General features: G+C 38.4%; 49 protein-coding genes (2 of these 49 only partly in view). 28 read left to right on the top strand and 21 right to left on the bottom strand.

What is annotated here, in order from left to right; genetic code table 11:
- Positions 1 to 516: the end of a TlpA disulfide reductase family protein gene (locus D9O48_RS09935; protein WP_158624863.1), read on the top strand. Its footprint begins 549 nt before the window's first position; only the last 516 of its 1,065 coding nucleotides appear in the window; its start codon lies off the left edge, out of view; it ends in the stop codon at positions 514 to 516.
- 79 nt (positions 517 to 595) lie between these two features.
- On the opposite strand, the gene D9O48_RS09930 is transcribed toward D9O48_RS09935, so the two are convergent.
- Both D9O48_RS09930 and D9O48_RS09925 read right to left on the bottom strand, forming a co-directional pair.
- Entirely contained in the window at positions 596 to 1,096 is a 501-nt protein-coding gene (locus D9O48_RS09930) for a hypothetical protein (protein ID WP_126972817.1), read from the bottom strand.
- A gap of 22 nt (positions 1,097 to 1,118) precedes the next feature.
- Positions 1,119 to 1,901: a (Fe-S)-binding protein gene (locus tag D9O48_RS09925; protein ID WP_126972816.1), complete on the bottom strand. Its 783-nt coding sequence runs from the start codon at positions 1,899 to 1,901 to the stop codon at positions 1,119 to 1,121.
- A 216-nt stretch (positions 1,902 to 2,117) separates the two neighbouring features.
- On the opposite strand from D9O48_RS09925, the gene D9O48_RS09920 reads away from it, so the two are divergent.
- Entirely contained in the window at positions 2,118 to 2,843 is a 726-nt protein-coding gene (locus D9O48_RS09920) for a hypothetical protein (protein ID WP_126972815.1), read from the top strand.
- A 77-nt stretch (positions 2,844 to 2,920) separates the two neighbouring features.
- On the opposite strand, the gene D9O48_RS09915 is transcribed toward D9O48_RS09920, so the two are convergent.
- Entirely contained in the window at positions 2,921 to 4,234 is a 1,314-nt protein-coding gene (locus D9O48_RS09915) for a (Fe-S)-binding protein (protein WP_126972814.1), read from the bottom strand.
- 151 nt (positions 4,235 to 4,385) lie between these two features.
- On the opposite strand from D9O48_RS09915, the gene D9O48_RS09910 reads away from it, so the two are divergent.
- A complete protein-coding gene (locus D9O48_RS09910; RefSeq protein WP_126972813.1) occupies positions 4,386 to 4,883 on the top strand; it encodes a phosphoribosyltransferase family protein in 498 nt (165 codons plus the stop codon).
- Between the two features lie 88 nt (positions 4,884 to 4,971).
- Here D9O48_RS09910 and D9O48_RS09905 read toward each other — a convergent pair whose 3' ends face one another.
- Positions 4,972 to 5,919, bottom strand: coding sequence for a DUF2279 domain-containing protein (locus D9O48_RS09905; protein WP_126972812.1), 948 nt, complete (start codon positions 5,917 to 5,919; stop codon positions 4,972 to 4,974).
- Positions 5,920 to 6,031: 112 nt separating this feature from the next.
- On the opposite strand from D9O48_RS09905, the gene D9O48_RS09900 reads away from it, so the two are divergent.
- Both D9O48_RS09900 and D9O48_RS09895 read left to right on the top strand, forming a co-directional pair.
- Positions 6,032 to 7,756 carry a phospho-sugar mutase gene (locus D9O48_RS09900; protein ID WP_126972811.1) on the top strand — a complete coding sequence of 575 codons (1,725 nt, stop codon included), beginning with the start codon at positions 6,032 to 6,034 and terminating at the stop codon, positions 7,754 to 7,756.
- 114 nt (positions 7,757 to 7,870) lie between these two features.
- Positions 7,871 to 11,560 carry a T9SS type A sorting domain-containing protein gene (locus D9O48_RS09895; protein WP_126972810.1) on the top strand — a complete coding sequence of 1,230 codons (3,690 nt, stop codon included), beginning with the start codon at positions 7,871 to 7,873 and terminating at the stop codon, positions 11,558 to 11,560.
- A 115-nt stretch (positions 11,561 to 11,675) separates the two neighbouring features.
- Here the strand turns inward: D9O48_RS09895 and D9O48_RS09890 are convergent, their stop codons facing one another.
- A complete protein-coding gene (locus D9O48_RS09890; RefSeq protein ID WP_126972809.1) occupies positions 11,676 to 12,905 on the bottom strand; it encodes a nucleoside permease in 1,230 nt (409 codons plus the stop codon).
- Between the two features lie 397 nt (positions 12,906 to 13,302).
- Here D9O48_RS09890 and D9O48_RS09885 point away from each other — a divergent pair, with 397 nt between their 5' ends.
- The 8 genes from D9O48_RS09885 (at position 13,303) to D9O48_RS09850 (ending at position 25,576) form a co-directional block, all read left to right on the top strand.
- Complete coding sequence (locus D9O48_RS09885; RefSeq protein WP_126972808.1) at positions 13,303 to 13,800, top strand: MarR family winged helix-turn-helix transcriptional regulator; 498 nt, start codon at positions 13,303 to 13,305, stop codon at positions 13,798 to 13,800.
- 10 nt (positions 13,801 to 13,810) lie between these two features.
- Positions 13,811 to 15,367 (top strand): histidine ammonia-lyase, encoded by a 1,557-nt coding sequence (gene hutH / locus D9O48_RS09880; RefSeq protein ID WP_126972807.1) that lies wholly within the window; start codon positions 13,811 to 13,813, stop codon positions 15,365 to 15,367.
- A gap of 11 nt (positions 15,368 to 15,378) precedes the next feature.
- A complete protein-coding gene (hutU, locus tag D9O48_RS09875; RefSeq protein ID WP_126972806.1) occupies positions 15,379 to 17,031 on the top strand; it encodes a urocanate hydratase in 1,653 nt (550 codons plus the stop codon).
- Positions 17,032 to 17,097: 66 nt separating this feature from the next.
- The gene (locus D9O48_RS09870) at positions 17,098 to 19,305 is read left to right on the top strand and encodes a bifunctional alpha,alpha-trehalose-phosphate synthase (UDP-forming)/trehalose-phosphatase (RefSeq protein WP_126972805.1); all 2,208 of its coding nucleotides are present in this window, start codon (positions 17,098 to 17,100) and stop codon (positions 19,303 to 19,305) included.
- A 10-nt stretch (positions 19,306 to 19,315) separates the two neighbouring features.
- Complete coding sequence (locus tag D9O48_RS09865) at positions 19,316 to 21,097, top strand: glycoside hydrolase family 15 protein (protein WP_126972804.1); 1,782 nt, start codon at positions 19,316 to 19,318, stop codon at positions 21,095 to 21,097.
- A gap of 59 nt (positions 21,098 to 21,156) precedes the next feature.
- Entirely contained in the window at positions 21,157 to 22,410 is a 1,254-nt protein-coding gene (gene hutI, locus D9O48_RS09860; RefSeq protein ID WP_126972803.1) for an imidazolonepropionase, read from the top strand.
- Positions 22,411 to 22,469: 59 nt separating this feature from the next.
- The gene (locus tag D9O48_RS09855; protein ID WP_126972802.1) at positions 22,470 to 24,500 is read left to right on the top strand and encodes a hypothetical protein; all 2,031 of its coding nucleotides are present in this window, start codon (positions 22,470 to 22,472) and stop codon (positions 24,498 to 24,500) included.
- Between the two features lie 17 nt (positions 24,501 to 24,517).
- A complete protein-coding gene (locus D9O48_RS09850; RefSeq protein WP_126972801.1) occupies positions 24,518 to 25,576 on the top strand; it encodes a formimidoylglutamase in 1,059 nt (352 codons plus the stop codon).
- 72 nt (positions 25,577 to 25,648) lie between these two features.
- On the opposite strand, the gene D9O48_RS09845 is transcribed toward D9O48_RS09850, so the two are convergent.
- The gene (locus tag D9O48_RS09845; RefSeq protein ID WP_126972800.1) at positions 25,649 to 27,925 is read right to left on the bottom strand and encodes a patatin-like phospholipase family protein; all 2,277 of its coding nucleotides are present in this window, start codon (positions 27,923 to 27,925) and stop codon (positions 25,649 to 25,651) included.
- Complete coding sequence (locus D9O48_RS09840; protein ID WP_126972799.1) at positions 27,903 to 29,858, bottom strand: ABC-F family ATP-binding cassette domain-containing protein; 1,956 nt, start codon at positions 29,856 to 29,858, stop codon at positions 27,903 to 27,905. The genes D9O48_RS09845 and D9O48_RS09840 overlap by 23 nt, the downstream gene beginning before the upstream one ends.
- Before the next feature lie 114 nt (positions 29,859 to 29,972).
- Between D9O48_RS09840 and D9O48_RS09835 the strand changes: the two genes are divergently transcribed.
- The gene (locus tag D9O48_RS09835; protein WP_126972798.1) at positions 29,973 to 30,557 is read left to right on the top strand and encodes a DUF3347 domain-containing protein; all 585 of its coding nucleotides are present in this window, start codon (positions 29,973 to 29,975) and stop codon (positions 30,555 to 30,557) included.
- A 66-nt stretch (positions 30,558 to 30,623) separates the two neighbouring features.
- Here D9O48_RS09835 and D9O48_RS09830 read toward each other — a convergent pair whose 3' ends face one another.
- Positions 30,624 to 31,667: a hypothetical protein gene (locus tag D9O48_RS09830; RefSeq protein WP_126972797.1), complete on the bottom strand. Its 1,044-nt coding sequence runs from the start codon at positions 31,665 to 31,667 to the stop codon at positions 30,624 to 30,626.
- Positions 31,668 to 31,844: 177 nt separating this feature from the next.
- Here D9O48_RS09830 and thrS point away from each other — a divergent pair, with 177 nt between their 5' ends.
- Both thrS and infC read left to right on the top strand, forming a co-directional pair.
- A complete protein-coding gene (gene thrS, locus D9O48_RS09825; RefSeq protein WP_126972796.1) occupies positions 31,845 to 33,779 on the top strand; it encodes a threonine--tRNA ligase in 1,935 nt (644 codons plus the stop codon).
- A gap of 96 nt (positions 33,780 to 33,875) precedes the next feature.
- Positions 33,876 to 34,466 (top strand): translation initiation factor IF-3, encoded by a 591-nt coding sequence (infC, locus tag D9O48_RS09820; RefSeq protein WP_126972795.1) that lies wholly within the window; start codon positions 33,876 to 33,878, stop codon positions 34,464 to 34,466.
- Between the two features lie 146 nt (positions 34,467 to 34,612).
- On the opposite strand, the gene D9O48_RS09815 is transcribed toward infC, so the two are convergent.
- Positions 34,613 to 35,977, bottom strand: a complete 1,365-nt coding sequence (locus tag D9O48_RS09815) for an OmpA family protein (RefSeq protein ID WP_126972794.1) — start codon at positions 35,975 to 35,977, stop codon at positions 34,613 to 34,615.
- Between the two features lie 257 nt (positions 35,978 to 36,234).
- Between D9O48_RS09815 and rpmI the strand changes: the two genes are divergently transcribed.
- From rpmI to D9O48_RS09800, 3 genes are all read left to right on the top strand, one after another.
- Positions 36,235 to 36,432 carry a 50S ribosomal protein L35 gene (rpmI, locus tag D9O48_RS09810; protein WP_126972793.1) on the top strand — a complete coding sequence of 66 codons (198 nt, stop codon included), beginning with the start codon at positions 36,235 to 36,237 and terminating at the stop codon, positions 36,430 to 36,432.
- 44 nt (positions 36,433 to 36,476) lie between these two features.
- Positions 36,477 to 36,821: a 50S ribosomal protein L20 gene (rplT, locus tag D9O48_RS09805; protein WP_126972792.1), complete on the top strand. Its 345-nt coding sequence runs from the start codon at positions 36,477 to 36,479 to the stop codon at positions 36,819 to 36,821.
- A gap of 122 nt (positions 36,822 to 36,943) precedes the next feature.
- A complete protein-coding gene (locus D9O48_RS09800) occupies positions 36,944 to 38,419 on the top strand; it encodes a type III PLP-dependent enzyme domain-containing protein (RefSeq protein ID WP_233589225.1) in 1,476 nt (491 codons plus the stop codon).
- A 118-nt stretch (positions 38,420 to 38,537) separates the two neighbouring features.
- Here D9O48_RS09800 and D9O48_RS09795 read toward each other — a convergent pair whose 3' ends face one another.
- Together D9O48_RS09795 and D9O48_RS09790 are read right to left on the bottom strand one after the other, a co-directional pair.
- Entirely contained in the window at positions 38,538 to 39,905 is a 1,368-nt protein-coding gene (locus D9O48_RS09795; protein ID WP_126972791.1) for a hypothetical protein, read from the bottom strand.
- Positions 39,906 to 40,070: 165 nt separating this feature from the next.
- A complete protein-coding gene (locus D9O48_RS09790) occupies positions 40,071 to 40,490 on the bottom strand; it encodes an Hsp20/alpha crystallin family protein (protein ID WP_126972790.1) in 420 nt (139 codons plus the stop codon).
- Positions 40,491 to 40,712: 222 nt separating this feature from the next.
- Here D9O48_RS09790 and D9O48_RS09785 point away from each other — a divergent pair, with 222 nt between their 5' ends.
- From D9O48_RS09785 to D9O48_RS09755, 7 genes are all read left to right on the top strand, one after another.
- Positions 40,713 to 41,129 carry a BrxA/BrxB family bacilliredoxin gene (locus D9O48_RS09785; RefSeq protein WP_126972789.1) on the top strand — a complete coding sequence of 139 codons (417 nt, stop codon included), beginning with the start codon at positions 40,713 to 40,715 and terminating at the stop codon, positions 41,127 to 41,129.
- A 276-nt stretch (positions 41,130 to 41,405) separates the two neighbouring features.
- Positions 41,406 to 42,710: a prolipoprotein diacylglyceryl transferase gene (locus D9O48_RS09780; protein WP_126972788.1), complete on the top strand. Its 1,305-nt coding sequence runs from the start codon at positions 41,406 to 41,408 to the stop codon at positions 42,708 to 42,710.
- 572 nt (positions 42,711 to 43,282) lie between these two features.
- Positions 43,283 to 43,774, top strand: coding sequence for a YajQ family cyclic di-GMP-binding protein (locus D9O48_RS09775; protein WP_126972787.1), 492 nt, complete (start codon positions 43,283 to 43,285; stop codon positions 43,772 to 43,774).
- Between the two features lie 138 nt (positions 43,775 to 43,912).
- A complete protein-coding gene (locus D9O48_RS09770; RefSeq protein ID WP_126972786.1) occupies positions 43,913 to 44,161 on the top strand; it encodes a type B 50S ribosomal protein L31 in 249 nt (82 codons plus the stop codon).
- A gap of 130 nt (positions 44,162 to 44,291) precedes the next feature.
- A complete protein-coding gene (locus D9O48_RS09765) occupies positions 44,292 to 45,359 on the top strand; it encodes a putative sugar nucleotidyl transferase (protein WP_126972785.1) in 1,068 nt (355 codons plus the stop codon).
- A gap of 11 nt (positions 45,360 to 45,370) precedes the next feature.
- Positions 45,371 to 46,132, top strand: coding sequence for a triose-phosphate isomerase (gene tpiA / locus D9O48_RS09760; RefSeq protein ID WP_126972784.1), 762 nt, complete (start codon positions 45,371 to 45,373; stop codon positions 46,130 to 46,132).
- Between the two features lie 73 nt (positions 46,133 to 46,205).
- On the top strand, positions 46,206 to 46,583 hold the full coding sequence (locus D9O48_RS09755; protein ID WP_126972783.1) for a hypothetical protein: 378 nt from the start codon (positions 46,206 to 46,208) through the stop codon (positions 46,581 to 46,583).
- On the opposite strand, the gene D9O48_RS09750 is transcribed toward D9O48_RS09755, so the two are convergent.
- Positions 46,564 to 47,700 carry a hypothetical protein gene (locus D9O48_RS09750; RefSeq protein WP_126972782.1) on the bottom strand — a complete coding sequence of 379 codons (1,137 nt, stop codon included), beginning with the start codon at positions 47,698 to 47,700 and terminating at the stop codon, positions 46,564 to 46,566. The two genes, D9O48_RS09755 and D9O48_RS09750, sit on opposite strands and share 20 nt — an antisense overlap.
- A gap of 90 nt (positions 47,701 to 47,790) precedes the next feature.
- Between D9O48_RS09750 and D9O48_RS09745 the strand changes: the two genes are divergently transcribed.
- Complete coding sequence (locus tag D9O48_RS09745; protein ID WP_126972781.1) at positions 47,791 to 49,233, top strand: oligosaccharide flippase family protein; 1,443 nt, start codon at positions 47,791 to 47,793, stop codon at positions 49,231 to 49,233.
- Between the two features lie 411 nt (positions 49,234 to 49,644).
- On the opposite strand, the gene D9O48_RS09740 is transcribed toward D9O48_RS09745, so the two are convergent.
- From D9O48_RS09740 to D9O48_RS09730, 3 genes are read right to left on the bottom strand one after another with little or no spacing between them, the layout of a single operon-like run.
- Positions 49,645 to 50,397 carry a hypothetical protein gene (locus tag D9O48_RS09740; protein WP_126972780.1) on the bottom strand — a complete coding sequence of 251 codons (753 nt, stop codon included), beginning with the start codon at positions 50,395 to 50,397 and terminating at the stop codon, positions 49,645 to 49,647.
- A gap of 46 nt (positions 50,398 to 50,443) precedes the next feature.
- Positions 50,444 to 50,983, bottom strand: a complete 540-nt coding sequence (locus D9O48_RS09735) for a hypothetical protein (protein ID WP_126972779.1) — start codon at positions 50,981 to 50,983, stop codon at positions 50,444 to 50,446.
- An 8-nt stretch (positions 50,984 to 50,991) separates the two neighbouring features.
- Positions 50,992 to 51,249, bottom strand: coding sequence for an acyl-CoA-binding protein (locus D9O48_RS09730; protein WP_199750545.1), 258 nt, complete (start codon positions 51,247 to 51,249; stop codon positions 50,992 to 50,994).
- 145 nt (positions 51,250 to 51,394) lie between these two features.
- On the opposite strand from D9O48_RS09730, the gene lepA reads away from it, so the two are divergent.
- A complete protein-coding gene (gene lepA, locus D9O48_RS09725; RefSeq protein ID WP_126972777.1) occupies positions 51,395 to 53,188 on the top strand; it encodes a translation elongation factor 4 in 1,794 nt (597 codons plus the stop codon).
- A 122-nt stretch (positions 53,189 to 53,310) separates the two neighbouring features.
- Here the strand turns inward: lepA and D9O48_RS09720 are convergent, their stop codons facing one another.
- The 6 genes in view from D9O48_RS09720 to D9O48_RS09695 are tightly spaced (at most 44 nt apart) and all read right to left on the bottom strand, a layout consistent with a single transcriptional unit that may run on beyond the window.
- Positions 53,311 to 54,288: a hypothetical protein gene (locus D9O48_RS09720; RefSeq protein WP_126972776.1), complete on the bottom strand. Its 978-nt coding sequence runs from the start codon at positions 54,286 to 54,288 to the stop codon at positions 53,311 to 53,313.
- Between the two features lie 43 nt (positions 54,289 to 54,331).
- A complete protein-coding gene (locus D9O48_RS09715; protein ID WP_126972775.1) occupies positions 54,332 to 54,889 on the bottom strand; it encodes a D-glycero-alpha-D-manno-heptose-1,7-bisphosphate 7-phosphatase in 558 nt (185 codons plus the stop codon).
- 1 nt (position 54,890) lies between these two features.
- Positions 54,891 to 55,466, bottom strand: coding sequence for a D-sedoheptulose-7-phosphate isomerase (locus D9O48_RS09710; protein WP_126972774.1), 576 nt, complete (start codon positions 55,464 to 55,466; stop codon positions 54,891 to 54,893).
- A gap of 44 nt (positions 55,467 to 55,510) precedes the next feature.
- Positions 55,511 to 56,656: a glycosyltransferase gene (locus tag D9O48_RS09705; protein ID WP_126972773.1), complete on the bottom strand. Its 1,146-nt coding sequence runs from the start codon at positions 56,654 to 56,656 to the stop codon at positions 55,511 to 55,513.
- Positions 56,656 to 57,597 carry a glycosyltransferase family 2 protein gene (locus D9O48_RS09700; protein WP_126972772.1) on the bottom strand — a complete coding sequence of 314 codons (942 nt, stop codon included), beginning with the start codon at positions 57,595 to 57,597 and terminating at the stop codon, positions 56,656 to 56,658. The genes D9O48_RS09705 and D9O48_RS09700 overlap by 1 nt, the downstream gene beginning before the upstream one ends.
- Before the next feature lie 9 nt (positions 57,598 to 57,606).
- Positions 57,607 to 57,671, bottom strand: partial view of a DUF4199 domain-containing protein gene (locus D9O48_RS09695; protein WP_126972771.1) — the end only. Its footprint extends 514 nt past the window's final position; only the last 65 of its 579 coding nucleotides appear in the window; its start codon lies beyond the right edge, outside the window; its stop codon occupies positions 57,607 to 57,609.

Here is a 57,671-nt window from a genome sequence, read left to right as displayed (position 1 = left end):
GATTCATTAATCACTCCTGCCATAAGAAATAGTTTCTATGGAAAAAAAATAAAACAGGAAGTAGCAGACCGGCCTGTCAGAGAATATAATAAAAGTATCAACAGGCCTGCTTATGTATTTGAAGGGGAGGAGTTAAATGGAGGTAAACTGTCGCTAAACGATTACAAAGGAAATTATTTACTGGTAGATTTTTGGGGCAGTTGGTGTGTTCCCTGCAGACAGGAAACTCCACACATAAAAGCTTTGTTCAAAAAGTATCAGGGTAAAGGTTTTTCCATACTGGGTATTGCTGCAGATGAAGAGACTCCTGATCTGTGGAGAAAGGCAGTTATCGATGACGGAACTGATACCTGGAAACATATTTTATCAAGTGATACCCTCAGGCAGTCTTTTGCTGTTGAAGGTTATCCTTTAAAGCTACTGATTGATCCGGCAGGAATAATTGTAGGACGTTATTTCGGAACAGATGAAACACCGAAACTGGATGCTAAGCTGGTAGAAATTTATGGTTTCTGATAATATAAAAACTCTAATTACACATACTCATAAAATATAAAAAAAGACACCGGTTTATACAATCGGTGTCTTTTTTATATTATCCAAGATATTTTCTTAACCAGCTATCTTTTAATGGAATCATCCATTTTTCTTCGAGGTCTTTTTTGTTTAGAACCGTATTATTAAAGTAGATGGTATCTGAGTTGATAAAACCATGTTCTAAGGCATATTCTACCTGAGAAGCTGGTAGCATTTGTATTTTATCTTTTACCTGAAAAGCAAGATTGAGTCTGTCAAACATTTTTACATTTGTAGCTGCCTCAATTTGTTTGATAACTCTTACACTACTATCTGTGCTACAACCACTAACGGTAGTAGTGGTTTCATCAGCCATTAGAACAATAAATTGTCCGAATAAAAGATTGGCATAACCTTTTACCGGTTCACCATGTGCATTCCATTTTGCTACAAAATCATTTAATACATCTTCAATATGAAGTGCTTCTGACATGGTAAACAAGCGGGCAGCCTGGTAAATCCAAACTCTTGACTGATCGCTAAAGTCTTCCGGAAGTAAACGTTTATAATCCCAATTCATCACTTTAAATTTCACACTTGAATTAATCGGCTAAAGATGCTGCTACCAATTCAGCAACATCCATGACCTGTATAGAGTCTTCTTTTTCTTCTTTTTTTACCCCATCTGTAAGCATTGTGTTACAGAAAGGACAGGCAGAAGCAATTACCTGCGCATCAGAGGCTACAGCTTCTTTAGATCTTTCAATGTTGATACGGATATTACCGGCTTCTTCTTCTTTAAACATCTGCGCACCACCAGCTCCGCAACAAAGGCCTTTACTACGGCAACGTTTCATTTCAATCAGCTCCGCATCAAGGGCTTCCAATACCTGGCGGGGGGCTTCGTAAATATGATTAGCTCGTCCCAGATAGCAGGAATCGTGGTAAGTAATTTTTTTTCCCTTGAATGAACCACCTTCTTTCAGCTTGATTTTACCTTCGTTGATCAGTTGCTGTAATAGGGTTGTATGGTGAATAACTTCATAAGAACCTCCTAAAACCGGATATTCATTTTTGAAGATATTAAAACAATGAGGACAGGTTGTTACAATTTTTTTAATGCCGTAACCATTGAGCACCTGAATATTCTGGTACGCCATCATTTGAAACATAAATTCATTGCCGGCTCTTCTTGCCGGGTCGCCGGTACACATTTCTTCTTTTCCTAAAATGGCAAAATCAATACCCACTTTGTTTAAAATGGTAACAAATGCTTTCGTGATTCTCTGCGCCCTTTGATCAAAGCTTCCGGCACATCCTACCCAAAATAAAACTTCCGGCTGTTTTCCACTTGCCGCAAGTTCAGCCATTGTTGCTATTTGCATGCCTAAAATTTTTGTAAATCTACTGTAAAACCTCTATAAAAACGAGTGTAGAAGGTGGTTTGTTCAAATTTTTGTCATTACTTGCAAAATAAAATGATTGAGTTTGAAACTTGTTTATTTCATTCCCATTGATTAATTTCGATACACTCACGGTGACTACTTATTTCCCAAAGCGATCTCTCTCATGCGCTCATTTTTATTATTTAATAAATAATTATGAGCATTATCACTTTTGTGCCTCACGGTAAGGATTGGATCCTTACAATGAATTTCGAAAAACAATTACCCGGAAGTCTGACTTCCCCAAAAATCTATAATGAACTTTCCGGAAAACTTTTGTATGCGAAAGATGCAAATGTTGTAGGTTCATGGTTGATTCTGCACGAAAAAGGATGGGTAGGAGCAATTCTGCCGGCTGCTAAGTTTTACCGGCAAGAGCCGGGGCGTAATTTTCACGGCTTATATAAGTTTCTGTACGAAGTTATGCGCTCTCCGGAGCCTTTGAGTGTTATAAAATCTACCGTATTAAGTGCCTCTGAGCCTTTTGTATTAATTCTTTGCCTGGAGCATGATTTAATTGAATTTTACTGGAATGGACAGGAACTGACTGAACGTAGTTTGTCTAATCAGAAAGCACATTATTGGGAGTCTGTTTATACTTCTACAGGCGACCTGATTGCTTTACGGAGTGCTAAGTTTTTTCAGCAGATTGAGAATCCTTCATTTGAGTTGCCTGAACTGGTATTGGCAATACATAAAAGATTCGGAGAAGAGAAACAGGTACAGGCAAATGAATATCCTGTTTTAAAGCCAAACATCAATGCCTGCGTTACACAGATTGTGATTGGTGAAAATCTATTACGGATGTACTATTACGATTTTCTGCAACCGCAATATTTTACACAAACGTTGGTTCGACATCAAGAAGACAACTGGTGGTAAAATAAAAATCCCTGCTGCTTTTAACTAAGCAACAGGGATTACTATATATTACTGCCGTAAACCCGGCTTTAAAAGAATTATGAATTTATCCAGGCATCACGATCGTCCGGACTGAATTTCCATGGAGCAAAATTGTTTTCAATACTTGAAAACATATTGTTCCATTCCTGTGGCGCGTTTGATTCTTCCATTACAAGCGACCTTCTGAGCTCTAATATGATTTCTAACGGTGAAATACTTACCGGACATTCTTCTACACAGGCGTTACAAGTAGTACAGGCGCGAAGTTCTTCCACTGTTATGTAGCTATGTAAAAGAGATTTGCCGTCGTCCTGAAAGCTGCCGTTTGTTCTAATGTTTTTACCCACTTCTTCCAGGCGGTCGCGGGTGTCCATCATTATTTTGCGTGGTGATAATAGTTTGCCGGTAGTGGTTGCCGGACAGGCTGCCGAGCACCGGCCGCATTCTGTACAGCTATAAGCATCTAACAAATTTCTCCAGCTCAGATCCATTACATCCCTTGCGCCGAATTTATCGGGAGCCACTGCATCAGTGGGAGCAAGCTCGGGTTGCATTGCATAAAGTACTTCATTTTGTATAGATGTCATATTCTTCATGGTACCCTGCGGCTCTAAACGTGCAAAATAAGCATTCGGAAATGCTAACATAATATGCAGGTGTTTAGAATAGGGCAGATAATTTAAGTAGGCTAATATACCTACAATATGTATCCACCATGCCATACGTTCAATTGTCATTAAGGTACCGTCAGATAATCCACTGAATATACCATGTAAATGTTGTGAAACGATGAAATTACCAGTCAGGTGTTCGCTGTAACCAGCAGCCCCGCGTGATTGAAGTAGTGTATCGGTTGCATTCATCGTTAAGAATAAACACATCAGAATAATCTCGCCGATTAAGATGAAGTTGGCATCCGAACGGGGCCAGCCCTGCAGGTCTTTCGACAGAAATCTTTTTATTTTAAGGATATTCCTTCTGATTAAGAAAATGGCACATACCGCAATTACCGCTACTGCCAGACATTCGAAGGCATTGATCAGAAAACTATAAAAGCCGCCCATATAAGGCGCAAACAAGCGGTGTGTACCCAATACACCATCTAAAACGATTTCCAACATCTCGATATTGATAATCAGAAAACCGGCGTATACCACAAAGTGCATCAGTGCTACCAGTGGATTTTTAAACATCTTTTTTTGACCGAATGCCAGTAACAAAGTGTTTTTCCAGCGTTTTGCCGGTTGGTCACTAAAATCTTCATCCTTGCCCAGGCGGATATTTTGCCAGATATGTTTTGCTTTTTTTGAAAACAAACCAACGGCAACAGCAAATATCGCAATGAATAAAAATTGTAACAAATAGGTCATGTGATGTCCTTTAGTATGCTAAGATAAGTGATATTGTCATTGTTAGGTAAAAATAACCCCGGAAAGTTGTTGTATTTGTAATTATTTTGATTGAAATTACTGAAGCGACAAACTGTTTTATTTATTAGTTTTGACCAAATAACTAACCACTATGGCCAGGAATTATATTTTAGATACCACTACCGCACAAAAGAAGTTAGAGCGGATGGCGTACGAAATATTGGAAAATAATATTGATGAAAAAGAAATTGTATTGGCGTCTATTGAAGAAACTGGTGTTGCCATAGCAAATACGATTGCCCATCATTTAAAAAATATACAACCTTCCATTCTGATTTCACAGTTGAATGTTCGTTTAAATAAAAAACAACCGGATACGGTGGTACTGAGCGAAACCGGCTCTTTAAGTAATAAAGTTGTTATACTGATTGATGACGTTTCCAACTCAGGAAAAACACTTTTGTGGGCGCTTTCGGCATTTTTACCTCATCAGCCTAAAAAAATTCAGACATTGGCGTTAGTAGAAAGAACCCATAAACAATTTCCCGTTAAAACGGATTATGTAGGGCTATCACTGGCCACTACCTTACAGGATCATATTCAGGTAGAATGTGAAGAAGATGAGGTGAAAGGAGCGTACATGGAATAAATTAATAATTAATAGTTAAGAATTAAGAATTGATGGAGGGTGGTCTTTTCGTAATCCGGAAACTTAACTCTCTACTCTTCTTTCTCCATTAGAATGCTATCCAATGCCACTTCCATCCTGATCTTTGTGCAAACGAAAGGGCAGGTGCCGGCATCTTAATCATATTCATTGTAAAGAAAATGGCCTTGAGCCATTTTTTTTGTGTAGGTATCCGCGTAAAGTCAATATCCGGTGATAAATACAGCATACGTTCTCTCTTCAGGTGATTATAATTGTAGCTGGTACCATCTTTCAATGTGAATTCATTATGATATCCTCCTAACATATTTTTTGCACCGTAACCAAACGCCATATTTAACCATTTGGGGAGCTTCGAATCCGGAAAAAACGAATGTATATTAGCACTTACCCAATAGGTTTGGGCATTATAATCTTTCAACAGTTTTTCTGAGATACCGGTACCGAAGAGTTCGTCTGATCGTTGGCTGAGAATAGGATCATTCCATTTTTGAGCAGTATAACTGAGTTTAAAAGTAATACGTTCTTCCTGCCAGGTAAGCCGCTGAGCTACAAAAGCAGCCGAACCGATTGTATTGGCTAACATGTCGCCCCAGCTAAATCCCCATTCTTTTGAAAAGCCATCCTGAATCTCAATCACCGATTGGAAGGCCCAGCCGCTGATTCCTCCCAGCCAGATACTTTGTTTATCGGTCATTCCGCTCCATTTCCAGGCTTCCGTTGAAAAACGGGAGAGCTGATTGGCTGTCCAGATATGACCCCATTTGTCCATCTGTAACCATTCTTTATTATCATTATAAAAATGGAACTTATCTTTTTCGTAGTTGGCATACCATGCCTGATCTAATGCAATAAAAGCACCGGTCCAGGTGGCGGCATGCCCTGCTGCAACACCCCATTTTCGCAGGTTTTTTTTGGGAGCGATAGTATCAGATTGCGCAAATATTGTAGCACTGTTGAACAATAAAAGCCAGAATAATAGAGTTAATTTCACCCTGAAGCGGATATTTGTTTTCATGGCATTAAATTTCCAAAGGATCAAATATACAGAACCTCCGGGAGTTCCGGATTTTAAAGTAAAAGTATTGTTTATTATATTAGCGCAACATTTTTAACAAAAATAACCTCAAATGGAAGCAGCGATTTTGGAAAAAGCCAATATTTGGATCAATGGTAAATTTGATGAAGAAACAAAAGCTGCTGTTAAGCAGATGATTGACAGTGATCCGACTACTCTTGCAGATGCCTTCTACAAAAACTTAGAGTTCGGCACCGGCGGTTTAAGAGGAATTATGGGAGTGGGTACCAACAGAATAAATCAATATACTGTTGGGATTGCTACGCAGGGTTATTCAAATTATCTGAAAAAAGCTTATCCTGATCAGGCTATTAAAGTAGCGATTGCGCACGATAGTAGAAATAATTCAAGAAAGTTTGCTGAAATTACTGCAAATGTTTTTGCCGCAAACGGTATTAAAGTATACTTATTTGAAGCACTTCGTCCTACTCCTGAATTGTCATTTGCAATTCGTCATTTAGGTTGCCAGGGAGGCGTTGTTTGTACTGCATCACATAATCCTAAAGAATATAACGGTTATAAAGCCTATTGGAATGATGGCGGTCAGTTAGTACCTCCGCATGATAAAAATGTAATTACCGAAGTAGATAAAATTACTTCTACTGATGAGGTTTTGTGGACAGGCGGAGAAGCAAACATTGAAATCATCGGCAAAGAAATGGATGAAGCGTATATCAATGCCATTAAGAAATTGTCAATTTATCCTGAGGTAATTGCTCGTCAGAGTGATTTGAAAATTGTATATACTCCTATTCACGGAACAGGTATTACGATGGTTCCTGAAGTATTAAGCCGCTTCGGATTTAAAAATGTTCATATTGTTGAAGAGCAGTCTACGCCCGATGGTAATTTTCCAACGGTGGTTTATCCTAATCCTGAAGAAGCTGAAGCAATGAGCATCGGGTTAAAAAAAGCAAAAGAATTGGATGCTGATATTTTATTAGGTACAGATCCTGATGCAGACAGAGTGGGTATTGCTATCAAAAATAATAAAGGTGAGTGGGTGCTGATGAATGGTAATCAAACGGCTGTACTGGCTTTCAACTATATGATTGAAGCCAGAAAAGTAAAAGGTATTGCTCAACCGAATGATATGGTGGTTAAAACCATTGTAACGACCGAAATGATTGATGAAATTGCCAAACAAAACAATATCGCCTGTTACAATGTGCTCACCGGCTTTAAATGGATTGCTGAATTAATTAAAGAGAAAGAAGGCAAAGAAAATTATGTTATCGGGGGCGAAGAAAGTTATGGATTGATGATTGGCGACCAGCTAAGAGATAAAGATGCTGTATCAGCAGTTGCTTTTCTTTGCGAAATGGCAGCATATGAAAAAGATAAAGGCCGTTCTCTCTACGACAAACTGATTGACCTTTATGTTCAATATGGTTTCTTCCTCGAACACCTCATCAGTATCACCAAAAAAGGAATGAATGGTCAGAAAGAAATTGCTGAAATGATGGAAGGATACAGAACCAATCCTCCTAAAACAATTAATGGATCAGATGTTGTAGAATTATTAGATTATCAGTTACAACAAGGTAAGAATTTGCAAACAGGTCAGGAATGGCCGATCACGTTGCCTAAATCGAATGTGTTACAATTTATATTGGCCGATGGCAGTAAAATATCTGCACGCCCAAGCGGTACAGAACCAAAAATCAAATTCTATTTTAGTGTAAATGAAAGATTACCCGACGCTACAGCTTTTGAACAGATCTATAAAGAATTAAAAGCCCGCATTGATGGTATTATCACCGATTTGAAATTATAAGATATTATATATAATGTTTTGATTATTAGTGGACATGCTTAAAATGAAAGCATGTCCATTTTTATTTTGTAAATTTACTGTATTCAAACATAACCTTAGAACCTATTGATTAAAATGCTACTCCATTTTTTACTAACTGCTGCTATTGCGTTTAATACGAATATTGAACCTGTTAGGTTTGCTGATAATATTTTATCAAATGAACAGGTTTTTTCTCTACCTCTTTATCATACCGGTACTGATCAAAATTTACCTGATGAACGCCCTGACAGAGGTGTTAGTAATGTGGTTTTAAGTAAAAGGGAAGGCCAGTTTGCACAGGTGAGCTTTACTGCCGGAAATGGAAATAAACGATTGATCGTCGGTACAAAAAAAACAGTCATTGATTTTGTTCCGGTAGATGGTGTTAATTATACCGGGGGATATTTCGGAACAGGACAATTGGTTGCTATTGATGAATTTATTCTAAGTGTGGGAGATTTTACCAGTTCAATGATTGAAGGGCTCGTGTACGACTCAAGTTATACCGTTAAAATATTTGAATTCGATCAGAATAACGATTTCCCATTATATAATACAACAGAGGTAGCTTCTATAAATATTCCTTCTATAACAATTCCTGAAGGTAATTCAAAGTTTAATCTCATATGGGGACGAGAGTCTAACCTGGCTTCCTATTATCTTAACCTTTACTTTCACGAGCCGGCCGTTAATAAAAACCGCCTCGTCGTAGCCAGTTTAGATCATCCGGTTGATTTTACACCGGTACAATATCAAAAATATACACAGAGTGATAACTGGTATGATTATTTTTATCAATATACATATGAAGAATATATTATTTTAGGTGCAGGTAATTTAAACTTCCTGTCTTTGATGCCAATGTTTAGCGGTAAGCAGATTTACATCAAAGTGTTTGATTATGTCGGTTATGAATCACCGGTATATAATACGGATACTTTTTATGATATCAGTTTTAATACGGCCTCTGTTCGCTGGAAACTACCGCCTCCAGCAGATATTACCGACACAATTGTTCAGCATCCAACCATTCCGCCTACTCAAAACGGGTCTATTCAGGTATTGGATAGTACAGCGGGTTCTGTTAAATTAAGATTACATCCCGGAAATGGTGTTGGTCGGATGCTCGTGGCCCGTGCAAATGATACTGTTAGCTGGAAACCCGCTGACTCTACTTATTATAGTTTCAGCACTCAGATGGGAGCAGTTCAGCCAGATCCCCATCATTCTATTCTGTATAGGGTAGGTGCGCTGGAGCCGGTTGATATAACAATTACCAATCTCAGTTCGGGAATACCTTATCAATTCGCACTGTATGAGTATAATGGAGTGTGGGAAAATGTTTATCATATTCCGGTAACACCTGTTGATACAGGAGAGGTAGAACCACCTCTCTTAACAACTCCTTCTATTCCTGCTACTGATTTCATTTATACACAACCTGATGGAAAGTCTGCAAAGTTCTCTTTTACCAAAGGTGATGGGTCGCACCGTATTATTTTTGCAGGGAAAAATGCAAATTATAGTATCGACTTTAACTCAATTAACAGTTTAGAGGCAAACAGTAATTATGGTGAAGGCAATGAAGTAGAGCCAGGAGTTTATCTGGTCGGGCTTACTGCCGGTGAACAGTTTACATTAAATAATCTTGATACCAGTACATCTTACTATATTAAAGTTTACGAGGTAAATATTGATACCGGAAATGCTGATCATTGGTTAGTACTCGAAGAAAACCCTTTAAGTTTTACAGTTGCTACGCTTGGGTTACCAGATGGTGATGTTCGTATTAAACAATGGTGGATACGGGAAGGGCGGCTCGGTAACCCGACTGCTAACATAAAACTATCTCCTCCTGCACAAAATGAATCACGTTTAATATTGATTTCATTAGAAGAACCTTCTGATTGGAAACCCGTACAGTTTCAAAAATATACTGTTGGAGACTGGTATGATTATGCTTATAATCCTTATGATCCGGATGGAGTTATTGCTTATATCGGTAAGGATACTGCCATTTCTTTACAACCGTTTTTTAATCATAAACAGGTTTATGTGAAAATATGGGAATTAAACGGGGTAGATAATCCTGTTTATAATCTGGCCAATTATTACAAAATAAATTTTGATGCAGCTGATTTGAGGGTGAAAGAAAATGTCTTGGTTGATCCGACCGATACAATCATAGAGCCGGTATATGAAGCACCTTCTGTAAAAGGTTCAGTTAAGATAAGAGGAGTTAACGGCAACGAAAAACAATTGACAATATATCCGGGTAATGGAATGGGAAGAGTACTGCTCATGAGTACAGATTCTGTTTTTAATTTTATACCTAACGATGGTGAATATTTTCATTATAACGAAGTATATGGTGATGTTGAAACAGGAACGAATGAATTTGCTGTATACTTGTCAGGAGGAAGAGATTCCACAAACATAAATGTTCGTAATATTGACCCCCAGGCTACCTATTACTACGCTTTATATGAGTATAACGGTATGTTTGAACACGTGTTTAATACAGTTCCTTATCGTTACAATGAAGTGGTTGCTCCGGCTCTGGCGAGCTCATCCTTAATCATTGAATCTGTAGAGGGCAATGCCATTAAGGGATATTTTAACAAAGGCAACGGTACCGGAAGGTTGATTATTGCCTCAAAAAATTTGCTGAATACATACGCCTTGCCCGGCATTACTGATACTTTAAATGCTCAACCGGTATTCGGTTCAGGAACACAGGTGTCAGAGGAAGCATACATTATTGCAGCCGGTGATATTGATTCGGTTTGGGTAGAGGCACTCAACCATTCAACTACTTATTATTTTACTGTGGTAGAATACAACCTGAGTAACAATGAAATGATATATGCCCACCAACTTTTATATCAAACCGCAGCGTCTACTATTCATCCGCCGGTACTTGCAGTTCAGTTAAAAGAAGTACAGGCAGAAGGCCAGCATATCGTTCTTCAACTGAATGCTGCAGCTGAAGGCGTAAAAAGGCTGGTGGTAATAGGCCCGCCAAACAATTTGCCCCAACAATATCTGGTTTATACCGGTAATAATTATTATGGTGCGGGTGATGTAATCAACAGTTCTTATGTGATTTATTCAGGTTCAGATACAACTATTTCTATTACAGGTTTAGAACCGGAGGAAAGTTATGAAGTACAGATTTTTGAATATAAAGGCATACAGGCCCCTGTTTACAATCTTACACAATTCGTTAGTGAAACGATTCATCCGTCAGCACTGCTGAATCAACAATTGAAAGTTCTGCCGCCGGTAAGTAATGGTAATAAAGTAGCACTTTCGTGGGAGGTCATCCGTATCGACCTTGTTGAAGGATTTGTTATTGAACGTACCCGGCCGAATAGCAACATCAAAGAAAATATCGCTGAAATCAAAGCGGTTAATAATGTTTCAACCTACGGTTACACCGATTTTGTTAGTCAGGCAGGTGAACATACTTATCAGATTACTGTGAAATGGAAAAACGGGGATACAAATTTGTCAAAAATTCAAAAGGTGCAGATAGCAGTTGCCGACGGTAAGCTGTTATTGTTTCCTAACCCGGCAGTTACTCATTTTAAACTCAGCGGTATTGATCAACAAGCCATAAAGACGATTAAACTCTTTAATATTGAAGGAAAACTTGTGAAACAATGGAAAGTAAACGCTGATAATTATTATCAATTACCTGCCGTAACTTCTAAATTGTATTATATAGTAGTGGTAACTGAAAATAAAGATTATGTACAGCAATTGTCAACCGCACAATAATTTAAAGTGTTACTATTACTGACGGTAAAAGTTTTTCAATCAATTGCAGCTGCTTAAACCAAAAGCCCCCAAAAGTTAGACAACTTTTGGGGGCTTTTTATTGAATAAAAATATATTAATGAGCTTCGCCTGATACTTTTTCATTCTTAAAGAATAAGGCAAAGATAACAAATACGACTGCTGCTAAAGCTGCAGGTACTATCCATACTTTATTCCAGAATACATCTACCTGGCTTGCTAATTCACTGTAATGCTCGGTAACCAGGCCTGCTACCCAGAATCCGATTAACTGACCTATACCATAAGTTGCCAATGTGATTAAACCTTGTGCTGCAGATTTGTATTGAGCACCAGCTTTTGCATCGGTATAAATTTGTCCTGATACAAAAAAGAAATCATAACAAATACCATGTAATGCAATTCCCAGAATTAACATGAAGGCCGCATCTCCCGCATTACCGTATGCAAATAAAACATAACGGAGTGTCCAGGCCAGCATTCCCACTAAAATGGTTTTCTTAAAACCGAATTTATTGAAGAATACCGGTAGTAATAATAAACATAATGCTTCTGAAATCTGGCCGATCGTCATCTTACCGGTTGGGTTTTCCAATCCTATTTGTGTTAAGAACAGGTTGGCATTCTGATAATAAAATGCCAGTGGAATACAAATCAATACAGATGAAATAAAGAATACTAAAAAGTTTTTATTACTCAATAACTTTAAAGCATCTAAACCGATAATAGAAGCAAAAGATGTTTTTTCACCGGTATTAGCTTTTGCCGGTGGTGTTTTAGGCAATATAAAACTAAAAAGACCTAAAATTAGTGAAGCAATGCCTGCCATCAGGAAAGTATTTCTTAATGCTCCTTCTGTTGAGTCCCAATGGAAAACATATGAAATGGATAAACCTGCTACGATCCAACCGATCGTTCCCCAGATTCTGATATTTGAAAACTGCTTTTCAGGATTGGTTAATTGTCTGAATGAAACAGAATTTACCAATGCTAAAGTTGGCATATATAAAATCATGTAAGCAAAAACATATGGATAAAATGAACTGATATCCGGCGAACTATACATCTGATACATTAAAACGGCTCCGGCCAGATGCAGGATACCTAAAATTCGCTCAGCGTTAAAATATCTGTCAGCAATCATTCCTATGATAAACGGAGCAATAATGGCTCCCCACGACTGTGTAGAAAATACTTTAGCCGTTTGTAATCCGTCAGCCTGTAAATTCGCACTCAAAAAAGTTCCTAAAGTCACAAACCAGGCACCCCAGATAAAAAACTCTAAAAACATCATAAAGGAAAGCTTTCCATATAAGCTTGATTTCATAATCGTTTAGTTTTGATGTATGTCTTTGATAAAATCGAAGTAATTTATAAATAATTTTCAAACGAATCACTATTTCTTTCCAAATACATGCAATGTTTATTGTTTTTTATGTGGTTTTTACGATTGAGAGACATTTATTCAAATAATCAACCACTCTTTCTGACATCTATTCATCGGTATGCTAATGAACCATATAAGTATTATTATATATCATATTTGTATTATATCTGAAAAAAGAGTATTTTATTAGAAGGAGCTGTATTTTCTTTCGGCTCTGATCATTCCTGAATAACCCACATTCGTTTCTAACACGCCTGCCGTACCTCCCTTATTTTACTTTTTTGAAATGATTCGGGATTTTTTTATATTTGATATAAATATATAAGCACTTATATAAATGAACTTTTACCAAGACCTGGGCTATCTTATTCTGGGAACCCGCTTGAAAAGATTAAGCGACACTTTCCTCAATGATGTTAACAAATTTTACCTACAGTTGGGAGTGGAGTTTGACGCCAGCTGGTTTCCGATCTTCTATCTGCTCGGCCGGAAAAACAAACTCACTATTAAAGAAATTGCAGATACACTGCAGGTTTCACACTCGGCAGTAAGCCAGCTGGTAACCAGTTTACAACAGAAAGGATACCTGAAAGTACAGACTTCTGCCACTGATGCCCGTGCAAAACAGGTAACACTCTCTGCTAAAGGAACACAACGCCTGCTGCAAATTCAACCGGTATGGCTCACATTACAGCAAACCATGACTGACCTGGTAGAAAACAATGAACTCGTTGAAAAATTATTACCAGCCTTACTGAATATTGAAAGCGCGTTGGCTGAAAAATCTTTGTTGAACAGACTTGAACAACAATATCAGGTTTTTGAATCTAAATAAATCTTACGTTATGTTCCATTATGGAGTAGATCACTTGTCAATTGATAAAGTATTAAACATTGCTTCCGGAAATTTGATGGCCGGTTTCTCTGATGAATCGATTCGAAAAATTAAAGCCAGTGAAAATGCGGTGAATGAAATTGTTGCAACAGGCAGAACCGTCTATGGTGTCAATACCGGTTTCGGCATTCTGGCTGATCAGGCAATTTCTCCCGAAGACACGCGCCTGCTACAACATAAAATTTTACAAAGCCATTCGGTAGGAGTAGGTAAACCTATTCCGGTAGAAGTTGCAAAAATTATGTTGATCACCAAAGTACATGCTTTGGCACAAGGATTTTCCGGGGTACGTTTAGAAACGTTGGAGCGTATTTTATGGCATATTCAGGAAAATGTAATTCCCGTTGTTCCTGAACAGGGTAGTGTGGGCGCTTCGGGTGACCTCGCTCCATTATCTCATTTATTTTTACCATTGATCGGTCACGGAGAAGTAGTGTATCAGCAACAAACTTATCCGGCTCAGACTATACTAAAGAAATTTAATCTGTCGCCTTTACAACTGGGGCCGAAAGAAGGGCTCGCGCTCATCAACGGAACTCAGTTTATTTTATCGTTTGCTATTAAAGCAGTTCAACGTTTGTATTACTGTCTTGAAGCAGCTGATTTTATCGGCGCTATGAGCCTTGAAGCGTTAACAGGCACAAAAGCACCGTTTGATCCGCGTTTGCATCAGCTACGTCCTTTTGCCGGTACTACCTATGTAGCACACAGATTATGGAATATTCTGTCGCCTTCACAAATTATGCAAAGCCATGTAGATTGTGGAAGAGTACAGGATCCATACAGCCTGAGATGTATGCCGCAGGTACACGGCGCTTCGCGTAATGCATGGTTGCACTTAAAAGAACTCACGACTGTTGAATTGAATTCTGTGACCGATAATCCGATTATCCTCGCCGCCAACGATACCATATCAGGTGGAAACTTTCACGGGCAACCTCTGGCTTTACCATTAGATTATGCTTCTGTTGCCGCAGCTGAGTTAGGAAATATTGCTGACAGAAGATGCTATCTGTTGCTCGAAGGAAAGTGGGGATTACCGATGTTATTAATGAATAAAGTTGGCTTAAACAGCGGCTTTATGATTCCGCAATATACAACTGCCGCACTGGTTACCGAAAACAAGTCATTGTGTTTTCCGTCAAGCGCAGACAGTATTCCTACTTCGCTAGGGCAGGAAGATCATGTTTCGATGGGAAGTATCAGTGGTAGAAAACTCAATCAGATCATTGATAATCTTGAAAACATATTAGCGATTGAATTGCTCTGTGCCGCACAGGCCATTGAATTCAGGCGCCCGCTGAAAAGCTCGCCGTTGTTAGAACATGCACATGAATATGTACGTAAGTTTGTGAGCTTTGCTGAAGAAGACAGAATTTTTGCCGATGATATCAATGCAATGAAAAAAATCATTAATGATTTTAGCTTTGTAAACTCTTGTCATACGTTTGCTCAGAACAATAATATTCCTCTTTTTCAACAAAACGAATCATTCCTTTTATCTTAAAAATCTGCTATATGAATCAAAAATATAAAACCCCTACCGGTAATCAGTTAAGCTGTAAAGGTTGGATACAGGAAGCTGCTTTAAGAATGTTACTCAATAACCTGGATCCGGCTGTTGCCGAACGGCCTGAAGACCTGATTGTGTACGGCGGAAGAGGAAAAGCTGCCAGAAATCATGAAGCCCTGGACGATATTATTGCTGCGCTGAAGATATTGGAGAATGATGAAACATTACTCATTCAAAGCGGTAAGCCCGTCGCTATTTTACCGACACACGAAAATGCTCCGCGCGTATTATTGTCGAACTCTCAGTTAGTACCTAATTGGGCAAACTGGAAACATTTTGACGAGTTAGAGAAAAAAGGTTTGATGATGTACGGACAGATGACAGCCGGCTCATGGATTTATATCGGGTCACAGGGTATTGTACAGGGAACTTATGAAACCTATGCGGCTGCGGCAGAAAAACATTTCGGTGGTTCTTTAAGGGGAACACTGAATGTAACAGCGGGTTTAGGAGGAATGGGCGGTGCTCAACCGCTGGCCATTACCATGAACGAAGGCGTTGCGCTTATTGCTGAAGTGGAAACCTGGCGTATTCAAAAAAGATTAGAAACAAGATATCTGGATATTATGATAGAAGATATCGATGAAGCCATTGATGAGGCATTAGAAGCACGTCAACAGCAAAAAGCAATCTCGATTGGTGTACCGGTGAACGCTGTTCATTTATTGGAGAGACTGTTAGAAAGAAATATTATTCCTGATACACTAACTGATCAGACGTCTGCGCATGATCCGATTACCGGTTACTGGCCGCATGATATCAGTTATGAAGAAGCATTAAAGTTAAGAGATGAGCAACCGGATGTATATGTTGAAAAAGCATATCAATCAATGAAACGTCATGTTGAATTGATGGTACATTTACAGAATAGCGGCGCAATCACTTTTGATTACGGCAATAACATCCGCGCACGCGCTTTTGAAAAAGGTTTTGAACAGGCATTTAACTTCCCGGGCTTCGTACCGGCTTATATCCGTCCGTTATTTTGTGAAGGTAAAGGGCCTTTCCGTTGGGCAGCGCTAAGCGGCGACCCGGCTGATATTGCTGTTACTGATGAAGTGATTGCGAATCTTTTCCCCGAAAATAAAAGCTTACACCGTTGGTTAAAACTGGCGAAAGAAAAAATTGCTTTTCAGGGATTGCCGGCAAGAATTTGCTGGTTAGGACAAGGTGATCGTGAAAAAGCCGGGCTGGCTTTCAATGAGCTGGTTCGATCAGGAAAAGTTAAAGCCCCGATTGTAATAGGAAGAGACCACCTGGATACCGGTTCGGTAGCCTCGCCTAACAGAGAAACAGAAGCGATGAAAGATGGCTCGGATGCGGTAGCAGACTGGCCGGTCTTAAATGCTTTAGTAAATACTGCAGGTGGTGCTTCCTGGGTAAGTTTACACCACGGCGGTGGCGTAGGAATGGGCTATAGCATTCATGCAGGAATGGTGATCGTTGCAGACGGAACCGAAGCCGCTGATAAAAGACTAAAGCGTGTTTTGCACAATGATCCGGGTATGGGGGTTATCCGCCATGCAGATGCCGGTTATGAATTAGCTGAAGAAACCGGTATCAGACACCAGCTTTTACTCAAACAAAAATTAAAATAACAGGGTTGTTGTTAAAAAATCGTCCATTTGACCATAGGTGGTTTAATTTTTGAACCACTTATGGCTATGGAAAAGAATCAACAACGAAAAAGAGTTTGGATAATAGCTAATAGACTTCCATTTACCATTGAACACAATGATTCAAATGAATTAACAATCAGGAGATCATCCGGCGGATTAGTAAATGCGCTGACCAGCTACTATGAACAAGCATCGATCGATGTAGATAAGTACTGGGTAGGGGTTGCGGACTGCACTCCCCAGGTTTGGGAAAAAGAGATTATTCCTTACACGAAGGATGATAAAGTTAAATTTCACCCCATTTTTGTAGATGAACACGATTATGAAAACTATTATTCAGGTTTTTGTAATGCCACGATCTGGCCATTGTTTCATTATTTCCCCACAAAAGTGGAGTACCACGAAGCCTATTGGGAGGCTTACGAAAAAGTTAACAGAAATTTTGCTGAACAATTAATTCCATCTTTACAACCCGGTGACCTTGTTTGGATACATGACTATCAATTAATGTTATTGCCGGCTTTATTGAGAGAACAGGTAGCTGATTTATCAATCGGTTTCTTCCTGCATATTCCTTTTCCTTCTTATGAACTTTTCAGAATGTTACCACAATTGTGGAAAAAATCTATTGCGGAAGGACTCTTAGGAGCTGATCTTATCGGATTTCATACTTATGAATATGTTCAACATTTCATCCAGTCTATGAAAATGGTTCTGGGTGTTGAAAATACCTTCCACAAAATACATTATCAGAACAGAGAAGTTTATGCAGAATTATTCCCATTGGGAATTGACTATGCTAAATTCTCTGAAAAAGCGGTGAGTGAAGAAGTAACCGAAAAAGTTAATTTCCTTAAAAATGAATTCAGAGATAAAAAAATTATCTTCTCGGTAGACCGTTTAGATTATTCGAAAGGTTTCATGCAACGTTTGAACGGTTGGGAAAATTTTCTGCAGGAATATCCTGAGTGGAAAGAAAAAGTAGTTTTTCTGATTATTATCGTTCCTTCAAGAGATACCATCGATTCATATCAGGAAATGAAAAGTGCTATCGAAGAAAAAATAGGTACTATCAATGGTAGGTATGGTACCATCACCTGGCAGCCGATCCATTATCAATACCGCCATCTTTCTTTCGATAATCTGATTGCACTTTACCGCCATGCTGATGTGGCACTGATTACACCTCTCCGCGACGGAATGAACCTGGTAGCGAAAGAATTCATCGCTTCGCAGGTAAATGGTAAAGGAGTGCTCGTATTAAGTGAACTGGCCGGAGCTGCAGTTGAATTAAATGAATCGCTGTTGGTAAACCCTTTTGATACGATTGCTGTATCAGATGCGATTCACAGGGCTTTGTCGTTACCGCTGGAAGAAAGAATTCAACGTAACAGAATCATGCAAGACCGTCTGTTACATTATGATGTTATTCAATGGATCAATGATTTTGTTGATCAACTCGATCTGGTAACCTCTTCAAGAAATCAAAGAAAAGCGAATGCACTAAATTTACTCGACCTCTTTGTTAAAAGATATCAAAGCGCAGCGCACCGTATCTTCTTAATTGATTATGATGGTACACTTGCACCAATTACGAATTATCCGAAAGACGCAATTCCTACCGAAGCGGTTAAAAATGTTTTACGAAAGCTCGCTTCTCAACCCAATACAAAAGTGGTGGTGATCAGCGGCCGGCCGGCAGATACTTTAGAAACCTGGCTGGGTGATTTGCCTATTACGCTGGTAGCAGAACACGGCAGCATTATTAAAGATGGAAAAAACAAATGGTTAGATACATTGAACCTCTCTCCATTATGGAAGTCGCAGGTAATGCCGATTATGCAAACATTCGTTTCAAGATGTATCGGTTCATTTGTTGAAGAAAAGAAAAATACTATTGCGTGGCATTATAGAAATACATTACCCGGAGTTGGATTTGACCGCTCCCGCGAATTAATTAATAACCTTAATATTCTTTTACAGAATACACCTTTACAGGTGATAGACGGAAATAAAGTGGTGGAAGTGAAACCCACCGGCTATGATAAAGGTACGATGGCAGTTAGATTGTGTCAGCAGTTTCAGGCAGATTTTGTTTGCTGCCTGGGCGACGATACCACAGATGAAGATATGTTTATTGCATTAAATGAAGATGCTATAACGATTAAAGTAAAAGAGGTACATACTAATGCTAAGTATTTCTTACCGAAACAATCAGATGTAATTACTTTTCTTGAATCATTTATACATTAAATTTTAGTTTATGGAACAGCATAAGTATAAAATGGGAGTGATTGGCAATTGTACGTATATTGGCTATGTCGATCAAAAAGCGGATATTAAATGGCTGTGCTTACCAAAATTTGATAGCAGTTTTGTGTTCGGCTCTTTGTTAGATGAAGAAAAGGGCGGGCACTTCTCTGTTCAACCCGCAGGAGAACACTATACCGTAAAACAGTACTACATTGAAAATACCAATGTTCTATGTACTGAATTTGACGCATCCGACGGCGGCTTCAGAGTGATTGACTGTGCTCCGCGAATGACCATTCACGACCGTCAGTTCAGACCGAAAATGCTCATCAGAAAAATTGAGAAACTACACGGTGACCCGTTGATCAAAGTAGTATGCGAACCCCGCGGTAACTACGGAGAAACTATTCCCGAAGTGACTACCGGTAGTAATCATATCCGTTTTTACGGACTCGATGATCAGGTACGGTTAACGACCGACGTTTCGCTCAGTTATATCATAGAAAAGAAACCATTTGTTCTGGGTTCTCATAAATATCTGGTATTTACTTATGGTGAACCGCTCGAAGCCCCACTGGTAGAAACAGCAGAAACATTTATTCTGAATACTGTAAAACATTGGCAAGACTGGATTAAAACTTCTTATCTGCCACCGATTTATCAGAAAGAAATTGTTCGTTCGCTACTGGTATTAAAACTTCACCAATTTGAAGATACCGGTGGTATTATTGCATCCGGTACCACGAGCTTACCTGAGTTTCACGATTCCACCCGTAACTGGGATTATCGATTCTGCTGGTTCCGGGATGCGCACTACACATTGAACGCATTTAACAGAACCGGTCACTTCGAAGAGCTGGAAAAGTATTTCGAATATATCTATAATATCGTACGCGATGCCGAAAATACTTTACAACCTTTATATACCATTACCGGCGACAAAGACATCGAAGAAAGAGAAATACCTTTGAAAGGATATCTCAATAACCGTCCGGTACGTATAGGAAATAAAGCCTATATACAATTACAGCATGATGTTTACGGACAGCTGTTGGTGAGCTTGTTACCGTTGTTTACCGATAAACGTTTAAGCATCAGCAATAAGAATGATTACAGGCAAATCGTACCGTGGTTACTTGAAAAAATTGAAAAAACACTGGAAGTGCCTGATGCGGGATTATGGGAGTTCAGAAGTATGGTACAGGTACACTCTTATACATTGTTATTCCACTGGGCCGGTGCCAAAGCCGCTTTTAAAATAGGATCGGTACATGGTGATTACGGAATGATGCAAAGGGCTGATGCACTTGCGAAAAAAGCGCATGACCTGATTTTGAAGACCTATGATATCTCGCGCAAAGTATATACACAGGCCATTGGTAGCCCTAACCTGGACGCCAGTACCTTGTCGTTGATTACCATGAATTTCTTACAACACGATTCATCTGCAGCAAAGTTTCACATAGAAGCACTCGAAAAAGAATTACTTGCACCCAGCGGCTTATTTTATCGATACAAACACTATGATGATTTCGGATTTCCGGAAACTACTTTCTTAGTGTGTGCTTTCTGGTATGTAGATGCGCTGGCTTGCGTAGGCAGACTGGAAGACGCAATCAAAAACTTTGATCAGATATTGAAATTCAGTAATGAGCTGGGCATTTTCAGTGAAGATGTGGCCGTTGACGGCGGACAATGGGGTAACTTCCCGCAAACTTATAGCCATGTGGGACTGATCAACTCCGCATTTCGTATTGCCAGAAAGCTCGACCAACCGGAGTATTTGATATAATATACAAAAAAAACAGCAATTTTGCAATAGCTCTCATTTCTTTAACGTATTATTGGAGTATGTCTACCAAGCTGATTATTAATATTCAACAACTGGTCAATGTACGTTCTGCCAACGAGTTATTAAGAGGTAAAGCGCTTGCAGAATTGCCTGTTATAGAAAATGCCTACCTGCTGATAGAAGACGGCCTGATCGTCGATTACGGAAGGATGGATGAAATTGACCTCGTTCCTGAAGTGGAACATCAAAATTTAATTGATGTGAAAGGACAAACTATCATTCCCTGCTGGTGTGATAGCCATACCCATACTGTATTTGCAGGATCACGCGAAAATGAATTTGTGTATAAAATTCAGGGAATGGGGTATGCTGAAATTGCTGCAAAAGGCGGTGGTATTTTAAGTAGTGCTAAACAAATTGCTGCTATTTCAGAAGACGATTTGTATGCGGTTTCTTTGAAACGTATTGAGCAACTCATTCAATGGGGAACCGGTGCACTCGAAATCAAAAGCGGCTACGGATTGTCTGTAGAAGGTGAGCTGAAAATGCTGAGAGTGATCAAGAGGCTTAAAGCAACCGTTCCTATTCCGGTTAAAGCTACTTTTCTCGGTGCTCATACATTTCCTCCTGAATATAAATCGAACCCGGAAGAATATATCCGCATTATTATTGAAGAAATGTTACCGGCCATTGCCCAGGCAAGATTGGCTGACTACATCGATGTTTTTTGTGAAGAAGGTTTTTATACGGTTGAACAAACCGAAAAAATTATTGAGGCAGGGGCTAAGTGGGGCCTTAAATCTAAAATTCATGCCAATCAGTTGCATGCTTCAGGTGGGGTGGAACTCGGTGTAAAAATGAATGCCGTGAGCGTTGATCATCTTGAAACAATGAGTGAACCTGCCTTTAAGGCATTGGAAAATGCCACTACGATTGCAACGTTGCTTCCAACCGCAGCTTTCTATTTACGTATGCCTTTGCAACCTGCAAGAGAACTTATTAGCCGCAATGCTGCAGTAGCACTGGCTACTGACTTCAACCCCGGATCTTCTCCCAGTGGAAATATGAATTTTGTATTGTCATTAAGTTGTATTCAAATGAAGATGCTGCCCGAAGAAGCCATTAATGCCGCTACACTGAATGCTGCTTATGCAATGGAATTACAAGAAGAAGCAGGTAGTATCTCCAAAGGTAAAAGAGCTAACTTTATATTAACGAAACCAATTCCGTCAATAGCCTACCTTCCTTATGCTTTCGGTGATAATCATATAGATAAGGTTTTTATAAACGGAGAAGTTTTTACCGGTTTTTGATATAACCATTATACTAAACCGAATAATCAGCAATATTTTGTTAACGGTAATTTGAGCGTATGGCAAAGGTTACATTTAAGAAAAAGAAAAATGTAAATAGAGTTGAAGCGTATCTTGAAAATAATCAGGTACTGCAACTTTCGAATCCTTTAGAGGCACTGGAGTATTTGCGTGATTTTGTACGGCTGATTCGTCCCGGCCGGAATATTAAAAATGCAGAAGCAAAACTGGCACAGGCAATTGAACTGTTACAGACTGAAAAGAATGTACTCACTAACGTTAAAATTGCTATTTATGCTCAGTTGATGCATAGTAATCTTATTCCGCTGCTTACAGAAAGCGGGTTAACAATTTCAAGAGGTGTAGGCCGTGAACTTCACTCCAGATTCAAACATAAATTTTTACCTGCCTATCAAAGTTCTGACGATTTTCTGTATCTGTTAAATAGAATCTTCTACAAGAGTACTGATTATGTTTGGGTAGAGGCTGCTGGCAAAGTGAATTGGGTTCAATTCTTTAAAACGCTATCCATCAAACTGAGTGGTACAGAACCTGAAGTAGTAAAACAACTGGCCATTTCTACTCAGATGCTTTCGTCGCGTTTGTCGCAGTTAGGATGGGAAAAAGAAATTGTAAGTTTTGTTATCGGAGAAGATTGGAAGGTAAATAACCCTCTCTCAAAACAGCAGTATCTTGTTCAACAGTTATATCAGCATATCAAAGAAGGCGGAAGTGCAGAATACCGTCACGAATTGTGTTTGCAGATTATAGAACAGCTGCAGAAAGGGCAGGAGCTGGTCAATGCTATCAGACAGCAAACCGTTGATAAAGGAACTTCATTATCCCAGACTTTCATTTTATTTCAGATTGAGCAACTTATTCAACGTATGAAGTTAATCGTTGATATGTTGGATGCGGATGACCGGTTGAATGTAGCATTATTTGTAGAATTGTTTTCTACGGTAATCAGAAACGAAAACCGCAAAAACTCATTGATGGAGTTCTTGTCTCAGACGACCGGTTACCTGGCTTATCAGATTGCTGAGCATAAAGGTAAAAAAGGATCCAAATATATTACCTCTACACCGGCTGAATACTGGAATATGATCAGAAGTGCGATGTGGGGCGGATTGATCGTATGTTTTGTTGTTGTCATAAAATTATTACAGGGCAAATGGCATCTCGCACCTTTCTGGCAGGGTTTTGCCTATAGCATCAACTATTCTGCCGGTTTCATTGCTATTGAAGAAACAAAATCTACCCTTGCTACTAAACAACCGGCTTTTACAGCCAGTGCGGTTGCTTCTTCGCTGGATACCAGAAAAGGTACAGATGTACCGAATCTGTATAATCTGGCAGTTACAGTAGCAAAAATAGCACGTTCACAAACAGCATCTTTCATCGGTAATCTGATGATTGTGTTTCCTGTATGTTTCTTATTTGCATGGATGATTGATATTATTACAGGTAAACCTTTAGTGAGCGGTGTCGGTGCCATGCATTTGTTACAAGATCAGCATCCGTTTCAAAGTTTATCACTATTATACGCATTTAATACCGGTTGTTTTTTATTTATAAGTGGAATTTTAGCAGGGTATGTTCAGAATAAAATTAATTACGGGCAGGTTTATACACGGTTGTTAGAACATCCTACCTTAAAATACTATTTAAGTGCAGGACAGTTACAGAAATTCGCTTCATACATTACCAATCATGCCGGTAGTTTAGTCGGAAATATTTCGCTGGGTTTCTTTTTGGGAATGGCCAGTTCGGTGGGGAAAATATTTGGAATGCCATTCGATATACGCCATATTACCATTGCTGCGGGTAATACCTCGTTCGGTTTATATGGAGTAGGATTAAATAATTTGAGTCCGGTGTTTATTTTAACACTTATTGTAGGGGTATTATGCATCGGATTTATTAACTTTTTAGTGAGTTTCACATTGGCATTTGTAGTAGCTGTAAGATCAAGAGGTGTTCATTTGCGGGATTATCCTGAATTTTTACATATCTTATGGAAGTATTTTAAATCCAGCCCGCTGGATTTTTTAAGACCACGGAAAAGGAAACAAGAAGAAATTACATAACGCTAAACGATTTGCATATGGATAACTTTCAAACTTTCGATAAGGCTGGTCTCTCTAAATACGTGCGCGTCCGTAAGTTTGAAACTAAACTTGGCGAACATATTGATGTTCCTTCTTCAGGAGATATCGATGAAGCGCTGGCTGCTTCTTCTGCGAAATTTGTTATTATCGGAATTCCTGAAGATATTGGCGTACGGGCTAATTACGGTGTACCCGGAACCGGCAGTTGCTGGGAGAGTTTTTTGCAGAATTTTCTGAATATTCAAAGTAATGAATGGACGTACGCAAAGGATATGCTTTTGTTAGGAGCATTCCAGTTTGCAGACCTGTTTCAGGTGATTGAGCAATACTCTAAACCGGATGAAGAAAGAGTAGCTGCTTACCGCCAGGCAGTACATACAATCGATGAAGCCGTTTATCCCATTATTAAAAAAATTGTTGCGGCTGATAAAATTCCGGTGGTGATCGGAGGAGGACATAACAATGCATATCCGATTATAAAAGGTACTGCTAAAGGATTAAAAGTGGCCGATAAAGTAGCTAAGGCAGAAATTAATGCCATTAACCTGGATGCTCATCTGGATTTCAGAAGTACGGAAGGCCGACATTCGGGAAATGGTTTCCGTTATGCATTTGAAGAAGGTTTTTTGCAAAAATATTGTGCAATCGGTGTACAGGAGAATTATATATTACAATCAAACCTGATAGATTTTCTCAAAGAAAAAACACTCGATTTTATTTCATTTGAAGATATCTTTTTACAAGACAAATATACATTTGAACAAGCAGTAGCCCACGCAATTACTTTTACCAAAAGCAATTACGTAGGAATCGAATTAGACCTTGATGTAATTGATAAAGTGATGAGTTCTGCTTATAATCCGGTGGGTATTGCTGCTTTTTATGCCAGAAAATATCTGGTTCAGGTAGCCCGCTTTTCAACACCGGCCTATCTGCATTTATGCGAAGGAATTGCCAAAACGCAAGATGGACTTCAGCATAAAGAAACCGGAAAATTGTTAAGTACACTGGTGATCGACTTTGTAAAAGAAATGATCGGAGAACAAAGAAGTTAATGATGCAGAAAACAGCTGATATACAAACTGCCGGAAAATTATTTCCGGCAGTTTTTTATTTTTGTAATATGCTTAAAAAGGTATTCCCAGATTTACATAAGAGAATAACCTGCCGGTATTTTCGCTATACATCGCACTGATTTCAAGTGGCCCCAATGCAAAATTATAGGTAAAACTTAAAGCATGACCGGTGACAACATTTGGATTATTATAAATATTACTTGTTTTGATAAGGTTCGGTAACATGATGTTACTTCGCCCACCGATATAGCCGTTTGCAAACACACGGGCGCGCAGGCCAATTCCGGCTTTTACCAATGATGGAGTATATAATGTAGCTTCCGGTAAACCCGCAAAAGTGATCTGATTCCTGAACATTTTAGTTAACCCACCTACAATAAATTCATTCATCACATGTTCTTTCTTACTCGTGATGCTACCTGCATCAGCGTTGATCATTAAAGTGAATTTTTTGTCTTTAAGAGGAATATAAGATTCAAAATTGACTTCAGTTCTTAAATAAGGGTCTGTTGAAATAGGATAACTGTTCTGATTAATAATAGGTATTCCGTTTGAGGTGAAATAAATATTATTCGATTGCCGTCCTACCCAACTAACATCTGTATACAACTTAACGCCTTTGTTAGGTAGAATGGTTTTATCTAAATTATTAACGTTGAAATAAACAAAACTCGTAAAGAAATTACTTCTTCCCTTCATTTCAAATCCTGATCTGATAGTAGGATTATTTCTGATAAATTCAAACTTGGTACCTATACCTACACTCATCATTCTTTTTGATGAATATTGCGTACGTGCCCCCAGTTTAAAAATATTCTGCGAATAAGCTCCGTCCTGACGGTAGTTCTGATAGGTGGCTACATCAAAACGATCCCATTGTCCGTCGAGAATAATAGATTGACGTTTTGTTCTGCCGATATATTGCAGGTGTTCGCCACGCATTCTCATTGTTTCGCCCACCGATAAAGTTGCTAATGTTCTTGAATTCGGCGTAATGATATTTCTTCCGGTAAAATTGAGTATCAGGTTAACACCGGTAAACTTGTTATAGTGTAAACCAAGTTTCATAAGGTTAAAATCATTTTCCGTTACATAGAAAACAATTTTATTAGCCTGATCTGATAGTGATTCAATAGAATAGGTGATTCTGTTGTAATATCTGGTACCATATGCCTGGCGAACCATGTTGGCCAGTTTTTTAGCACTATAGTGTTGATTATTCTTAAACTCAATGGTGTGTAAAAAGAACTTGTCGGTAGTTAAACTAGTTCCTTTTACTTCGGCGTGTAAAAGATAAACATCGTTTACGTCTGGTAGTTCTTTTTTGTTTTGCTGAATTTCGCCATAAATATTTCTGAGAGAATCTGCCATTTTCTTAAAGGAAGGATACAATTTTCTTCCTTCTTCCAATCCGATATCAATAATTTTAGAAACATCGGAAAAGCTACCCATATTGAAGTTTTCCAGATTGATCGGAACATATATATCACACTCTTCAATCTGTTTCTTATGAACTTCAGCTTCTCTGAAAAAGGCGATCTGCATTAAAACGTGCAAAACGTTTCTTACTTTGTCTGAAGGCATTAATCCACTTGAAACATCACTACCTATAATAAGGTCGGCACCCATTTCTTTAAGGTCAGATACAGGAAAGTTTCTGATGATACCCCCATCTACCAGTTTGGTACTATCATAATCTACCGCAGTAAATACGGAAGGAATAGCCATACTGGCTCTGATGGCATTGATAATTTCTCCCTGGTTTAAAATAACTGCACTGCCATCACCTACATCGGTTGCAATACATCTGAAAGGAACTGCGAATTTTGAAAAGTCTTTAATATTATAAACAGGAAAGTAAAGTTCAGATAATTTCAGCCACAATTCCTGCGCTTCCAATAATCCGGATGGTAAATAAAAACGGTTGTGTTTCCAGGGAAGTTCAATAATATATTTAGAATATTCATCTTTTTCTTCCATAAAGATATTGGTGAGTCGCGACTGATTACTCAGAATAACATCCCAATCAATTCCTTTGGCAACGGAAATAATGCTGTCGGTAGAATAGCCGACAGCGTACAAGCTACCTATAATACTACCCATACTCGTACCGGTGATATAATCAATCGGTAATCCTGCAGAGTCTATTGCTTTCAGAATACCGATATGTGCTAATCCTTTTGCGCCGCCGCCGCTGAGGGCTATTCCGATTTTCGGCCGTTCTTTTTGAGCTGTTGCCGAAATTGAAAAACATAGCAAAATGATCAGCAGCCGGTAAGAGTATGTTGTTTTGGCCATATTATAATTATAAGGTCTGATTTTCTTCAAGCGAAATGATTAATTCAAAAATCGTTTCGTACTCACTGTTGAGCTGTTGAAGTTGTTCTGTATTAGACTGATAGTTTTTTTCAGCTTGTAAGAACTTGTCTTTGTCAGCATAAATCTCAGGATTAGCCAGTGCAGCTTCCAGTTCTATTTTTTTAGCCTGCAATGTGGCTATCTGTTGTTCCAGCTGCTGAAATCTTTTCTGTTGCTTTTGAAGTTCCTTTTTGGCTTCTTTATTAATAGCTACACCGGCAACAGGTTTACTTTCCACTACCGGGGCTATTGTTTTCTGCACCGGAACTTCAGCAGGAGCAGCGTTTTTATTTTGTTTATTCGAAGCCATTCTTTCCTTCCATTCCATATACTCTTCATAACCGCCCTGGAAGTTCTTGATCTGATGGTCATCGATTTCCCAGATAGTATTGGCAACTTTTGAAATAAAATAGCGGTCGTGGCTAACCAATATTAAACTTCCCTCGTATTTGTTTAATGCTTCTACTAATAAATCAATAGACAACATATCCAGGTGGTTCGTTGGCTCATCGAGCATCAGAAAGTTAGCCTGACTGATGATTGTTTTTGCCAGTGCCACTCTTGCTTTTTCTCCTCCTGACAGTACTTTAATCTTTTTGTCTACATCATCACCGCTAAAGAGGAAACAACCCAGCAATGTTCTGAGCTCGAGTTCGGTTTTTTGTGAACCGGCCGATTTTAACTCATCAATCAGGGTGTTGTTTACATTGAGTGATTCAAGCTGGTGCTGGGCGTAGAAACTTTCTTCTACATTATGCCCCCATTTTCTTTCACCTTCAAACGATTCCTGATCTGCAATAATCCGCAGCAAAGTCGATTTACCTTTACCGTTCGCTCCAATCAATGCAATTTTATTTCCACGCATGATTTCTGCATTGGCATTTTCTACAATGGTCTGCGTATTATACTTTTTTGTAATGTTTTTGAGTTCGCAAATGACTTTACCTGGTGTTTTATCCAGTTGAAAGTTAATTCTGATAGAAGGACGATCAATTGAAACATCCTCAATAACATCCAGTTTTTCAAGTCTTTTAATAGCACTTTGAGCCTGCGCTGCTTTACTGGCTTTAGATCTGAAGCGTTCAATGAATCTTTGTTGCTGGCGGATATAGTCTTGCTGGTTTTCGAAAGCCCGTTGCTGCATTTCTAACCGGATTTCTTTTTCACTTTCGTAATAGTCGAAATTACCACCGTAAATGTGTAGTTGTCGTTGATACAATTCCACAATTTTTGTAACCATTCTATTCAGAAAGTATTTATCGTGACTCACGATTACTACTGCTCCCTGATAATGTTGAAGATATTTCTCCAGCCATTCAATAGACGGCAGGTCTAAGTGGTTGGTCGGCTCATCTAATAATAAGAGGTCTGGCTTTTGAAGAATCATTTTAGCTAATAGTACACGCATTCTCCAACCTCCGCTGAATTCCTTATATGGACGGTTAAGGTCCTGGTTCGAAAATCCGAGGCCTTGTAATATTTCGGCGGTTTTGTGTTCGATATTGTAACCGTCGAGCGTATCCATTTCGTGTAACTTGTCTGTATACTGAATGAGGAGTTGCTCATTTTCTGAGATTTCTAACTGTTTTCCCAGTTCTTCTATTTCTTTTTCCAGCTGTACCACGCGTTCAAAAGCAGATAAAGCTACTTCCAGAATAGAAGCATTCGTATCGAAACTTAATAAATCCTGATGCAGATACCCAATGGAAATACCTCTGCTACGCTCTACCGTACCGGCAGAAACCTGGTATTCGCCTACCAGCACTTTTAACAGAGTAGACTTCCCTGTTCCATTGTATCCGATTAATCCGATTCTTTCATTGGGCTGAATATGCCATGTGGCATCCGCAACAATTACTCTTGATCCAAACTCGAAAGTGACATTCGTAAACCCAGCTAACATAAACTAAACAATTAATATGTGCTGCAAAAATAGAATAAAACATTGGTTCGGTTTGAGCGTTTTAAGAGAATATACTATTTTTAATACTTTATTGAATTTTAACACTTTGAATCAATGAAAAGAAATGTCATGATTTTTCTGGTAGTAGTTTGCGCAATTGCTGCCTATTTTCTGTTTGTGAAAAAATCTCCTAAAGAAACTTTAGAGGAGAAAGCGGCTACACCATTAGTGGCAAAAACCAATACTGCTTTTGAAAATGCTTATGGAGACTTTCTGAAGGCTTACGACCAGTTAAAAACTGCATTAGTAGAAACTGATGCGGAGAAAGCTAAAACAGCTGCTGAAAACCTTATTGAACTGGCCGGTACCGTATCTGTTGACGATATTGAGGGGGATAATGAAGGATTACTGCACGAAACCGCTACCAGTTTTAAAAATCTGGTGGTTGAAAATGCGAAACTGATTGCACAGACAAACGATATTGAAGTTCAGCGAACACAATTTGAAAATGTATCTGAAAATCTGTGGGCCTTAACCCGTACGGTTAAATTCGGGGGTGAGCAGGTTTACTTACAACATTGTCCGATGGCTTTCAACGACAGAGGAGCTAATTGGGTGAGTTTATCTTCGGAGGTTTTAAATCCATATTTTGGCAATAAAATGCTGAAATGCGGTGTAGTAAAGGATTCTATTAAATAATTAGCAGACCGTTGTTTACACCGGCCTGGATAAAAAAATCCCCCCAACAAAGTTGGGGGGATTTTTTTATGGCTCGTACTTTATGATAATTTTTGCATTTTTTTGTTCAGTAGACGTAAGGTGTACTTCTTGCCTGCGGGGCCCCATCTCCACCACCATCATGGCTGTATTCGGAGGAATATCACCCAGATTCTCTGCTACCATGACGATTTCGTGATTGATATCGTCAGGACCGAGGTGGATGGTTAAGGTAATTGCTTTGTCGGTTAATCGTTGGTTGCTAATGACCAAACGGTTATTGTGATAAACTGAAATAGTGTCGTTATCAATAACACCGTTGTCGTAAATTTTCAGAATAACTTTACGTTCATTGGTGGTAAAGGTTTTTGCCAGTTCGTTTGTTCTTGTTCTTAAAATAGGCGGCGGTGGAGGTAATTTTTTCTCTTCTACCGGAGCCGGAGCAGCTTTGACTGTATCTATTGGTACAGCTGGAGTTATCTGTATTTTAGCCGGTGGCTCTTCTTCTACTTTGGGTTGAATAGTATCTTTTTTAGGTACCGGAGCTTGTGCCAGACCGGGTTTCGGAGCTGGTTTTGCTTCTATTTTAGGAGTAGATCGTTTTTGTTTTTCCCATTCAACGAGGAACGGTTCTTTGTAAAAATCAGATTCCTGTACTTTTTTCAGAATAACGGTTCCTCTACCGCAGTAAAGAGAATCTTTTACATTATTGGAAGAATAGGTGCCTTGTAAGTATTCTTCATTACCGGTTCTGGAATACTGTAAAAAGAGTGTCATCAGGCAGGCGTCTGTACCTCCGCTCATCCGTACTTCCACCAGTTTGTTTTCTTCGATTAATACTTTTCGGGTGGTTGGATTGATCGAACCCGACATCGTAGCCTTGCCATAAAATACGGTGGTGAGATATGAATAGGTGACTCCCTGAAAGAATTTATCATTTTGTACCAGCTGAACTTCAAACTTATACCTGTTGGCCATGCCCATAATAGAACCTTCGGCTTGGAAACTTCCTCGCCATACGCCAGACAGGTTTTGGCTAAAACCGATAACAGGAGCCAAAAAAAGCAATAAAACAGAAAAAAATCCCTTCATGGTCGCAATTTAAACAGTTTAAAAAATATTGAAGAATTGTTGGAAGAAAAAAGTTCGTTAAATTTGCAAACTCTTCTTTGGTTTAGAGTGTTTTAAAGTACTATCCGGCATAAAAGCCGGCTGAAATACTACAAACCGGTAAGAAGTAACTAAAAAGTATCGATAACGGAATAACCAATGATTAAAATTACACTACCAGACGGCGCAGTGAGAGAGTATCCGAAAGGATCCACTGCCTTAGATGTGGCAAAATCGATTAGCGAAGGACTGGCGCGAAAAGTTTTGGCTGCAAATGTCAACGGCGAAGTGTGGGATGCCACCCGCCCGATTGATAACGATGCAACTTTAAAATTACTGACGTGGCAGGATGATACTGGTAAATCGACGTTTTGGCATTCTTCGGCTCACTTATTAGCTGAAGCAGTGGAAGCTACTTTTCCGGGAGTGAAGTTTTGGGTAGGGCCGGCAATCGATAAAGGCTTTTATTATGATATGGACTTAGACGGCCGTTCTATTTCTGAGGAAGATCTGGAAAAGCTGGAAAAGAAAATGAACGAATTGGCAAAGAAAAACAGCCAATATCTCCGTAAAGAGATGTCGAAAGACAGCGCTATTCAATATTTTACCGAAAAGGGTGATGAATATAAGCTGGACTTACTAGGCGGCTTAAAAGATGGAGATATCACTTTCTATACACAGGGTGACTTTACCGATCTTTGCCGTGGTCCTCATATTCCGCATACCGGTTTTATAAAGGCAATCAAATTGACCAATATTGCCGGTGCATACTGGAAAAATGACGCAAACAATAAACAGTTAACCAGAATTTACGGGGTAACTTTTCCTTCTAAACAAGAGTTAGATGAATATCTGCAAATGTTGGAGGAAGCGAAAAAGCGTGACCACCGTAAACTGGGTAAAGAATTAGGCATTTACACAATGGATGATGATGTTGGCCCGGGTTTACCTCTATGGATGCCGAACGGAACTATTATCATCGAAGAGCTGGAACAACTGGCAAAAGAAACCGAAAATGATGCCGGTTATAAAAGAGTCGTTACACCGCATATCGCGAAAGAAAGTATGTATCTGACCAGCGGCCACCTGCCGTATTACGCAGATAGTATGTTTCCTGCGATGGAATTAGACGGTACTAAATATTATTTAAAGGCAATGAACTGTCCGCACCACCATAAAATTTTCGATGCGGAACCACGTTCTTATAAAGATATGCCTTTGCGCCTTGCGGAATACGGTACCTGCTACCGCTATGAACAAAGCGGAGAACTTTTTGGTCTGATGCGTGTTAGATGTTTACACATGAACGATGCGCATATTTATTGTTCGAAAGAACAGTTTGCAGATGAGTTCAGAGCCGTAAACAGCATGTATTTGAAATATTTCAAAATCTTTGGTATTGACAAATACGTTATGCGTTTAAGTTTACATGACCCTGAGAAATTAGGACAGAAATATATCAATGAACCTGAACTATGGATAGAAACGGAAGAAATGGTTCGTCAGGTACTGATTGAGTCGAATATTCCGTTTGTAGAAGTAGCAGGAGAGGGCGCGTTTTACGGTCCGAAAATTGATGTACAAATCTGGAGTGCAATCGGTAGAGAATTTACACTGGCTACTAATCAGGTTGACTTTGCACAGGGTAGAAGATTTAACTTATCTTACACTAACAAAGACAATGCACCGGAAGTACCGCTGATTATTCACCGTGCCCCTTTAGGTACACATGAACGCTTTATCGGGTTCTTGTTAGAACACTACGCGGGCAAGTTACCTACCTGGCTGGCTCCGATGCAGGTAAAAATCCTGCCGATCAGCGATAAATACATGGATTATGCAAAATCCATTTTAAATTCATTGAAAAAAGCTGATATTCGTGCTGAAATTGACGATAGAAGCGAAAAGATCGGTAAAAAAATCAGAGACACAGAATTAATGAAAGTTCCTTATATGCTTGTTGTAGGTGAAAAAGAAATGACCGAGCAACAAGTATCAGTTCGTAGACAAGGTAAAGGTGATTTAGGTGCAAAATCAGTAGAATCCTTTGTGAATGAGCTGATCGGGGAAATTAAGGAGAGAAGGGGAGAATAATTATTTTGCACAGATGCCGTATGGCATACATTTATTAATTTTAAACTAGATCACAAACCCTTTCCAAACAAAGGGGCAAAACTTTAAAAAATTTAAATGGCATTACCACCACGTAATTCAAGAGGTAGTTTTAACCCTCGATTCAAAAAAGAACAACAACAAGAGCATCGTACCAATCACATGATTCGTGTTCCACAGGTACGTTTAGTGGGTGAAAATGTAACAGTTGGTATTTACTCTACGCAGGAAGCGATGAAAATCGCCCAGGACCAACAATTGGATTTAGTAGAGATTTCTCCTCAGGCAGATCCTCCTGTTTGTAAGATAATCGACTACAATAAATTCCTTTACGAGAAGAAGAAGAAGGAAAAAGAAATGAAAGCCAAAAGTAAAGCGGCTGAAGTGAAAGAAATTCGCTTTACACCTGGTACTGACGACCATGATTTCGATTTTAAAGCCCGTCACGCGGAAGGATTTCTGAAAGACGGTAATAAAGTGAAAGCATATGTTCAGTTTAAAGGACGTGCAATCATGTTCAAGGAAAGAGGAGAACTCGTTCTGTTGAAATTTGCTGAACGCTTATCTGAATTCGGTCAGGTAGAAGGTTTGCCTAAATTAGAAGGTAAACGTATGCTGATGATCATTTCTCCTAAGTTGTCAAAAAAGAAGAAAGAAGCTCAAGATTAATAGAAATTATTATATTTCTCAACCCCCTGAAGGTACTGCTTTCAGGGGGTTTTTGTGTTATGCCATCTGCTTGTTTATGCTATGAGGAAGAAAATAAAAAAGCCTGAACTTTTTTAAATTCAGGCTTCCGTCTGGTAAAAATTTAATTACATCTTTATAAATTCAACTCTTCTGTTATTGGCCTTGCCTTCCGCAGTGGTGTTTTGATCTACCGGTTGAGAGGCTCCCTTTCCTTCTGTTGAAATTCTACCGGCGTCAATATTGAATTCTGTTTGTAATGCCGATTTAACAGCTGCAGCTCGTTTCTCAGACAGGGCTTGGTTGATTTTTTCATCTCCATCACTGTCTGTATGCCCAATAATTTTGATTTTCAAACCGGTTTCTTCGTTTAAGACGGATGCTATATCTTTTAACACACCGTATGAATTCGGTTTTATCTGGTCGCTATTGGTGTCAAAATAGATTCCGGTAGTAGAAAACTTACCTTCGTTTACGAGTTTATGGCGGGTGTCAGGTTTACCGACTGCTAAACGGATATTCGAAATCAGGTATTTTTCTTCTTCATTTCTGAACTTTTCCGTTGAAAAAGTAACCACATTATATTGGGTACCGGCCATTAATGCACGGGGTAGGTCATATATTTTAGATTCATTTAAGTAAATTCTGATGCGCTGATTCTGACGCCAGATGGCAACATGTACCTTTCTCTTGGTATTGCTGCTGGCCAAAAACTGATCGGTGGATGTTTCGTTATGGATATCAGAAGTTCCGTTTTTATAAGTGGTGATTTCAGTTTGACCGGCTTTCTGGTGATAGTCATTAGGACGCAATCGTAATGAAAATCCATGAATACCGTTTCCGAAAAAGTGGAGGTTCCAGGGATTTTCTCTCTTTAATTCTGAAAGAATCAGGGTAAATCCTGTGGAAGTGTACTGGAAATCGGGAGAAGCCAGCAGGTCATACTCAAGGGTAAAGTTTTCAGGCAGGTCTTTGATGAACTCGGGAATAAAAATTCCTTTCTGGTTTAATTGTAACCATTTGCCAGTTTCTCCATCTACTGTTACGATTTCAGCAGATGCATTGGTGTTCCATTGTGAAGGAAAATCACCGACCGCCTCTTTTGAGAAGTCTTCCAGTGCAACAATTTTTTCGCCCGGAATAAAATCGTACTTGCTATAGGTTTTAAGGCTTTTCAACTCTTCAGTACCTGAATCAGTACTTGAAGTAGAAGTTGTTTTATTTTTGTTATTTTCTGATTTTGATATAGTTGTGTCGGATGTTTGAACTTTTGGATTATCGTTTCCTGACTTTTTTGAAGTATCAGAAGAAGAGTCTTTTTTCTTTCCGTCGATGGCGTCATCAATCGTTTTGTCGATTTTCTCATCCACTTTTTGTGATACTTTTTGTTCTACTTTCTGTTTAGCCCGGTCAGCGAGTTTTTTCAATGATTGGGCCTGTACAAAAGAATAGGAAAGGATTAATGCAAAAAGTGTAAAAAAGATCTTCCTCATGTTTTGATATTTAGCAGATAAAAATAGAAATTTGCCATGCGATAAACCTTTATGGCAGAGGTTTTTAAACTAAAAAAGTAAAGTTAAAAGAAAAAAACAGTAAAAACTGTTTACTTATGTAGTATTATTATTAACTTTGCGCACCGTTTTAGACTTTTGACGGTTAAATTCAAAAGTAATATTGCCCACATGGCTCAAAAAGTTCTCTGACTGTTTAGAGACGCCAGCAGGGTATCACACAATAATTGAGGATAAAAATGCCTAAGGTAAAAACTAACTCAAGTGCCAAAAAAAGATTTAAAGTAACTGGCACCGGTAAAATTACCCACCAAAAATCTTTTAAGCGTCACATTCTTACAAAAAAATCTAACAAACGTAAGCGCGCCTTGAATAAAGATGGAGTTGTACACAAATCAAACGTTGACTTCGTTAAACGTTTATTAAGATTAAAGTAATCGCCTTTTTATTCACTATTATTTAATTTTCAAATTATTTAGATATGCCACGTTCAGTAAACGCTGTTGCATCTAAGGCTCGCCGCAAAAAGATTTTAAAGGCCGCTAAAGGATATTACGGCAAACGTAAAAATGTTTATACCGTTGCGAAAAACGTAATGGAGAAAGGTTTACAGTACAAATATGTAAGCCGTAAACTGAAGAAAAGAGAATACCGCGCATTATGGATCGTTCGTATTAATGCCGCAGTAAGAGAAGAAGGTTTAACTTATTCAGAGTTCATTAACAAATTAAATCAGAAAGGGATCACTTTGGATCGCAAAATGTTAGCTGATTTAGCAATGAACGAACCAGAAAGCTTCAAAAAATTAGTTGCTTCTGTAAAATAACTTAATGTTATCCGATTTTTTCTATCTTCTTAATATCGAAAAGTCAGTCCTTCAGGGCTGGCTTTTTCGTTTTCTTACATTTTTTTGAAACTTTGTTTTTTTATAATGCTAAACAATTATTTTTGTCAAAATTTGTTGGGAAGCATTTTCTTTCACTAAAATTCACCTTATATAGCGACGTGAATCAGTACATGAATAATACGTACACCGACTTGGTGTCACAAACCTTCAACTTCCCCCAGGAAGACTTCGAAGTGCAAGAGAATAATCTATTGTTTAACGGCATTGATTTGAGGGCTTTGATCGATAAGTATGGTACCCCTATGAAGGTGTCGTACCTGCCTAAGATCGGAATGCAGATCAATAAGGCCAAAAAGATGTTCGAAAACGCCTTTAAGAAGCACCGCTATGAGGGGAAATATAATTATTGTTATTGTACCAAAAGCTCTCACTTTGCATTCGTTGTAGAAGAAGCACTGAAGCATGATATTCATTTAGAAACTTCTTATGCATACGATATTGAGATTATCAAGAAGCTTTACGAAAAGAAGAAGGTTAATAAGGATACCTTTATTATCTGTAACGGGTTCAAACAAAAGTTGTATACCAGAAATATCGCTTCTTTAATCAACTCAGGATTCAAGAACGTTATTCCTATCCTGGATAATAAAGATGAATTAATCAACTACAAAAGATCTGTAAAACAGCCTTTCAAGTTAGGAATCCGTATTGCGGCTGAGGAAGAACCGAGTTTTCCGTTCTACACCTCGCGTTTAGGATTCCGTGCGAGAGATGTATTAGAGTTCTACGTAGACCAGATCGAGGGTAACGAAGATAAGTTCCAGTTGAAAATGTTACACATCTTCCTGAATAAGGGTATTAAAGATGACATTTACTATTGGAGTGAATTAAATAAAGTCATCAATCTTTATTGCCAGTTGAAAAAAATCTGCCCTGAGCTGGATTCTATCAACATTGGCGGAGGTTTTCCGATTAAACACAGTCTGGCATTTGAATACGACTACCAGTTCATGATCAATGAAATTGTAGGAAATATTAAAAAAGCCTGTAAAAAGAATAAAGTTCCAATGCCAAATATCTTCACTGAATTTGGTAGTTACACTGTAGGGGAGTCGATGGCTCATATTTATAGCGTAATCGGACACAAAGTGCAGAATGACCGTGAGATCTGGTATATGATTGATTCTTCTTTCATCACTACCTTACCGGATACCTGGGGTATCGGGGAGAAATTTCTCATGTTACCCATTAATAAGTGGGATAAGGAATATCAACGGGTGGTGCTGGGAGGCATTACCTGCGACTCGCATGATTATTATGACTCTGAAGAGCACGTAAATGAAGTGTTTTTGCCAAAGGTTTCTGAAGATGATAAAGAACCGCTTTATCTCGGATTCTTCCATACGGGAGCTTATCAGGATCAGATTTCCGGTTATGGAGGCATTAAGCACTGTCTTATTCCATCTCCAAAACACATTATTATCGAAAAAGATAAAAATGGTAAACTGGTAGATTGGGTATATGCGAAAGAGCAAAGCGCTCAGTCGATGTTGAAGATTTTGGGGTATATAAAATAAAGTTTATACAACTATAATAAAAATAAAACAGGCTGTTCCGTCGGAACAGCCTGTTTTATTTTTATAAGGTTAGTGAACCAGCCATTATGATCAGGTGAGTGTTTCCATCAACCTGAGCTTATCTTCTCTTTTTGGTTCTGTATTTACGATTTACTTTCGGACTATTAAAATAAGCATTCAAATCTTCTTCAGATAATGAGGACGCCAGTTCTAAAGGCACATCAATCAGTTGAAGCTGCATCTGCTTTAATTCGTCTTTTAGCTTATTGGTTTTAGTCAGTACCAATTCATCCTGGTTACCGATCAATCGGTTTTCCTGTACCATCAGCTCGAGGCGTTTGATGGAAGAACGGATCAGGGTTGCCTGATTTTGTTCTGTATTTTTTTGTGGTGCTGCGGCTTCTTTTACCGGAACGAGCGTTACGCCGACACCGGGAAGTACCTTTCCTACATTCTGGTTACTCTTTTTTGTGGAAGAACTGAAAATAGTACCCGAAAGGGAAGTGGCTGAACTGGTGATATCAAAAGAAGTTCTGGTTCTCTTGGTCTTTTTCACTGAACCGTCCAGCTGGAAGAAAGTATATTTTAATTGTAAAATATATCTGTTTACATCAGCTGTGATTTTAGCATGTTCTTTTGCTGCTGATGGGTAATCCAAAGCATTTTTTACAATAACACGTACACTTGCTGTATCTCTTTGCAACATTTTAGTTGTGCCTACAAAGTAGAGGTTGAATATTTTAAGTTTGGCAGAGTCAGTTTCTTTTACGAACTCATAGGTAGGTGTCCAGCTGAGGTTTTGACCACATTGGTTAATTCCCTGAACGTCTACCAGTGCTACACTACTATAAAAGGTTACATTTTCGATAGGGAATGTACCGTTTTCACACTGAACACCGATATTAAGGGTTTCTCCTTCGTTAATCGTGATAACGGCGGTGGTAGATAACTTTAGCTTGGAAGGGATGATTTCCGTATTGTAGAATAATATTTTCATGACGGTATCCACTCTGATGCTGGGATCTTTCAGGCTCTGAACACCAATTCCTATTTTATACTCGGTATCGTACTGGAGACGATTCGATAAAAAGTAAGATTTTACGGGGCGGATCTGGAGTTTTCCGGTTTTACTATCCAGTTTAACGCCATTAACCGCCGAACGGGTAATAAACCAGTGGTAATCTGACTCGTTTTTGTTGATTTTTAAATCATACTCGAATACAGAATCTACATTCAGGGTTAAGTAAGGATTGAGGTTAATGATCCTTAAAGGTTCCACTACGGGAACAATAATATAAGGACTATCGACCTTGGGTAAAGTATCGGCTTTAACTGGGGGGATAGTATCCCTGGCCGTAACCGGCGGGATGGTGTCGGAGTTGACTTTCTTAACTAAAGTATCGGCATTGGATTGACCAAAAGCTATGGACATCATCAATAAAGTCAGACCAAGAAAACTAATACGAAATAATATTTTCTTTCTCATGTGTTTATTCTCAACTCTAAGGTATGAAAAAAAACAAAGATAAGGAGTTTCGGCACTAAAATGAAAGAGTTATAAAACGTTCATAAGTGATTTCTTTATAATACTATACATAAAAAAATGCCCCCAACTATGTTGGGGGCCACTACTCACTAACCCTTTACTTTATTATTGAATCGCAATTTGTTTAATAGCCGGTTGTACCGGTTGTGTTTTAGGCAAATTTAATGTTAAAACTCCATCCTGGTACTGGGCACTGATCTGATCGGCATCCACCAGGTCGGCAATATGGAATGAACGTTTAAAGCTTTTATAGCTGAATTCGTTACGAACTACTTTGTTGTTTTCGGTTTTTTGTTCTGATTTGTGCTCGTAGCCGATGTTTAAGTTGCCATCTTCTACTTTAATGGTAAATAACTCTTTCTTTAAGCCCGGAGCGAACAATTGTAATTGAAACGCCTGGTCTGTTTCTGAGATATTAACTGCCGGAATTTTGTTTTGCTCTACTGTTTGCATATTGAATAATTCGTCAAATAAATCGGAAAAATGTCTGTTGAATGGTCTGTTGTTCATTTTTACTAGTGTCATTTTTAAAAGTATTATAGTGATTAATATTTTATTCTTTGAATTGGTAGAATCAAATGGTGTTCCGATGCCGGTTTTTGAGACAATTATACATTTTTCATTCAGGCGGCAAGACTAAATGTCGCTTTAGTGAATATTTTTGTGACAATATGGCTTATTGAGTAAATGAACAAATGCGCTAGATTTGCGTTGTAATTAGAAATAATATTTTAAAATATAGATTATATGTATCCAACTGAGATAGTTAAGCCCATGAAGGAGGAGTTAACCGATAATGGTTTCAGTGAGTTGTTGACTCCAGATGCGGTAGATGCCCAATTAAAAGAATCAGGTACTACTTTGGTGATGATTAACTCTGTATGTGGTTGTTCAGCAGGTTCTGCACGTCCAAGTGTAGTGATGGCTGTAAACAATACGGAAAAAAAGCCAACGCATTTAACTACAGCTTTCGCAGGTTATGATATTGCTGCAGTACAACGCTTACGTGAGCATTTAGCTCCTTATCCACCATCTTCTCCTGCTATTGCATTGTTTAAAGATGGTAAACTGGTACACTTTATCGAGCGTCACCAGATTGAAGGAACGCCTCCTCAGATTATTGCGCACAACTTAATTGGTGCGTTTAATGAGTATTGCGACTAATAACTACCGAACATTATTGAAAACCTTCCTGCGGGGAGGTTTTTTTTATTATAATGCTGGTGATAGAATAAGCTGATTTTGTTTAAGCTTGCCTTGTATCGACCTGAATGTATTTGCATAAAAACAGCGTAAGCATGTGATCGGAAGTAACTAAAGTTTTAAGGAGAATAAATCATGAAAGAATAGTAAAGGGTTGTCAAATAGTTCAATTTAACCTAATTCTATTTTCATTCTCGCGATTGTTTTCTTATCATTGCAATTGAATTAAAAGTAATTATGTATCCCAATCTCTATTACGCATTTAAAGATTTATTCAACATTGAACTGGGCTTTTTACACTTTGTAAATTCATTCGGTTTTTTTGTTGCAATAGCGTTTCTGACAGCCGCTTATCTATTGTATAAGGAGTTAGAACGTAAAGAAAAGGAAGGAAGAATAGGTTTTACCACGCAGAAAGTGGTGATTGGAAAACCTGCTTCTACTACAGAGTTAGTCATTAATTTCATATGGGGTTTTTTATTCGGCTATAAAATTATTGGTTTATTTATCGCAGATAAATCGCAGGTAGCTGATCCGCAGGCGTTCATTTTTTCAATCCAGGGAAACCTTTTAACCGGATTGATTGCCGGTGCTCTTTTCGCATATACGAAGTATGCTGAAAAGAAAAAACAGGCGCTTCCTTCGCCGAAAGAAGAAATGCGAAAAGTATGGCCTAAAGACAGGGTAGGTGATATGCTGATGTTAGCGGCGTTGTTTGGTTTTCTGGGTGCAAAGTTGTTTCACAATTTTGAAAACTGGGATGAGTTTGTACAAGATCCGATCGGGTCATTATTCAGCTTTAGCGGGTTAACATTTTATGGTGGATTGATCTGTGCCGGTATTGCAATTTATTATTATTCAAGAAAACATAAATTTTCATTCAGAGAGTTATGTGATGCCATTGCACCGGCATTAATCATTGCTTATGCTATCGGCCGTATCGGTTGTCAGGTAAGTGGTGACGGTGACTGGGGAATTGTGAATGCTGCTTATGTAAATACTCCTGACGGAAAAGTAGTAAAAGCGGATAGTGCTACTGCAATGGCAAGTATAGAAAAAAACATCAATTACTACTATCGTCAGTTCAGAGATACTTCGGCAGTTCAGGTGCAAAAGAAGTTTGTAGAAGCTCCTTCTTTTTTACCAACCTGGATGGTGGCTTATAATTTCCCGAATAACGTGATCAGTGAAGGTGTGAAGCTGGAAGGTTGCGAAGGCGAGCAGTATTGTTCTCAGCTACCGATGCCGGTATTTCCTACCGCATTTTATGAAACCATCATGGGCTTTATCATTTTCCTGATTTTGTGGGCAATTCGTAAGAGAGTTAAGATTGCAGGAATGTTATTTGCCATCTATCTTATCCTGAACGGCCTGGAGCGTTTTACAATTGAGAAGATAAGAGTTAATAACAAGATGCACCTTTTAGGGTTCAATCCTACACAGGCAGAAGTCATTTCACTGAGTTTGGTGGTAATTGGCCTTGTATTAGCCTTTGTGCTTTGGAAACGAAAAGATCAGAATGTTACAGCAACTAAAAAATAAACGAAATCCCGATACAGACGTATCGGGATTTTTTTACACTTACTTAGTTGCTTTTCGATTTTGTACAACACTCATATTATAGGACCGTACTGTGTACTGGGAGTAGAAACCACCCTTATAATACTTTATACACCCATTTTAAGCGTAATGCTGTACCGAATCTTGTTTACACACATACTTATTAATGGAAACGTTCATATATGTAACCTGACAATCAATCAATCGTACTACTAAAATGGAATAAAAATAATCCTCCATTTTATCTAGATAAGTTCAAGTAGTTGGTTTCGTATGTTTTATCGTGATTTTGTTTAAAAAAGCCGATAATATTCGAAAAAAATTTGCATGATTGTTGATTTTAGTAAAGAGTTTCTATGAATTTTAGGTCTATTATGAAAATTTTAACAATTCGCAAGGAAACGTTTTCAGGTCTTTTAACGTCTAATATATAACAAGCAAATAAATTATAGTTTTTCTCATAAGCAGTTAGTTTTGGTTAAAAAGGGTACCATGTCTATGGAACCCTTTTCTGTTATAGGCATTTATAGTTATTTTTGCTAAAATTCTTGCTTATGCCTTCATTTGATATTGTTAGTAAAGTGGATCTTCAGGCATTGGATAATGCTGTAAACGTTACGTCCAAAGAAATTACTAATCGATTCGATTTCAAGGGTTCACATGTTTCTATAGCGCTTGATAAGAAGACTTTCAAAATTAATATTGAAACCGAAGATGAGATGAAAATGGACCAGTTATCGGATGTTCTGGTAAACCGTGCTCATAAACAGGGAATTGCTCCTCAGGCTTTTGATCTTACTAAAGAAGCATATCAGAGTGGTAAAATCGTTAAAAAGGAAGTAACTGTCAAAAACGGTTTGAAGCAGGAGGATGCTAAAAAGATTGTTAAAAAGATCAAAGACAGCGGCTTAAAGGTGCAGGCACAGATAATGGATGACATGGTTCGCGTAACTGGTAAGAAAATTGATGACTTACAAGAGGTGATCCAGTTGTGCAGAGGAGAGGAGTTTGGTACGCCTTTGCAATATGAAAATATGCGTTCTTAAAATTTCAGAGATATTTTTGTTGTTTCAACAAAAAAAATTAATTTGGAGTTGCAAGTAACAGCGACTAATTTTGTGCCTTTATATTTTTAACTAATAAATGTACGGCAAAATCCGTACAACCTTTCAAATCAAAGATTTATGAAAAAAGGTATCCACCCCGATAGTTATCGGTTTGTAGTTTTTAAAGACATGAGTAATGGTGAAACTTTTTTAAGCCGCTCTTCTGCTGCTACTAAAGAAACCATTTCGTGGGAAGATGGAAATGAATATCCATTAATCAAATTAGAGATTTCGTCTACTTCGCACCCTTTCTACACTGGTCAAAACGTATTAGTTGACACTGCGGGTAGAATCGACAAATTCAAAAAACGTTACGCGAAAAAATAATTATCTTTTAAATAAGATTAAGTTTTTTGTTTTTCATGGCTATACTTTCCCCTTTCCTGTTCTCAGGAAGGGGATTTTTTTTAGTGCCTATTAATTGATATCTTCATTAACATTTACAACTTAATCATATATGCCCAATATTTATCTGAACGATTTTGAAATAAAGTCGAGTTTATATCCATTTTCTGCAACAGACTCTATTGCTAAAATTCGTTTGGGGATTCTTACAATCCAGGAAAAATGGGAATACCTCACTAAAAAAAATATTATTGCAGTAGAAGATGTAAATGAGCTGACTAAACTTGATCAGGATCGCATTTTCGCTTCTAATATTATTCCTAATCATGCCTTTCTTGAAGACGTATTAAAACATAAGTCTCATTACGATTATTCGCAGGTAAAAATCTTACAGTATCCGTGGCATATTTTTCAGTGGAACGATTGGGCTATCAGAGAAGATTTTGATTTAATTACGCAAGACAGGGTTTCTGAGCCAATTCCGCCGTATGTACAAAAGTTCGGTGACTATCCCGTATTTATTGAACCGGGTGCACAATTGTATTTTTGTACGTTGAATGCTACGGATGGTCCTATCTATATCGGGAAGAATGCTACTATAATGGAAGGCAGCTTTATTCGCGGTCCTTTTGCATTATGTGAAGGTGCTGTAGTAAAAATGGGTGCCAAAATATATGGTGCTACTACCGTTGGTCCGTTTAGTGTAGTAGGGGGGGAAATCAAGAATTCAGTGATTATGGGTTGCTCTAATAAAGCACACGACGGTTATCTGGGTGATTCTGTAGTAGGATATTGGTGTAATATCGGTGCCGGATCAAGTAATTCGAATGTAAAGAACAATGCTTCTGATATTTCTATATGGCATGAAGCGAGCAATAGTTATGTGAAAGTGGGGCAGAAGTGTGGATTATTAATGGGTTCATATTCACGTTGTGCAATTAATACTTCGTTTAACACGGGTACTATTGTTGGTATTTGTGCAAATGTTTTTGGAGAAGGGTTAACCCCCAAGTATATTCCGGATTTTTCATGGGGATATGGAGGTACGGATGAATATGCTTTTGAAAGAGCAATGGATGATATTGCACGATGGAAAAAAATGAAAAATCAGGAATTATCGAATGAGGAAAAAAAGCAATTGCGAATTATATTTGAAAAAAATAATTTATCCCAAATTTAAACTGACAGGACATGCGTAAAAAAATTGCAGCAGCGAATTGGAAAATGAATACTACTTATGAGCAAGGAAAGAAATTGTTAACTGATATCCTGCAACATAAGCCTCAGCTGGCTGCTCATCAATTGGCGATTTTTGCCGTACCATCACCTTATCTAACTATGGCGGTAGAAGTTGTTAAAGATACCCCTCAGTTTGAAATTGCAGCTCAGAACTGTTACTCAAAAGAAAGTGGTGCTTATACAGGTGAAGTAGCTGCTCCGATGTTAGCTTCTATCCAGGTTCCTTATTGTGTGTTAGGCCACAGTGAAAGAAGAGAGTATTTCAATGAATCAAATAGTGAGTTAGCTGAAAAAGTAAATCTCTGTTTAAAGCATCAACTGACGCCTATTTTTTGTTGTGGCGAACCTTTGAATATTCGTGAAGCCAATGAACAAAACGGATTTGTAGAAACTCAACTGAAAGAAAGTTTATTTCATCTTTCTGCCGATGATGTTCAAAAAGTAATTATCGCATATGAACCTATCTGGGCTATCGGAACTGGTAAAACAGCCAGTGCTGAACAGGCGCAGGAAATTCATCAGTATATCAGGGGCGTATTTGCCGCTCAATACGGTGTTGATGTGGCTAATAACCTGTCAATTCTTTATGGCGGTAGTGTAAAAGGGTCGAATGCTACTGAAATCTTCTCTCAGCCAGACGTTGACGGCGGTTTAGTAGGTGGCGCATCATTGAATGCTGAGGAATTTGTAACGATTATTAAAAGTTTAGCTTAATCTTTACAAGATTGCCAGTAAGGACTGCCGGGCTGGTTTAATAATTGTTATGTTTTAAGTAAACGTAACAATTATGAATTCGTGGTACCGGCAATGGCAGAATCTGAATAATAAAACATTGCAGCTGCAATCTTCATTACAGGCACCTGCTGATAATATTTTAAAATCTGTTCCTTTGTATTGGTCTGACGACTTAAAGAAGTGGATCGATTATAAGGAACAGGTTTTATTTCCTCAATGGAAAAACGAACGGCATCCACTGATGTCGATCATTCCAACACTCCAACGCGATCATCAGTTATTGACAATTGTTGCCGATAGATTTGTCTTCGACCCCAGTGTCAGAACTTATCAATCCTTTCTGAAAATAGCTGTTCAAATGCTTGGCTATGAGCAAAAAGTGCTTTGGCCGAAATTAAACGACCATGATATCAGGCAGTCATTGCTTTAAATATTGCCGGCAGGCGATTTTTTACTGCATCCACGCTGAAGTTTTGTGCTACCTGTTGTGAGTTGATCAATAGTTCGTTGTACTGCTCAGGATGTAAATGCAGTTCCTGAAGATATTCAATCAGGTTTCTTAAATGCTGGTAATGAAAACCTGTTTCCTGCAATTCGAGTGGCATATTGAGGGCCGTAGGAGCCAGATAAGGTTTGCTACTACGTATGATATCAAATACATTTCCTGAAGACTTTGTAACTCCGTAAATTTCAGGTAATCCTTTTTCCATCTGGAAGTGAATAATAGAAGGTATCCATATAAAATGCCCTTTCCCGATAGCCTCGTCGTAAACAGGTTGCGGCACTACAGGATAATCTGTGTAATGGATAGTAACATATTGGTAAGAACTTGCATTAATTCTCTCTATCAGTTGACGCGCGTAAGCAGATTGCATACCTCCCACAATAGAAATTTCGAGCGGCAGTTCAATACTTTCTGCCATTACTGCCAGATCAAAAATCTGATCATAATTTCTTCTGCCTTTATCTACTGTACCTGGCACCACCAGTTTAATAGGGCTGCTTAGAGGTGTTACCGGAAAAGTGGCTTCGAATAAACCGCCGGGAATAGTGATGGCTTCCTGCCCCGCATTTAATTGTTCTTTGAGTTTAGGTAATAGCGCTTCGTTAATAACATTAAAATAATGCAGATTTTTTTTGAGTTTTCTTTTTCCGATGTTATTTAGAAAACTTTTTATACCGATACCGGGTGAGGGTTCAAAGAAGTTGTTGATATTGTGCACTGTAATCATACAGCGGTCTGCCCCCACAGAGTCAATCAGTTTTGCATAAAAGTGTTGGTGAGTGGAAATAGTATTGAAAATGACAAATTCAGCTTTGGCTACCTGTAATAAGGCTTTTACTCTTCTGAAATACTTGAAACTACGTTTCTGAGGCTCTATTACGATCCATTTATGCTTAAAGAAATCGCCTTTTAACATTTCATGGAGCCTGTCTATAGAAGATGAACTGGTGAATATTGTTAACCGGTTATTGGCTGTACCAAAGATCTTGATCAACGGATAAACTCCTTCATAGTGCTCGGCATCGTAGATTGCGATATTCATAGTTCAGTTATTTCTGTACTAACGAATATAAGAAATTCAGTAGCGAAAAGCGAATTTTTGTTTTAAGTTTGTACCCATAAATCGCTCCCAGTGGCCGTTATTCGAAAAAATCTTATTTACAACTTATTATTATCCATTACCCAGATAATGGTGCCATTGGTGACTATTCCTTTGGTTTCAAGACAACTGAACCCTACCGGATTGGGTAAGGCCGGATTTTTTGATAATTACTCGTTTTTCTTTGCAGTATTAGCTGAAATGGGCATTATGGTATATGCTCAACGGAGAATTGCTTTGTTGAAAGACCGTCCGAATGAAATGGGGAAATTTGTTTCTGAGATTTTATGTATTCATATACTGAGTACCTTATTGATCAGTGCACTATATCTTACTTTGAGTTTAGGAATTACCGATGAAATTTTTGAATGGCCTTTATTCTGGGCTGCATTAATGTTTTTTCTTTTAAATGCATTTACCTGTGAATGGTATTTTATTGGTACTGAGCAGTTCAGGTTTATTGCGATCAGGGTTATTTTCGTACGATTGGCTGCGTTGGCTGCTATCTTCCTGTTTGTTCGTTCTAAGGAAGATTATATAGTTTATTACTTCATTATTGCCGGTTCAGGTATCATCAATATTTTGCTCAACTTCGGTTTGCTGATGACTCAGGTGAAGCTTACTTTAAAGAAAATCAATCTGAAGCAGCACCTTCCTTTTTTATGGATCATGTATGGGATAAGTGTATTACAAGGAGTTGCCCTTTATATGGATAGTGTAATTTTAGGAATGGTTTCAACTGCCGCGGCAGTAGGTTTATATACCCTGGCGATGCGCGTAGTGAAATTAGCAACTGCCCTGATTACAGATTCGCTGCTGGTTTTCTTTCCCAAAATTGTTCAGGCACAAGAAAATAGCGGTGAAGTAAGGTCGCTATTGCTGAAAAACTTTCAATGGATCAGTTTTGTAGGTATACCGGCAATGTTGGGTGTTATTGTATTTGCAGCAGACATTGTGAATGTATTATTGGGTAGTAAATATCTGGATGTTGTATTACCGCTCAGAGGACTGGCTTTATTCGGACTGTTCAGAATTTATTCTTCATACTACAGTAAACAATATCTGGTGGCTTTCGGTAAAGAAAAATACTATTTCAATTCTTTGTTGATTGGCAGCTTATCATTAGTGGTAACAGCTGCAGTTGGGGGTTACTTTTTTGGTGAGAAGGGTGCTGTAATAGCGATTGTTTTATCAGAAGGAATTACTATGCTAATGGTTGTTTTATTCTGCAAAAAATTCTTCGAGCAACTGGTTTTTGATAAATTAATTCTCAATAATACACTTATTGCTTCATTAAGTTTTATTCTGGTACATTCGGTATTGCATAGCATGAAAATTCCAGGATTTTTTATACTGTTCGGCGGAATTGTTGTTTCCGGAACATTGTATCTTTTGATTATGTATTATTTTCTTAAAGACGAATTCACTCACTTTGTCTGGAAACAGGCGCGACAATTACTGCCTTTTAAGAAGTAGATAACCTTGCTGTAAGTTTCATCTTTTTTATTTTTCTCTCGAGATAATCTGATACAGGCTGTTGTTTCGTATATATTATTATACCGGAGCATGCAGGTGTATGGGATCCATTGAGAGGTATTTACTTTCAATGCATCCGACTGGGGTTTGTCGATATTGCTCGTTAAATGTCGCTTAGTGGGATTAAACCGAGCGGAGCGAATCATAAATCATCAGTATTAAGGGTTTCGATATTGTAACACTATAAAGGTGGTGGTGGAATTTAGTGTTATGAATAAAAAAGAAAAAAGGATGTGATAAGAGTTAATCTATATGTTATATTTTGGAGGATATCCTTATATAAGGAGGGGAGATGTTGTGTCGTTAAGTGATCTCATTAAATAAAAATATATGTAATAATGAGGATGGGGTTTAAGCCGGGGCAGCTGTTTTGGATACGCGTTCTGAATACCATAAAGGCAACACGAGAATCAACAATTCAAAGAAAGTTGCATCAGCCAATAACCGGAAACCTGCAATTAATAGAATCAATAGAATGGCTAATAACCGGTCAAACCGTTTGGTGAAAAAACCGACCATAAATAAACCTTCCAATATTACTCCCAGTGGAAAACTGATATTCAGAAGCCATTCATTCGAAAGCAGAAATGATTGAAGCGGGGTGATTCCTGATTCGATGATAGCACCAGTCTGATTCTGCAGATATATATTTTTGCCTTGTTGCGGATGAAATGCGGTTCCTCTGATAATCTTCCAGGCAGCAGCTGAAGACATAATCCATAAAGTATAATACCTCACACCGTTCCATAACCAGTGGAAGGATGGTTTCTGATAAAAAAGAAAAGGAATATGCACCAATAACAAACCTGTTAGCGCGTGTGTTTGATGCGTTCCATACAGATTATAGATCAAAAAATATACCAGCCATATAGAAAAATTAAGTATTGCCAGCAACCTCCTCTGCGGTTGAAACACTAAAACAAGCGGAAGTATAAGAAGGGCAGTGTCAAAGCTGTAACACAACCATTGGTTGCCGGTTATTGATTTGAAAACACCGCTTGTTAAACCCAGGTAAGTCAATAAGTCAACACCACCATCCCATATAACAGGTGTATGTAATTGATGCAATAAAACATAATCAAAATATGATTTTACTGCGATCAAAAAACAAAATCCATAAAAAATGGATGCTAAACAGGTATGTTGCCGGTTAAAAGACATAAAGTGTGTCGATAGAGGTAATATTGATTTTATCGGATGAGAAAATGTAGTGGTATTGGGTGATATAAACTGAATCAATAGCCGTTTGACTCATTTGCCCGAGATAATTTTTTAACCAGCTTCCGTAGGGTGTAAAATTGGTTGTAAATAGTTTTTCCTCCATCGGATAAATCCATGTTGAATAAAAAGACGGCAGTTTTGTTTCAAAAAAAGCTTTTCTCGGATCTTTTCCAATTTCCTGAGCCGAGTGAAAGTAAATTAAAGGCGAATGGAGGTAAAATCTGGTTTTAAATCCTTTATTCGTATAAATCGGAATTACACTTCCTGATTGGTTAAACATTAATAGTATGGATCCTGTGTCATGAGACGGTACCGGAGCAGAATACATGCCCCAAACCCAGAATGGAGTAGATTGATTGCCGCGAAAAGTACAGAACAGCGTTCCGGCAGCAAAAAAAACCACTATCCAAAAAAGCTTTTTCTGATAGTGGTAAAGTTGATAAAGGTATGTTCGGCGAATCCAATTCATGCGCCGTATTAACCTCTTAATTTATTGACAAGATTAACATATTCCTGTTTTGCAGCATCTGTCGTTTTTCCTTTCAATCCAGCCCAGGCTTCGTACTTGGCTTTAGCCACAAAATCAAACGGGTTGCTTGGCGGATCGATGTTCACATCACCCTCAGTAGCTTGTTTATAAAGAGAATACAGTGCTAACAGGGTATCGTTACTTGGTTTACTACTTAATAATTTAGAGTTGGTTACAGCTTCTTCAAAGGTTTTATTCAGATCCATAATAAGTCAGGTGTGATTTTAACAAATGTAGTTGAATTTAGCCTATTTCAGAGAATTTGTGCCGGAAAAATAACTGACAGAATTGCGTAAAAAACAGCTCGTTTTATGTACCTTTGCACGTCCTATAAAAGGAAACTTTCTTTCGATGAAAAATATTAGAAATTTTTGCATTATCGCGCACATTGACCATGGTAAAAGTACCTTGGCAGACAGGCTTTTACAAACAACCAATACGATTAATGAGCGTCAAATGATGGATCAGGTATTGGATGACATGGATTTAGAGCGTGAGAAAGGAATCACTATTAAGAGTCATGCTATTCAGATCAACTATATACATACGGATGGTCAGGAATATATATTAAACTTAATTGATACTCCCGGCCACGTTGATTTTAGTTACGAAGTATCCAGAGCGTTAGCAGCTTGTGAAGGAGCATTGTTGTTAGTGGATGCTACACAGGGAATTCAGGCACAAACCATCTCTAATCTTTATCTGGCTATTGAGAATGACCTCGAAATTATTCCGGTAATCAATAAAATTGATATGGACGGAGCCATGATCGAAGAAGTAAAAGATCAGATTATTGAATTAATTGGTGGTAATCCTGACGATATCCTCCTGGCAAGTGGCAGAAGTGGAATTGGTATCGAAGAAATTCTGGATGCTATTGTAAAACGTATTCCTCCTCCTGAAGGAGATGTAACTGCGCCTTTACAAGCCTTAATCTTTGATAGCGTTTTTAACAGTTTCAGAGGAATTATTGTTTATTATAGAATTTTGAATGGCACTTTGAAAAAAGGTGACAAAGTAAAATTTGTTTCTACAGAACAGGTATATGAAGCTGATGAAATTGGTATCCTTAAGCTGGGTATGCAGGAGAAAAAAGAAGTAAGTGCGGGAGATGTAGGATATATTATTACCGGTATTAAGAATGCGAAAGAGGTAAAAGTAGGGGATACGATCACACTGGGGTCTAATCAGAACCCGATTGCTATTAAAGGCTTTGAAGAGGTAAAACCAATGGTGTTCGCAGGGATATTCCCTGTAATGACAGATGAATTCGAAGAGTTGAGAGACTGTATGGAGAAATTACAGTTGAACGATGCTTCTTTGACTTTTGAACTGGAAACTTCACAAGCTTTAGGATTTGGTTTCCGATGCGGATTCTTAGGAATGCTGCACATGGAAATTATTCAGGAAAGGTTAGAGCGTGAGTTCAACCAGACTGTAATCACAACTGTACCGAACGTATCGTTTGTTGCCCATACCACCAAAGGCGAAAGAGTGATTGTAAACAATCCTACAGAAATGCCTGATCCGGTGAAAATTGAAACGATCGAAGAGCCGTTTATCAAGGCACAGATTATTACAAAGCCTGATTATATCGGAAACATTATGACGCTTTGCTTAGGAAAGCGTGGTATTCTTATTAATCAGAGCTATTTGACAGCTACACGTGTTGAACTGATATTTGAAATGCCTTTAACGGAAATCGTATTTGATTTCTACGACAAACTGAAGAGCCAGACCAGAGGTTACGCCTCGTTCGATTATCAACCAATCGGTTACCGTGATGCTGATATCGTAAAAATGGATATTCTTTTAAATAATGAAAAAGTGGATGCATTAAGTGCATTGATCCACCGTTCACGTGCACAGGAATTCGGAAGAAAACTTTGTGAAAAATTAAAAGAGTTATTACCACGCCAGCAATTCCAGATTGCTATTCAGGCAGCGATCGGTTCTAAAATCGTTGCGCGTGAAAACATTTCTGCAATGCGTAAAGACGTAACCGCAAAATGTTATGGTGGTGACATCAGCCGTAAAAGAAAACTATTGGAAAAGCAGAAAGAAGGAAAGAAACGTATGCGTCAGATCGGTAACGTAGAAGTTCCACAGGAAGCTTTCCTGGCTGTATTAAAACTGGACGATTAAAATTATAATGATGATATAAAAAAACGGGACAAATGTCCCGTTTTTTTATATCATGCAAATACTTGTCTTTTTGTTTGGGTAAGCGTTTTCTGTACTTTGATGTAGAAGACCATCAGTGAAGTTTATGGTGTACCCTTTTTCTTCTTCTTTTTAGCTTCCTCTTCGTTTTTCTTCGATTGTTCCATTAGAATTTTCTCGTTTACATTTCCCTTATCATCTAAAATAGGTTTTGCTCTTGGTGCATTACCATCTCCCAAACTAAGATTGAAAGGTTTGTCGATGTGGTGCCATTTGCCGTTTTTCCATTGGAAGGCTTCGTAATCACCATCAGGAACAAAAGTCGACTTTTTATCATTCTCACCTGTTTCCGAAATAAGATGATCAACAATGATCAGATCTAAGTCTGCATCATAGTTTAAAAAAGCTTTTACTTCATCTTTAAACTCTATAATATGACGATTTTGCGTTCGGGTGGATCCGTTTTCATTCTGAAAAACAAAGAAAGGACCTCCGAAACGGGGCTCTCCGTTTTCGAAGTAAAGTACTTCTACAAACTTTTTGCTCGAGCTCAATGCAAAATCGTCGAATCCGATTAAGGTGTAATATTGTTTTCCCTGCCATTCTTTCTGAATAATTTTATAGTAGATAGCGCCCATCCATAACTGATGATTTCCTTTAGGGAGAAGCGGATCTTTTACAAACATCGACTGATCATGGAGAGGGAATAACTTTAAACTACCATCAGCAGTTTTCATCTGAATAGCCCCTTTTTGCATGATCACATAAGCATCTTTGGAAATCTGCCAGGTGAAAATTCTGAAAGTACTATCAGGTGAATATAGCTTTGAAACATTCAAAGAGTCGAATGCAAATTCAAATGAATGAGGCGTTCGTAATGCGCGTACCAGCATTCTTACGAAGAGGCTATCAGACCTTAAACGGGTAGCATCATCTATATCGAATACCATTTTTAGAGACAGCTCTTTTAAACTGTCTTCTTTTATTGCCAATTCCTGAATAGCCTCATTTGATAGGCGGCTTTGTGCCGATGCAAAATGGGTGATTCCGGTAATCAGGATAATATAGATGAGTTTCTTCATAATTATAAATTAATGCCGGTTGGTTTAGAACGGTCTGAAATGGTTATTTAGTGTGTGCAACCGCCTCGGCGAAATCGAACAAACTGTTAAATGCGTAATCAATGGTTTCATGACCCTCATTTTCAGGATCGGTTGTTTTCACAAACACCGTATGCATGCCTGCATTCCGGCCAAACTGCATGTCACTGATATTATTCCCGACAATAATACTCTTTGAAAAATCTATCGCCGGATAATCTCTTTTAGCCTGTAATGCCATACCAGGCTGAGGTTTTCGATTGGGATCACTATTATCGAGCGCTGCGCTATAGTAAACCGCGTCAATTCCACCGCCTTTATTAATAATTTCTGTTAACATATATTCATGAATCGCTGCTAAATCGGCGTCGGTCATTAAACCCTTACCAATACCTTTCTGATTAGTAGTGATAATGATATATTTAAAGTATTTTCTTAGTATTGACAGCGCATTTAATGCTGTGTCATAAAAAATAAACTCGTCTTTATTATAGATATAATCTTCTTTTTTCTCGATGTTTATCACACCATCTCTGTCTAAAAATAGTGTCCAGTCTGCTTGTATATCGTTTAATTGCCACATCCTAGTTAAAATAAATTGCTTCTACCAATTCACAAATAATATGACCTAATAAAATGTGACTTTCCTGAATTCTAGGAGTAGTAGTAGAAGGTATATTTAACAGGTAATCACTGATTGGTTTCATCACACCGCCGGTAGCACCTGTCATACCGATTGTGATGATTCCTTTTTCACGGGCCACTTCAAATGCTTTAACGATATTCGGTGAATTTCCTGATGTTGAAATACCTACCAGTACATCTTTCGGTGAACAATAACCGTCTACCAGTCTTGCATAAATCACATCATAATTGTAATCATTAGCAACTGCCGTTACATAAGAGGGGTTACAGTGTAATGCTTCGGCGGGCAATGCTTTTCTGTCTTTATAAAACCTTCCTGAAAACTCAGCAGCCAGGTGTTGTGCATCAGCCGCACTACCTCCGTTACCGCAAAACCAAACCCGGTTGCCGTTTTTAAAGGCCGTTACCATCACCTGTACAATTTCCTGTATGGTAGCCTGAATATCTTCATTCCCTAAAATCTCCTGTTTTACGGCAATAGAATCCTGTATAATCTGTTGAATCTGCGTCTTCATAATATATCAAAGGTAAATGATTGTAAAAGGAATTTTTATTAAAACTATCCTAATTCAGCGGCCATTTGATGAATTGAAGCTACCAGAGCTTCCCATGAAAGCGCTTTTTTTGCTTCTTTTATATGTTGTTGATAATGATCGTAGGGAAGTGTGAAATACTGCTCAATTTTAGCCGCAATATCGCTTGCATTCGCTTCAGCCACCCAACCTACTTTTCCATTGGGTACTAAATCGGGGAGACCGCCTACATTTGTTACAACCATCGGTATTTCAAAGTGATAAGCCAATGGAGTTACACCGCTTTGGGTAGCAGAACGATAGGGTTGGATAATGAGATCGGCGCTGCACAGGTAATTTCTTACGGATGCATCCGGTATAAATTCAGTTCTTAGAATAATATTATCCTCCAGCCCCGCATTTTTGATCTGATCGAGATAGGGTTGGGGAGAATCATAAAATTCACCCGCAATTACGAGTTTTTTATCTTGAAAAGCCCCTTTCGTTTTAAGCATTTTTACTGCGTCAATAAGCAAATCCAATCCTTTATATTGACGAATAAATCCAAAAAACAGAAGGATTTTCTGGTTTAAAGGAAGGTTTGCTGCCTGGCGGGCTGCGAAACTGTCTATCTTTTCTCCGAAATTATCATAGAGCGGATGGTTTATCTTAACTGCTGGTTTATTGATATGAAACGATTGCAGGTCGCGCATTACCTGATCACTCATGGTAATAAACCCGTCGCAGGGCTTTAAAAAGTATTTGGTGAAAAGTTTATCTCCGGGTCTTTTTTCGTGCGGAATAACGTTGTCGGTAATGGCAATCACCCTGGTATGTTTATTTTTCTTCACCTGACGAAGAATAGTACCCAAAGCCGGACCCATAAATGGTAGCCAATAACGTACAACAACGATATCCGGTTTAATTCTTCTCAGTTCATCACCTACCTGCCACCAGTTTAACGGATGGATAGAGTTGATTACGGTAAAAATTTCAATGTCGCGGGGAGGTGGTTCGTCGGTAAACTGCGATTTTCCGGGAAATAAAAACCCGGGGTATTGCAAAGAGAAAGAATAGATGCAGGCATCATCACCTGCATCTAAAAAAGCTTTACATAATCTATGATTGAAAGTAGCTAATCCGCCACCTCTTAACGGATGTGCGGAGCCAATAATCACTACTTTTTTTGACATTAAAATCCAATTTTCTCATCGATCAGGTAAGCATTTCTGCCGGGCGAGTTTCTGGCGATTAATTCGCCTATAAAACCGGCCAGAAAAAGCTGTGAACCGACGATAATAGCGGTTAAAGAAATATAAAACGAGGGCTTGTTGGTTAAGCTGTTATTCGGATCAATAATTTTAAACACGATCAGATACAATGCGATAATAAAACCGATTCCGAAACAAATTGAACCAAAGAGCCCGAAAAAGTGCATTGGTCTTTTGCCATATTTTGAAACGAAAACGATCGACATCAGGTCTAAAAAACCATGTACAAAGCGTTCCCATCCGAATTTGGTAGAACCATACTTGCGTTTGCGGTGTTCTACCACTTTTTCACCGATTTTTTTAAAGCCGGCCCATTTAGCCAGTACCGGAATATAGCGATGCATATCACCATAAATCTCAATACTCTTAATCACTTTTTTTCTATAGGCTTTTAAGCCGCAGTTAAAGTCATTTAAGTGGATGCCCGAAACCATTCTGGTAGCCCAGTTAAAAAATTTCGAGGGTATATTTTTAGTGAACTTATTATCGTAGCGAACTTTTTTCCATCCGCTTACCAGATCGTATCCGCCCTCTTTAATCATATTGTATAAAGAAGGTATTTCATCGGGAGAATCCTGTAAGTCTGCATCCATTGTAATTACTACTTCACCGGTAGCTGCTTTAAATGCTTCGTTTAAAGCGGCGGCTTTGCCGTAGTTTCTTTGAAACCGAATCGCTTTTACCTCTGAATTTTGCTGACGAAGTGATTCAATAACGTTCCATGAACTGTCATTGCTGCCATCGTCTACGAAAACTACTTCGAAAGAATAGTGTTCCTGTAAGCAAACACGTTTAATCCAGTCGAATAATTCGGGTAGAGATTCTTCTTCATTGAATAAAGGAATAACAATGGATAGATCCATACTGTACAATTATAATCCTAAGTATTTGTATTTGTTTTTCTTGATAATGGCTGCGATGATAGCTGAGATAATAA

The organism is Gynurincola endophyticus, from assembly GCF_003991195.1.
Taxonomy (GTDB): Bacteria; Bacteroidota; Bacteroidia; order Chitinophagales; family Chitinophagaceae; genus Gynurincola; species Gynurincola endophyticus.
Note: the sequence above shows the minus strand (reverse complement) of the source record. Positions and strands in the feature narration are given on the sequence as shown.

What these genes read in the sequence shown, in the direction of transcription:
- D9O48_RS09855 (WP_126972802.1), top strand. Translation starts at nt 22,470, where the DNA reads ATGGCAAAGGTTACATTTAAGAAAAAGAAAAATGTAAATAGAGTTGAA.
- hutH (WP_126972807.1), top strand. Translation starts at nt 13,811, where the DNA reads ATGTTCCATTATGGAGTAGATCACTTGTCAATTGATAAAGTATTAAAC.
- D9O48_RS09840 (WP_126972799.1), bottom strand. Translation starts at nt 29,858, where the DNA reads ATGTTAGCTGGGTTTACGAATGTCACTTTCGAGTTTGGATCAAGAGTA.
- D9O48_RS09900 (WP_126972811.1), top strand. Translation starts at nt 6,032, where the DNA reads ATGGAAGCAGCGATTTTGGAAAAAGCCAATATTTGGATCAATGGTAAA.
- D9O48_RS09830 (WP_126972797.1), bottom strand. Translation starts at nt 31,667, where the DNA reads ATGAAGGGATTTTTTTCTGTTTTATTGCTTTTTTTGGCTCCTGTTATC.
- D9O48_RS09910 (WP_126972813.1), top strand. Translation starts at nt 4,386, where the DNA reads ATGGCCAGGAATTATATTTTAGATACCACTACCGCACAAAAGAAGTTA.
- D9O48_RS09835 (WP_126972798.1), top strand. Translation starts at nt 29,973, where the DNA reads ATGAAAAGAAATGTCATGATTTTTCTGGTAGTAGTTTGCGCAATTGCT.
- D9O48_RS09895 (WP_126972810.1), top strand. Translation starts at nt 7,871, where the DNA reads ATGCTACTCCATTTTTTACTAACTGCTGCTATTGCGTTTAATACGAAT.
- D9O48_RS09885 (WP_126972808.1), top strand. Translation starts at nt 13,303, where the DNA reads ATGAACTTTTACCAAGACCTGGGCTATCTTATTCTGGGAACCCGCTTG.
- rpmI (WP_126972793.1), top strand. Translation starts at nt 36,235, where the DNA reads ATGCCTAAGGTAAAAACTAACTCAAGTGCCAAAAAAAGATTTAAAGTA.
- hutU (WP_126972806.1), top strand. Translation starts at nt 15,379, where the DNA reads ATGAATCAAAAATATAAAACCCCTACCGGTAATCAGTTAAGCTGTAAA.
- D9O48_RS09765 (WP_126972785.1), top strand. Translation starts at nt 44,292, where the DNA reads ATGCCCAATATTTATCTGAACGATTTTGAAATAAAGTCGAGTTTATAT.
- D9O48_RS09715 (WP_126972775.1), bottom strand. Translation starts at nt 54,889, where the DNA reads ATGTGGCAATTAAACGATATACAAGCAGACTGGACACTATTTTTAGAC.
- D9O48_RS09785 (WP_126972789.1), top strand. Translation starts at nt 40,713, where the DNA reads ATGTATCCAACTGAGATAGTTAAGCCCATGAAGGAGGAGTTAACCGAT.
- D9O48_RS09735 (WP_126972779.1), bottom strand. Translation starts at nt 50,983, where the DNA reads ATGAATTGGATTCGCCGAACATACCTTTATCAACTTTACCACTATCAG.
- D9O48_RS09915 (WP_126972814.1), bottom strand. Translation starts at nt 4,234, where the DNA reads ATGACCTATTTGTTACAATTTTTATTCATTGCGATATTTGCTGTTGCC.
- thrS (WP_126972796.1), top strand. Translation starts at nt 31,845, where the DNA reads ATGATTAAAATTACACTACCAGACGGCGCAGTGAGAGAGTATCCGAAA.
- D9O48_RS09720 (WP_126972776.1), bottom strand. Translation starts at nt 54,288, where the DNA reads ATGAAGAAACTCATCTATATTATCCTGATTACCGGAATCACCCATTTT.
- D9O48_RS09890 (WP_126972809.1), bottom strand. Translation starts at nt 12,905, where the DNA reads ATGAAATCAAGCTTATATGGAAAGCTTTCCTTTATGATGTTTTTAGAG.
- D9O48_RS09770 (WP_126972786.1), top strand. Translation starts at nt 43,913, where the DNA reads ATGAAAAAAGGTATCCACCCCGATAGTTATCGGTTTGTAGTTTTTAAA.
- D9O48_RS09920 (WP_126972815.1), top strand. Translation starts at nt 2,118, where the DNA reads ATGAGCATTATCACTTTTGTGCCTCACGGTAAGGATTGGATCCTTACA.
- D9O48_RS09790 (WP_126972790.1), bottom strand. Translation starts at nt 40,490, where the DNA reads ATGACACTAGTAAAAATGAACAACAGACCATTCAACAGACATTTTTCC.
- D9O48_RS09705 (WP_126972773.1), bottom strand. Translation starts at nt 56,656, where the DNA reads ATGTCAAAAAAAGTAGTGATTATTGGCTCCGCACATCCGTTAAGAGGT.
- lepA (WP_126972777.1), top strand. Translation starts at nt 51,395, where the DNA reads ATGAAAAATATTAGAAATTTTTGCATTATCGCGCACATTGACCATGGT.
- D9O48_RS09815 (WP_126972794.1), bottom strand. Translation starts at nt 35,977, where the DNA reads ATGAGGAAGATCTTTTTTACACTTTTTGCATTAATCCTTTCCTATTCT.
- D9O48_RS09850 (WP_126972801.1), top strand. Translation starts at nt 24,518, where the DNA reads ATGGATAACTTTCAAACTTTCGATAAGGCTGGTCTCTCTAAATACGTG.
- tpiA (WP_126972784.1), top strand. Translation starts at nt 45,371, where the DNA reads ATGCGTAAAAAAATTGCAGCAGCGAATTGGAAAATGAATACTACTTAT.
- D9O48_RS09930 (WP_126972817.1), bottom strand. Translation starts at nt 1,096, where the DNA reads ATGAATTGGGATTATAAACGTTTACTTCCGGAAGACTTTAGCGATCAG.
- D9O48_RS09730 (WP_199750545.1), bottom strand. Translation starts at nt 51,249, where the DNA reads ATGGATCTGAATAAAACCTTTGAAGAAGCTGTAACCAACTCTAAATTA.
- infC (WP_126972795.1), top strand. Translation starts at nt 33,876, where the DNA reads ATGGCATTACCACCACGTAATTCAAGAGGTAGTTTTAACCCTCGATTC.
- D9O48_RS09700 (WP_126972772.1), bottom strand. Translation starts at nt 57,597, where the DNA reads ATGGATCTATCCATTGTTATTCCTTTATTCAATGAAGAAGAATCTCTA.
- hutI (WP_126972803.1), top strand. Translation starts at nt 21,157, where the DNA reads ATGTCTACCAAGCTGATTATTAATATTCAACAACTGGTCAATGTACGT.
- D9O48_RS09710 (WP_126972774.1), bottom strand. Translation starts at nt 55,466, where the DNA reads ATGAAGACGCAGATTCAACAGATTATACAGGATTCTATTGCCGTAAAA.
- D9O48_RS09795 (WP_126972791.1), bottom strand. Translation starts at nt 39,905, where the DNA reads ATGAGAAAGAAAATATTATTTCGTATTAGTTTTCTTGGTCTGACTTTA.
- D9O48_RS09870 (WP_126972805.1), top strand. Translation starts at nt 17,098, where the DNA reads ATGGAAAAGAATCAACAACGAAAAAGAGTTTGGATAATAGCTAATAGA.
- D9O48_RS09905 (WP_126972812.1), bottom strand. Translation starts at nt 5,919, where the DNA reads ATGAAAACAAATATCCGCTTCAGGGTGAAATTAACTCTATTATTCTGG.
- D9O48_RS09750 (WP_126972782.1), bottom strand. Translation starts at nt 47,700, where the DNA reads ATGAATATCGCAATCTACGATGCCGAGCACTATGAAGGAGTTTATCCG.
- D9O48_RS09755 (WP_126972783.1), top strand. Translation starts at nt 46,206, where the DNA reads ATGAATTCGTGGTACCGGCAATGGCAGAATCTGAATAATAAAACATTG.
- D9O48_RS09865 (WP_126972804.1), top strand. Translation starts at nt 19,316, where the DNA reads ATGGAACAGCATAAGTATAAAATGGGAGTGATTGGCAATTGTACGTAT.
- rplT (WP_126972792.1), top strand. Translation starts at nt 36,477, where the DNA reads ATGCCACGTTCAGTAAACGCTGTTGCATCTAAGGCTCGCCGCAAAAAG.
- D9O48_RS09775 (WP_126972787.1), top strand. Translation starts at nt 43,283, where the DNA reads ATGCCTTCATTTGATATTGTTAGTAAAGTGGATCTTCAGGCATTGGAT.
- D9O48_RS09925 (WP_126972816.1), bottom strand. Translation starts at nt 1,901, where the DNA reads ATGCAAATAGCAACAATGGCTGAACTTGCGGCAAGTGGAAAACAGCCG.
- D9O48_RS09780 (WP_126972788.1), top strand. Translation starts at nt 41,406, where the DNA reads ATGTATCCCAATCTCTATTACGCATTTAAAGATTTATTCAACATTGAA.